Here is a 49,380-nt window from a genome sequence, read left to right as displayed (position 1 = left end):
CAAGATCTGGTCTGGTAATGATGGCGGAGGGGTTCCACGCGTACCCATCCCGAACACGACCGTTAAGCCCTCCAGCGCCAATGGTACTTGGACCGCAGGGTCCTGGGAGAGTAGGACGTTGCCAGGCCGGAGAATAGAGAAAAGCACCCAGCGATGGGTGCTTTTTTCTATGTTCAATTAGATAAGACAGCAGGCTAATAACTCTTGCTTTTTAGAGGCACACCCCTCATTAGTTGTATTTCGAAAGTTAATAAAATGTCTTAGGGATGACGATATAAAGTGCAGTTGTCTAGTGTTGGTAAAAATAATATATGGTGAACGGAGAAAATACTAAATAGAGTAATAACTGACTGCTTCAAAGTTAGATGTACGATTCTACTTGTATATATATTGAAAAGGATTTATGATACATTATGTAACATATGTACGGAATACAAACATAAAAGTAGAAAAAGGAAGATTAAGAGAAAAATATGTTGACGTCCGATGTCGGACGTATTACAATAATTTCAGAAGTTAGAGGGAAATGTTTACAATAAATTTTGGATTTAGGAACTAAATTACAACCTTAGAAACCCCTCTTTTTTCGTAGAAGGAGGAAACCCAATGAATCCATTAATTGAAATCATGTCCACAGAAGAGGCTTCTAAGCTATGGGGAGTCCATCAAGATCATGTTAAACGCTTATGTCGTGAGGGTAAGGTAATTTGTCGTAAGTTCGGAAAAATGTATATTCTACAGAAGAATCAACCGAGGCCGGGCATGAGAATGGTCACAAATTAATCAATTCATCTTGCTCGAAGGGATTTATTAAGATGGTATACGATGGAATTGTAATAGGAGTAATTGTTGGATTTATTCGTGCAGGGTGGCGAAACAGTTTAACTGCGCTTTCGCAGATTCGATTAAAAGGCGGTTTAATTTTTCCGATCTTGTTGGGGATTCAATTACTCTTGTATCTTTTACACGGGGAAATTTCATTTATTGATCAGTACAACGGTTATATGTTCATGGTAGTTTATGCAGCAGGACTTTGCGTGATTTGGCTTAACCGCCAGGAAAAAGGGATGTGGTGGATTTTTGCAGGGGTTGCGCTTAACTTTGTCGTCATGTTGCTCAACGGCGGAAAGATGCCAGTTTCCCTAGATGCTGTTGCTATCTTGGATCCTGATTCTGTTGAGGCGCTGAGAAGCGGAATAATCGTCTCGAAGCACGTTCTGTTAACCGATTCGACGCTTATGCCTTTTCTAGGAGATATTATTCCACTGACATTACCGTACCCTAGAAGTCTAGTTATTAGCATCGGCGACGTAATTATGAACTTCGGCATCTTCTTTTACCTACAGCAAGCGATGTTGGTTCACAAATTGAGGACTTCCTTTGTCGATACAAAATAACATAAATAATACATACCAAGCTGGAAGGAGGCAAACGAATATGAAAAAGTTAGAAGGAATCAAAATCACTCGCATTGTTGTAAACACGCTAATTGTTGCTTCCGTAATCATTGCGCTAACGTCCGGCTTTAAAATTAACTAATCCTTAAGGAGGTACATAACATATGAAAAAGCTTGAAGGCATTAAAATCACTCGTATCCTATTAAACACACTAATCGTCTCTTCCGTTATCATTGCGCTAACGTCCGGTTTTAAAATTAACTAATCCATCCTATTGAGGAGGTACATAACATATGAAAAAGCTTGAAGGCATTAAAATCACTCGTATCCTATTAAACACACTAATCGTCGCATCAGTTATCATTGCGCTAACGTCCGGCTTTAAAATTAACTAATCCATCCTATTGAGGAGGTACATAAATATGAAAAAGCTTGAAGGCATTAAAATCACTCGTATCTTATTAAACACACTAATCGTCGCATCAGTTATCATTGCGCTAACGTCCGGCTTTAAAATTAACTAATCCATCCTATTGAGGAGGTACATATCACATGAAAAAGCTTGAAGGCATTAAAATCACCCGAATCTTATTAAACACACTAATCGTCGCTTCCGTTATCATCGCGCTTACATCCGGGTTTAAAATTAACTAATACATCCTACTGGGGAGGTACATAATATATGAAAAAGCTTGAAGGCATTAAAATCACTCGCATTCTTATAAACGCGATTATTGTTGCATCCGTAGTAATCGCTCTTACTTCAGGATTCAAAATCAATTAATATTAAGGTATTATTAAGGGAAACAGGGCTCTCGCTCTGTTTCCCTTGTACTATTTTACTTGAGGAATGGAAGGTCGGAATAATAATGGGTGTTGCACAAAGATTGATTATACAGCTACGTCAACCCGGGCACACCTATGCGTTATTGGTTTGCTTTGCTGGTGCGATCCTATTTGTGACAATTAATAAACTCCCGTTTCTTTCTTATTCTTTATCGGAATGGATTATGATTTATGCTATGGTTGCCTCAGTAGTTATTCTAGAGCATTTTATGTTTCAATTGCCGCCAGAAGGCAACCGACAATCTATGGATTCATCCGTGTATTTGGCAGCTTTGTTTGCTTTCGGTGGGAGTTTTTCTCTTACTATTTTATTGATGGGTACATTTATTTTGATGTTACATAAAAGGGAAGTGAAATGGTGGAAACACCTGCTTAATTTCTCGATTTATACGTTTATGATCTCGTGTGCGAGTATCACCTTTTATTTACTAGGTGGAAAAGTTGGATCATTTAATATACAGTATTTGCATGCATATGTCATTGCATTAGCAGTATATTTTATTGTCAATTGTTTATTTGTCGGGTTTTATTATTTTCTTCTTTATAAAGGGAAATTATATCAAATTATTAAAACGATTTTAACGGATGTCGTTTTTGCATACTTCAGTACGTTATTGCTTTCCATTGTATTGCTAATTTTGATTGTTAGTAGCCGTTTGTTCGGGCTTTTTTTGTTGCTGGCAGTAGGGATGCTGCTATCACACGGTTTCAGACAATTGTTCAAGATGTACAACGAAATGAGCGAAAAAGCGAATACGGACCAGCGGACAGGCCTTTATAGCCATAGTTACTTCGAGGAGAAGCTGGATGAATATATGAAGCAAGCTAGGGAGAAAGAAGAGCCTTTGTCCTTGGCTATGCTCGATTTGGATGATTTCAAGAAGTACAATGATGCATACGGACATCCGCAAGGGGATCGGTTGCTGGGTTTTTTCGGTCGAATCGTGAAAGAAGAATGCGAGCCCCATCAATTGTTTGTAGCCCGTTATGGTGGAGAAGAGTTCTCGGTCATTATGCCTGGATTTACAAAGGACAGAGCGAAGGAGTTTGTCGATAGACTCCGCAAGAAAATTAATGATACCCCGTTCGAAGGAGTAGATATCTTTCCTCATGGGTGTATCTCCTTCTCGGCAGGGGTTATGGAAGTCAATAAGGATACCTATGATAAGTCCCAACTGATCGACTGGGCAGACCGTGCGCTCTATGTGGCAAAGTCCAAAGGAAAGAATACGGTTATGATTTATGGAGTGGAAAACCATCTCCCTCAGAGCCTTGAACAAGACATTAATGAGATTGAGCAGCATATCAAGATCTTCTTATCAAAAGACGTTTATACGTTCAAGCATTCAAAAAGAGTTTTTTCATACGCTGTGGATATGGCAGAGGTTCTGAATTTGAATGAGGAAGATCGCCGCTTGTTGGTATTAGGCGCTTTAATTCATGACATTGGAAAGCTGGAGATCCCTCGGGATATCTTAAATAAGAAGTCCAAGTTAACGAACGAAGAATGGGAAATCGTTAAAAAGCATGTCCTATGGGGTAAAGAAATTGTAATGGTTACGGAAAAATATAAAGACTTGGTACCGTTAGTAGAATTGCATCATGAACGCTTCGACGGCAAAGGTTACCCCCATGGGTTGAAAAATAATGAAATCCCTCGACTGGCGCGCCTGTTGTGCATTATAGATTCCTTTGACGCTATGACGACGGAACGGCCTTATCAAGAAACAAAATCTTTTGAAGAAGCATTAAATGAGCTGAAAAGATGCACCGGTTCACAATTCGATCCTGAACTAGTCGGCTATTTTATTCAATACATCGAGGATAAGATGTTTATTAGCGAATCATAAGCATTCTTTTACCGTCTCCATGAAGGATTTCGCCGTTTCTACTGCTTGCACGGAGAGTTGCTCTCCGGACCACGGACTATTCCCATTCATTTGATCGGCTTCGATCAAGAGTAGTAACCAGAGGGAGAATACCGAAGCAAACAAGTTGTATTCATAGAGGAAGCGGTGCGGATCCAGCTTTGGGTCAAGATGCATCGCTTTTTCTATGTATAAGTCTAGTAAGCGGCTTCTCCATTTGGGGGCAAGCTTCTTCGGGTACTGGGGATGGGGTAGGTCAATAAGGTGATATAAATCCCAATAACGGTGGCTGAGATGGATATGCTCCCAATCTAATATATAGAGTTGTCCCTGAATGTGTGTATAATTCCCTACATGTAAGTCGCCATGCGAGAGCACTTGTTCGTCAGAAAGTTTTTCCTTCTCCATTCGAACGTACAATTCAAGTATAAGCATACAATCGATGTTATGCGAAGACACCAGGCTCAGTACCTTAGACTTGGAATTTAGTAAGATTGCTGTCATATTCGTGTATGTTGGTTTTTGTCCTTTGAGCGAAGATTGCTGTAAGTCATCTATTGAGAGGTTATGCCACCATGCCATCAAACATACGACTTCTTGAGCCCATGCCTCTTCATACTTATGCTGAAGGAGACCTAAATCTTCGAATAGCAGCCAGCCATCTTCACCCAAAGGACTTGTCGAGTAATCGACAAGTTTTGGATAAATCGGAGGAAACGCAGGGAGTACGTGCTCATAAATCCAAAGCTCAAGCGATTGAGGGTTAAATGGCTTCAGGATGAAGCTTTCCTCTGCATTTATGTAAACGCGGTGCACCTCTCTGCCATTTAATCCGCGATATATTAATTCCTTCTTCAGAAATTTCCACGCCTCAATCCCCATTTTCATGACTCCCCAATCCCATGCAGCTAAATCCATTTTTCAAAAAAACGGGTATAACCTTGCTTCATGATCGTACCTGAGAAATTCTCGAACGCATAGTTGCGATTGTGCCGCGACACCTTAATTGGCGAAGCAGCAGCCATATTCACAAGCTCGAACCAGTTATGCTCATTACCGCCGAACGTGTGAGTAGAGGAGATATGAGAGTAGCATGGATTGTCCGGCTTTACGATGAGCTTGCCCATTGCCATGGCTTCAGATAATGGCATTGCGAAGGTGTCAAAGACGCTAGAGCTCCAATACACCTTCGATGAGTTCATTAGCTCGAAGATCTCCTCGCGCGATAACGCGAACTGCAGCTTCACATTACTTGGAATATTGTATTTCTTCATGCTCTCTTTGTAGCGAATGCCTCCGAAAACCATTACGACTTCCTTGTCAGGGTTGCGCCTCGCATATTCGATTGGCATTTCGGGTCTTCGATTGGGTTCATCCCGTCCAATCCATAAGATTCGATTATTGACGACCTCCTCCGGCTTATAGAAACGGTTCGCAAGCTCTTCTTCGAAACCGATCGGAATGACATCAACGTCTGTCACGTTAAAGTCGGTTTTGAATATTTTTTGGAGGTAATTCGTATGTACGATCGCCTTGTCCACAATCTGATAGAAGGGTCTCATCATCTCTGAGCCTGTTAAATCCGGATGAGGATAGGAGTGTGGAAATAAAACGCATTTATCGAAAAACATTCTTAAGAAGGAGAACCCGGAAACCGTATAAATAACATGCTCGATTTGCTCCTTGGCAAGCTTCTCAAGGACGATATCGTAATTAACGATATCACCTTTCTCATATTCAAAGCCATGCGCCTGATCATAATCGCTGACATAGCGATCGGGTGCCACATATACAATATCGATTCCTAGCTCGTGTCCAATATGCTTCAAGCGTTCCGCGTATATACGAGGTCCCTGAGCTTCAGTAAATTGAATTTTACGCATGACAAGTCCGACTTTTTTCAATTCAAACGCCTCCGGTTTCTTTCTTATTCAGCTATTATACCTCAAATAAAAAAACGAGGCCTTAAGCCTTACCCAAGATTCAAATTGATGGGAGACTTCTTTAATAAGACATAACGGTAATCGAGTATCGTAAACATGTATGAAGGGAGTATGGAGGAGGAGAGGCGACATGGAATGGTGGGTAATCTGGTTCATCGTAGGCGGGGTGCTGCTTATAGCGGAGCTGCTAACGTTAACCTTTTACTTGCTTTGGCTGGGGCTCGGTGCTGTTATCGCTGCTGTTGTCGCATTGTTCTTGCCAGATGGGTTTGTATTGCAGGCTTTATCAGGTGGAGTATCGGCGTTGGTGCTAACGATATTCACCAAACCATTAACGCGTAAGTTCCGAAAATCTAGGGGATATCGTGATGTTATTGACGAGCTTATTGGAAAGCAAGGGATTGTCATCGAAGCGATCATTAATGGAAAGCCGGGAATTGTGAAGGTCGGTAATGAGACCTGGAGTGCTGTATCGGTGAACAATTTAAATATTGAAGAAAGAGTCCAGGTAATTGGCAGGGGGACAACTGTGCTGGAAGTGCGGAAATGGGGAGGGAATTCTGAATGATTTATATTGTTTTTCTCATTCTAGTTATTATAATCCTAGTTGTTGGTCTATCGGTCAAAATCGTTCCGCAGCAAAGAGTAGGGGTGGTGGAAAGGCTCGGGAAGTATAACCGTTTGCTGACCCCAGGGGTGAATATTCTTGTTCCATTCATTGATCATGTTCGCGTTAATCATGATCTTCGGATTCAGCAAGCGAATGTTCCGCCGCAGACCGTCATTACCAAGGATAATGTCCAAGTACAGATCGATACGATTATTTTCTATCAGATTGTTGCACCTGAACAAGCTACTTATGGAATTTCGGATTATGTTTTCGGAGTGCGCAATATTACAACAGCAACGCTGCGTCAAATTATCGGGAATATGGAGCTGGATGAAACCTTGTCAGGAAGGGAAAGAATCTCCTCCAATATCCGCCTGGCGCTCGATGAAGCGACGGAGAAGTGGGGCGTGCGAATTGAACGTGTTGAGGTATTAGATATCAAGCCTCCTTCTGATATTCAAGAGGCAATGGATAAGCAGATGAAGGCAGAGCGGAGTAAACGCGCGATAGTATTGGAAGCCGAAGCCGCAAAGCAAGATGTGATTCTCCGTGCGGAAGGGGATAAGCAAAGTAAAATCCTCAAGGCGGAGGGCGACAAGGAAGCCCGCATTCGTCAAGCGGAGGGACTGCGGCAAGCTCAAGAGCTGGAAGCATTAGGGCAGGCAAAAGCGATCCAAGCCGTTGCCGAGGCGGAGAAAACCCGGATTGAGCTTCTGCGTTCGGCTGGCTTGGATGAGAAGGTTCTTGCTTATCGTTCATTCGAGGCGCTTGAAGAAATGGCCAAAGGCGCAGCGAACAAGGTGTTCCTGCCGGTGAGAGCGGTAGATTCACTTGGCAGTATAGGTGCTATCGGAGAAGTGTTCCGAGAGAAAGGGTAATGTAATTTTCACTTAGTGATTAGTCAACTCTTCTGGCAGTAATGTAACGCGATGAATAGCTGCTAAGATTGCTGATTATAACTCCGTTAGCAGAGCCGCCGTTCGTATTGTGTATGAATTTACCGTCTCCTATATAAATTCCGACATGATTGATCTTTCCAGGTTTGGCTACGCTGAGGAATACCAAATCGCCCTTCTGCAGGTTTTTCTTAGCGACATATTTGCCTTGCTTGCTCTGAGCAGAAGATCCCCATTTCAATGTAATCCCTTTTTTCGCAAAAACATACTTTGTAAAGGAAGAGCAGTCGAATATCAATCGACTTGGATTGTTTACGCCGAATTTATACTTGACTTTACCCATTAGAGATTTGGCTATAGAGATAATCTCGGCCTTTTTCTGTAAGGAAGAAACACTCGCTGCTTGGCTTGGCTGAGCCGTCGTAGATGTTGTTGTTGCTGCGTAAGTCGTTTGATGTCCAGCGATTCCGCTTCCCGCAGCAATTATAACTAAGCATGCCGCCCCGATAATGGATTTTCGTATAAAAGTAAGTTTGTTCATGTGATCCTCCTAAAAAGTTTTTAGGTGCAGAACGGAGTATAACATGGGGCTTGTCCTAAATAACGAAAATTAAGGGCTTCTTAATCTTGGGAATTTGTGGGCCATTCGCGCTACAAAGAGGGAGATGATGCGGATGTACGAGCTGAAGGACCGTGATAAAATCATCGTGTTTACAGGGCCGGACGGGTCGGGGCGTAAATCTGTAGCGGAAGCGGTAGGTCAGACTTTCGGAATGGAGAAAGTAATCTCTTATGTCACAAGGTTACCTCGTCCTGGAGAAGTGAATGGGCAAGATTATCATTTTATAACGCATGAAGATTACTTAGAAATGGAGCGACAAGGCGAATTTCTCGAGAGCGTCAAGATTGCGGGTAACCTCTACGGAATTCGGAGCTTAGATATAGAGGATAATCTGCATCTGAAAGGCTGCGTTTACTTGATTCTTAATCATGAAGGAGCTGATATATTAAAACAAGTATACGGAGATAAGGTTATCCGGCTGTTCATCTATGCTGATCGTCGAACGCTGGAGGAGCGTCAACATAATCTTGGATTGGATAAGGATGTTATCAGAAGACATTTAAGCCATTTTGATATCGATATGGGTTACCGGAGTTCATGTGAGCATGCATTCGAGAACTATGATTTGGCACAGACAACATATGAAATAACAAACACGCTAGAAACCTACTTGCAGCGTGAATTGGTGGATAAAGACTAGTACTGGAATTAAACAAGTTGACGAGACTTAAAACTCGTGGTATCTTATCGATACATCAAAAAAAGCAATGCGGAAGCACCGCAAATTCTGACGTTCAGACGTCGGGGTTTGCGGTTTTTTGTGTTCTCGTCGGGCATTTATGCAAGGCATGTGCGGTTGTTGATAAGGATGGAGGAGTTTGGAATGGCCAGGAGAGTTGTATTAGCAGTATCGCAACGTGAATATGCCGCCAAGCTTGCGGAGTATTTACGTGAAGAACAGTCAGATTGGGATATTGCCGCATTCACGCACGAGAGTGCAATACGAAGGGAGTTGCAGGAAAATCGATCGGTTGATCTGTTAATCGGACAGCTGGATTTGCTTCATGCTGTTGATGAATGGAGTGAAAGAATCGGCAAAACCATGGTTCTTGTGGAGGAAAAGTCACAGAATGCAGGAAAGTGGCAGGAAATTCTACAATTCCAACCTTTACCGGGCCTTTTGTCCAGCATTAAGGATGCGCTTGTGAGTGAAACGGTTGTTATACGCAAAGGATGCCAAGTGGTCACCGTATTCTCGGCATCTGGTGGAACAGGTAAAACAACAGTAGCGTTAAACCTTGTTAGACAAGCTGGGGAACGGGGCTTACGCACCTTTTATTTAAACATGGAGGCGTTAAACTCCACCTCGGCGTTATTCGGTAAAGGCGAGCCAGACAGCTTATCGCGTTTGCTCTATACCTTGCAAGCACATCCTGAGCAATGGGTCGGACAATTCGAACAGCATTGCAGACATCAGCCGTATTTACGGACAGATTTCTTTGACGCTCCAGATCATCCAGGAGAACGGCTTGCTTTAACTTCAGAATTGCTGGCGAGGTTGTTGGAGGGAATTCGGGAAACGGGACGTTATGATCTTATTATGATTGACCCAGACTCTGGAGCGGGTGATTGGCATCGCAATCTGGTGGAGTTGAGTGACAGGGTCGTATGGATGGCGATTGATGATACTCAGTCCCTTATGAAGGCAGATAAGCTGCTTCGTTATTGGGGAGCGCAGCTTGTCGACAAAATGGACAAGATTATGTTCGTGTTAAATAAAGGTCAGAGCGGCGGAATGGTTAACCGTTGGGAACTTCCGGGAATAAGTCCCACAGCGTTTCTTCCCTATATACCCCAGTGGAAAGCAGTGGATCAGCCTAGAAGGTTATTAGGGGCTCCCGCTTTCGCAGGAGCGATCGAGCGGCTGCTAGACCATTTGAAATTAGGAGGGAATTCTCCAAGCTCAAGGAGGAGAAAGGAGGGAGAAGGGCATGGAAGTCAGCGGACTCACATCCGGGGAGCTGGCTGAGCTAAGGGAGGGCGTACGATCACGCTTATCTTGGGACAGCTCTGTAACGGATGATGAGCTGCTGAAGCTAATCGAGAATGAGCTGTTCCAGAAGGAGCAGACACGCCGGATGACAGCGGCAGAGAGGAAGGCTGCAGTCAATCGTCTGTTTCATTCCTTTCGTGGCTTGGATGCTTTGCAGCCTTTGCTGGAGGATACGGAAATTACGGAAATCATGATTAATTCGCATAATGAAATCTATATAGAGAAAAGGGGAGAACTGCAGTCAGTTAATCTCGGTTTTGAAAGCCCGGAGAGACTAGAGGATCTAATACAGAGCATGGTAGGAAGAGTGAATCGGATAGTGAATGAAGCTTCACCTATTGTAGATGCTCGCCTGCCAGATGGCTCCCGCGTACATGTCGTCTTACCGCCGATTGCTCTGAAAGGACCGACCGTAACGATTCGTCGTTTCCCCCAGAATCCGCTTGGCATGACTGAATTAATTGCTATGGAAGCTTTGTCGCAAGAGGCTGCTGATTTTCTTGAGCAGATGGTAGCTGCCAAATATAACTTGTTTATTTGTGGAGGAACGGGTTCGGGCAAAACAACATTTCTTAATGCACTTTCACAGTGGATTCCTGCAGATGAACGGGTTATTACAATCGAAGATGCAGCGGAGCTTCAAATACGCGGAGTATCTAACCTGGTTTCACTCGAGACTCGTAATGCAAATAGCGAGGGCAAGGGACACATCGGCATTCGTGAGCTCATCCGTGCATCCCTGCGTATGCGTCCGAATCGGATTATCGTCGGAGAGGTTCGCGGGGCGGAAGCCTTAGATATGCTCCAAGCGATGAATTCGGGTCATGAGGGGAGTTTATCGACCGGACATTCTAACGGGGCTCTAGATATGGTTTCCCGATTGGAAACGATGGTGCTAAGCGGGGCTGACTTGCCAGTGATCGTTGTAAGGCAACAGATTGCTTCCGCGGTGGATATCATTATTCATTTATGCCGTTTCCGGGATTCTACGCGCCGCGTTTCTGAAATCTGCGAGGTTACAGGTTTTCGGGAGGGTGAAGTGCAGCTAAGTACTCTGTTCCGGTTTGAGGAAGAGAAACAAATGAACGGGAGAATCGTCGGTCAGTTAAAGCGAGTAGAATCGATCTGTGATTTACGTAAGCTGCGAAGTGCTGGGCTGTTAGGGGAGATTGATTGATGATCGATTACAGTGTCTATCGTCTGAGTAAGTGGCAACGTTTATGGGCGATCACACAGGGCTGCGCCTTCACTTTTATCGCTATTTGGTTGATGTATCGAAATTATATAGCCGCATTAGCGGTATCACCTCTTGGATTTCTGTATCCCAGCCAGTATGCGAAGGCACTCTGCAGAAGACGTCGGGACAAGCTGAGGCAGCAGTTCAAGGAAGCTCTTCATGCATTATCCTCGCTCCTCTCGGCGGGAAGGTCTGTGGAGAATGCTTTTACATCACTCGAGAACGATTTAGTGCTTCTACTAGAGGATTCCCATTCTGACCTCATCATGGAGCTCAGGGCCATTACGAATCGTCTGCATAACGGAGAGCCGTTAGAGGTTGGATTGCGGGATTTTGCGAAGCGTTCGGATTTAGAGGAGGTAAGGAACTTCGCTGATGTGATAACAATATGCAAGAAAGCGGGCGGGGACTTGATGGAGGTTGTTCGCAGAACCTCACAGCTCATTGGAGAGAAGCTGGAAGTAGAGTTGGAGGTCTCAGTGCTTATTGCGCAGAAGAAGTTCGAAGCAAGGATTATGATGATGATGCCCTTTGCTTTTGTTGGTATTCTTGGATTTATCGCCGAGGATTATATGGAGCCTCTTCATGAAGGGGTGGGAATAATTCTGTTGTCCGTTTGCTTGTTCTTATTAATTGTGTGCAGCTGGTGGATGCTGCGGATCATGGAAATTAAGCCATGAGTGACTGGTTGAGTTGGAAAATTATAGTCAGTTTGGTCCTAATTTATGTGGTGCTTGTTCTCCACACACTAAGGGGAAGAGATATTCGTCATTTGCGTTTTCATATTGATCCTTTTGTTTTGCTTTTGTTACATCGACCTATCTTGGAGAGAATGCTGCCGTTACTGCAAAGACAGAGGTTATCCTTAGCCATTCTGCACGGCGGTATTTGCCATCGAGAGATGTTAATAAGTTGGGCTGCGGAAAGTTTAGGTCTCTCTTATATTGTTCTTTTGCTTTCAGGCCTTATAGGAGCGATGGCTGATGATTCTTCTTTGCTCGCAATGGGCTTTGTCATTGCCTGCAGCCTCCCGATTTTACGCGCGAAAGAGCTGTCTAACAAAGTGAATAAACGTCGTCAGGCCATTGTGATGGAATTGCCTGAGCTGCTTAGCAGGCTGTTGTTAATGGTGAATGCAGGGGAGAATGTAATGCGCGCATTAGCCCGATGCATGGAACAGAAACAAAGCAGCGAGCATCCGTTATACATGGAGCTAAGTCGGGCGATCGAAGGGTTGAAGCGCGGTGAAAGTCTGGCTCAAGCACTCGAGGAGATGGGAAGAAGATGTGCGGTTCCAGAGGTGAGGCTTTTCGCGACGACAGTGCTGATTAATGCCAGAAGAGGCGGGGAGGCGTTTGTACCCGCTCTGCGGGAGCTAACGAGGCAAATGTGGGAGAAGCGAAAGTCAATCGCTCGTATGCTCGGAGAACAAGCGTCATCACGATTGGCCTTCCCTCTTGCTGTTATCTTTCTATTGATTATGGTTCTAGTCGGTGCGCCGACGATTTTGATGATGTAATTCATTTATCTTTAGAGAGGATGGGTGTTATGTTCGGGAGCATAGTTAAGCTAGGAATAAGGGCTTTGGGAGCATTTTGGAGAGATGAGAGAGGAATTGGCACGCTCGAAATTGTACTCATTGCTGCTGTTTTGATTATGGTAGCCATCTTTTTTAAGGACTGGATTATGGAGTTTCTGGGAAATCTGATGGACTCCGTTGAAGGCAAGGCGGAAACAGTATTTGAATGAATAGGGATGATCGCGATCAGCGTAGACCTAACAGTTGCTGGAGCAACACCTCAGGCTCCATTTCATTAGAAGCATCAATGATACTCCCATGGATTGTAATTATCACTTTCCTGCTTTTGTTGTTTTCCCTCCTCGTTACACAAGGTGCAATTCTTTATTATAGTTCATCTATAACAGCGGAGCGTGCGGCATTCAATTGGTCCAACTCTGCAAAGGAAACGCAGACGGGTGCCTACCCTGAGGGGCAGTATGATGGGTTATACTGGCGTTTGCTTGATGACAGCTTAGTTAAGGGACTCTTTGGTTTGGTGTCTGAGGAAGAAGGGGCAGAGGTAAAGATCGAGCTCTATTCAGGTATGCAGAAGGGTAAGGGTTCTGGTGTGGCAGACAAGCTTAGGAAGCTGGGCTTTCAATTGATTTCCTCCCAAGAGGATCTAAATGGTGCCATGAGTTACAGCAACATCGGAGTTAAACGCCAAATTGGGGTGAACCTATCAGCTGGCTGGCTTCCAGAGCCTTTAATTTGGCTGCGCGGGGAAGATGCTTCGGTTGCACAAGCCACCGCATTAGTTGTTGAGCCGACTGAGTTTATTCGTTCCTTTGATTTGGCACGTTACTATGCATCCAAGATGAAATCTGCACCAGAGGGCTCGACGGCATTTAGAGAAAAGGCTGCAGTTATACTACGAAAGCGTGGCAGTTAAGTGTTAACTAAGGGTGAGGAGGGAGTGGGAATGAAGGAGGATTCGTACGACCGAAGTGAGTCGTATTTTAATCGGCGGATGCCGGAATCTCAGGGTGAGACGGGCTCAGTGACGATTTATTTTATTGCAGTAACCGCGGCATTTGTATTATTGACAGCTTTACTGATCGACTTTGCTCGAATGGCAGCATTTCGGCAGCAGGCGGAGTTGTCAGTCAAGTCTGGCGTACGGTCGACGCTCTCCTCCTTCGATCCTATTATTTACGCTCGGTATGGACTCTTCATTAGGGGCGGAGAATCTGCGGGATTACTGTTCCGTAAGACAGTAGAGGGCCATTCTTCTCCTCAAGCTGGGGGTGTGTTTCCGTTAATTGATACGCGATGGGAAGAGACTAATGTAACCGAAAGCCGGCCGTTAGCAAACCATGATATCTTTCGCAGGCAAATACTGGAGGAGATGAAATATAAGGCTCCCATAGACTTATCATTAGAAACGGCGGAACGATTTCGTGGTTTGTCGGGGGCGATGAAAGAAGCGACTGCTACGGTTGACCTTTTGGAGAAGATGCGTAAGGCCTATGAGCGGCGAGAATCGGCAATGGATGAGGCTTTGGCCATTCAGAAGGAAACCGGGGAAGTCATTCGGCAGCTTCTAAATGGAGTGGTTCCCTATCCCTCGCAGGCTCTTCAGAATCACTCCGCCGGAGTAGTCAATAATATAGCGGATGCCGCGTCAAAGTACGAAGATTACGTTAGCAAAAGGCAGGAGGATGAAGCAAGGAGAGAAGCTCAAAGGCGGGAAGAAGAGGAGAAGAAGGCAAAGGAAAAAGATGAAGCGCAGAATGAAGAACCCATAGGTGCAGGTAAGTCGGAAGGTCCTATTCATGGCTTGTTAATAGCAGAATATGAATCTGGAATTCAATCATTAGCAGCAAGATTAAGTGAGGCCTCTATCAAGGTTCGCTTGAAATCTAATGAGGCTAGGGAAAAAGCAAGCACTGTTCTTCAAGCTGCCAAAGAAGCAAATGATCAAATGAGAACATTAGTTGAACAAGCCAAGTCGATGCCATCCTCTTCAATGGGTGAGGAGTCTACATCCCCGGGTCTAGCCATGGATACAGAGAGGCTTCAATCATTGGAAGAACTGCGGCAGACGGCTGAAGATATGGTGTTTAATTTTCCGTTTTTTGAGGAATATGATGCAGAAATCAGGCTCCAGCATAATCGAGGCTTGCAGCTCGCGGAAGAATCGGCTTCATTTATGGCTTTAGCTGCTATCGCGACTGGTTCAACGGGCAGAGGACTAGCTTTAAGAGATGGGGCAGAGCGACTACAAGGTGCTTATTCTGTAACTGTGCAAGCTTATGGGCTAAAAGGCTCGGTAAGCTCACAGCGGGAGAAGTTACTACAATCCCATCGCACGTATGATAATGAAATAAAGAAGCAAGAGCAAGAAGCAAAAACAGCATGGTCAGGAGCAACGAATTTTCTCGGTGGATTAACGGGGGTATCCGGCTCCACTGAAGAGAAGGCACAGTTTGTACAAGTAACGAGCTTATATCATGACAATAAAGATTGGAACCAAGCAGAGGAGGATCACGCGGAGGCGGATAAGGAACAGGTTCAAAAAGAGCTCCGGAATGATCCTTTTGAAGGAAGGGATGAAGCCATGTCGGGGTCTAGCAGCATAATGAGTGCATTGCAGGATTCAATCCTTGCCTCGAGGGATCAGCTCTACTTCTCTGAATACACGATAGGGAGGTTTTCTCATTATGATCCCCTTCTCGTCAAGGAAATGCTGCAAGGAGGTAATGCTTCGCTTTCTATCGATAAGCAAGAAACGGAATATATCTTATACGGGTTAAATAATCCTTCTTCGAATATCGCAGCAGCATATGGAGAGATATTTGCCTTTCGTCTGGCCATTAGAACTATGGAAGGACTCGTAGAGAGCCGTGCAATGGGACATCCTCTTCTGGTACTTGCGGCAGCGCTTGTTTATGGGATTAGAAATGCTCAAATAGATATTAATCTCTTAGTTACAAAAGGGAAGGTGCAGCTGTCCAAATATATAAGAGTTGATACGACCTATACGGATTATATAAGGCTATTCCTCCTCGTGCATGGTGGATCGGCGAATCATATGGCAAGAACGATTGCTGTTATGGAGAGAGCTTCCGGGCTTTCCTTTCGCGGGGCTTATACTTACGCTAGCGCTGAAGGAACAGCATCGGTTAAGCTTTGGTTTTTCCCGGGGCTGCTTAAGGTCATGGGACGTTATGGAGATTTAGGCGGAACGGTGAAAGGAAGCCGTTATGAAGCGACTTATACAGCGGATAGCTCCTATCAATAAGAGGAGAAGCTTGGACAGCGATGGCGGGGTAACGCTGGAAACGGCGTTGGTTATGCCGATTTTTCTCCTATTTGTTTTTTTCTTGATTTCGATCATACAGACTGCCGTTATTTCCATGGCTTTGCATAGTGCTTTATCTCAAACGGCAATGCAGGCTGCATCCGCTTGGTATCCAATTTCCCTTGGACTCGAGCAAGCAAGATCTTCTGAGCTTAACCGGCAAATGGAAGAGTGGAATGACAAGTGGCTGAAGGTGAACGAAACGGTTCAACAATATGCTAAGTGGCTGCCTTCACCAATGAAGGAATGGGCTGAACAAGTCTCTAGGGGTTCATTCTCTTTAGAGGACCAAGCAGCGAGGCTCGCATTTAGTCAGCTCCTCAAGCAATTCGTGGATGCTCGAGTGCTAGATTCCGCTCGAATCACCATAACATCAGCTCAATTGCCGGACCAAGAGAATCGAACAAATGCGTATTTAACCATACAGGCAGAATACGTGCTTCCCATTCAGGTTCCTTTCACCGAACGTAAGCTAGTTCTTCGTGAATCCGTGAGGGAACGCGTATGGATCGGCGGAAGTCCCTCTTTATCACGTCTTACGGAGGAAGGAAAAGAAGCTTTTACCGTTTCTTTAGTGTCCTTGGATCCAAATCCCGTGAGACCAGGGAGGAAAGCGACTTTAATTCTTCGAACGGAGCCAGGGACAGTTGTAGATTTATCCATTGTGTATAAAAGCGGCTTAAGTCAAGCCAAACATCTTGGAAGCGCCACGGCAGATGCATCAGGATTGGTTTCATGGACCTGGCATGTATCGGGCCGAACAACGCCGGGGCAATGGAACTGGAGGGTCTCCACTCCTGCGGGCGGAGTGTGGCAGGAATCCTTTCAGGTTGCAGGAAAAAGGGAATCCGAGGAGGCTTCGGAGTGAACATTGAGGTGTTAGTTATAGTCAGTCTGTTTTTAATAACCGCATGCTGGACAGATATTCAACGAATGAAAATTCCTAATGCTCTTACTGTGTTTTTTGCATCTGGTGGTATATTATATCAGCTCATCTTACATGATATGAGCGGGTTAAGATGGGCCTTATTAGGTGCTGTTGTGGGTTTTGTTCCGCTTTATATCATGCATCGGTTGGGAGGAATCGGAGGGGGGGACGTGAAGTGGTTCGGTGCGTTCGGAATTTGGATGGGGCCATTGCCAACGCTGCAGCTGCTTGTATTCTCGATTCTTTTCGCTGGAGGTATTGCGGGTGTACTGCTTATATTACGTCTTCCGGGTCTGAGAAAATGGGGGAAGCGATTGAAATGGCCGTGGGGGCCTCACCCGGTGACAATAGGACGGAGTGCGCAAATTCCGTTTATGATAGCCGTCGCTCCAGGGTTTATTACGTTATTAGGGAAAGGATAAGTGTAATATGGAGCCTTTAGTGATTCGCTTCGAGCAGAAAAGAGGTCATTATATGATTATAGAACGTGACCCTCCGATCACTCGGGCAGAGATGAATGAAACTCAAATGCAAATGCTTAAGCAATGCGATATTCCGGGTTTACTTCCACTGGAGACGGAGGAAAGCGATGGTCACATCTCCTTGAAATTTTTACTATCTAGCAACCGAATGCTGTCTGAAGCTCTTCGGATAACAAGCTGGTCCATGTTCGATATGATGGGAGCTTTGTGTCGGTTAGGAGAGGTTCTCGAGGAATGTAGACTTTACTTATTAGATGCTGATCGAATCAGGCTATACGATGAGTTTATATTTGTGGGGAATGACTGGCATGACTTGAGATTCACCTATGTTCCAATCGATATGCCAACACTCCATAAAGTTGATGATATGGAGCGCCTCATTATACGTTGGATGCTGAAGGTTAAGGAACCGGACGGTCATGTATTTCAGCATGTATTGAAACTTGTTGCAATGAAAGGATTTATGCCGATTACCCTGAGTCGTTATGCTAGGGAATATTTAGCGGGTTCACTCGAAGTCGGGATTTCCGTTAAAGCAAAGCCGCAGACACCTGCGATACCAGCCATGCAGACATCGATTTCTCGGGAGGAGGAACAAGCGGAATTCGGTCAAGAACCATCGAAGCCTTTGCGTTCTTGGGATATTTTTCGGCCGCCAACGGGTGACCCCCATACCGTTTCTGAGATGTGGGGTGACGATTCGAGAATTCAAAGAGAGCATGATCATTCAAGGATCTCAAAGCCAAATGAGCCCAATGCCGGAAGCGTTATAGATGTTAGCCGATGGCGAACTCTTTTGCTTTGTGTTGGTTTTCTTGCAGCGGCGACAGGTTGGAGATTCATCTATTTGAATGAGCCTAGTGAACAAAAGCTATTGTTCAGCATCTGCTTAACCTTGATAATCGGTGCGGGTATATTATACTTTTGGAAAGGATTACCCGCTTGGGCGTTACATAGAAATCGTTCAAGAATAAGAACTAATCTTGTGAACAAGGAGATGGGAATCAACCAGGTTGCCGGTTCAGAGAATCATGAGGAGAACCTCAAGGAGCGTTGGTCAATGGAACCTCGATTTCCTAATCGGCTCTCACAGCCTTACGCTCAACCACATGAAAATATCTCATTTCATCTTCCTCATACAAATGACAGCAATAATGCACTCCTTCCGGAGACTTCATGGTTTGCAGCACCCGATGATCAGACAACTTTCCTAGACCAAAGCCATAAACTTAGAAAATCCACTTATTATCTTGTGTGGGAAAATAAGGAGTCTGCTAATCAGAGAATCCCCCTCGAAGGAAACTCGCTGGTTATCGGACGGTCGAGTGATGCCTCTCAGCATGTTGATCCAACGTTGGGAATGTCGCGCGCGCATGTTGAGCTAGTAAGAATAGCTGAGGAATGGAAGGTTAAAGATCTAGGCTCGCGAAACGGCAGTAAATTGAACGGTCAGCCAATGGCACCCTACGAGTTATATTTGCTGCAAACAGGCGACTGCCTTACGCTAGGCCATTCACAATACCGGTTTCTTAACGAGGTATAAAAAAAGCCCTAACGGGTAATATCCCGCAGGGCTGCTTCTAGCTTCGGAAAAGCGAAAACAAAACCATGATCGAGCAGCTTGCGGGGCATAGCCCTCTGCCCTGTTAAAACCAGAGTACTCATCTCGCCTAAGACTGCCCTAAGTACGAAACCTGGGACGGGGAACCAATGCGGACGATGAGTTACAGACCCAAGCATTCGTCCGAATTCATCGTTGGAAACGGGCTCAGGTGCAACTGCGTTCACAGGGCCGGATATTGTTGGATGATCTAAACAGAACAGTATGAGCGATACCATATCCTGAAGATGAATCCAAGGTAATCCCTGCGTGCCATCCCCCATTCGGCCTCCGCCGAACAAACGGTACGGCAGACGAAGCAAGGGGAAAGCACCACCCTCGCGGGCACAGACCAGTCCAATTCGTAGCTTAACCAAACGCTCGGCTGGAATTTGATCCGCTGCGTTCTCCCACTTTACAACGGTTTCTCCAAGAAAGTCGGCAGGCCGTACAGGCGAGTTTTCGTCGAATACCTGCTCCCCTGAATGCCCATAAAGTGATATTCCAGATGAGTTAACGACAATCCCTGGCGGCAAGCTCATTTGCTTCAGGTTGCCGGCGATACGGCCTGCAGCCTCTTCTCGAGAGGATACAATCCGATCTTTAGCTTTCTGGGTCCACCTTTGGTTAATGGATTCGCCTGTCAGATTAACAATTCCGTCATAACCACTAAGCCGATCTGGATATGCGTTCCACTCTGTCCAGGTTACATAACTAGGATGAGGAAGGGTTGGGTCATAAGGGGGTTGAACAGGTATTTTCCTCGTAATAATGCATACTTCATCCCCGCGAGACAATAGTGCTTGTGTTAAAGCTTGGCCAATAAAACCCGTTCCACCGCATAGCAGCAAGCGCACCTGAGCCCCTCCTCATACCTCTACTGCTTATCGATTGTAATGATTGTAGGTTGTTTGATTTTTTCTCCGCCAGAATCCACAATTTCTTCGGTGAATTGATATTTCACTGCGGTTCCCGATTCCCACGAAGACACTTTATCTCCGATTTCTGGTGGGATTTGGAAGGCTGTCGGTCCAGCCTCGGTTTTAATTTCAATAGAATGAGTATCTCCTTGCCCTACGTATATACCTGTTCCTTCATGGACTACAGGTGCAGTTCCTTCTGTTTCCGGAGCTGCGCTCATGCTAGGACTAGCAGAAAGGGAAGGGCTGGCGGATGGAGAAGAATCGGTGTTATTGTTGCTGCACGCTGTACCCATCAGTACCAAGGTAAGCACGGCAACGCTCATAACCATAGCTGTTTTGTTATTTTTCTTCATGTTCACTTACACCTCCTATGAGGTTAGACGAAAAGAAACAGCAAAGGTTTCGCTTTTTACTTGGAGGCTTACTAGACTCTCCTATTTAAGCAAATGGCGATAGGCCGAATAGTCGATTTTATTTTTCTCGAGAAAATCCTTCAAGCTGCGGTGATCCCTAGGGGGCGTTGCACGGATATAGCCTTCGATACAGTGGTCTCTCGTTACTTCGGGGGCACCGCTCTCCACTGCCAATTGGCCAATCTTGGCTGCAATCGAATGGCTGGCAATATCCCGGAATGCACTTGGAACTGGAGAAACGAGCTTATGAAGCATGTCCTTAGATTCATCCGTCCATAGCTCGCGGCTTCGCTCTACCCAATAATTCTGCCAATCTAGCTTTGACTTTCCATCGCTTTGCGGCAGAACCTTCAAAAACTTGCGGAACATAAAAAATCCGCCCACACTCATAAACAATACGAGCACGATGGTCCAGAACCAAATGAAATACATGAACCAATCCGGCGCTGAATTCATATCAAATCACCTCATTCTGAAATTATAGCTCATTTCTAGATTTATTTCGATGTTCGCGATACAATAGGGAATGATTGCGAGAACAGGTCCCGACATGGATTGCGGGGCACGGAGCGAAAGGCGAGGGGAGTAATAACATGTTGAAGATTGGATCTCATGTCTCATTCTCAGATAAAGGATTGTTATCAGCCGCTAACGAGGCTATTTCTTATGGTTCCGGGACATTCATGATTTACACAGGAGCACCTCAGAATACTCGTCGCAAACCGATCGAGGATCTTTATATCCCGCAGGGCAAAGAGGTTATGGCCACTAACGGGATTGGTGAAATTGTTGTCCATGCGCCATATATAGTAAACCTAGGTTCTTACAAGGAAGATACCTACCGGCTTGCAGTTGAGTTCCTTCAAGAGGAGATCCGACGGACTCACAAGATAGGCGTGAGGAATATTGTACTGCATCCTGGTGCATATACGGATAAAGATGCGGAATACGGAATTGCCCGTATTGCGGAAGGGCTTAACGAAGTTCTGGAAGCGACGAAAGAAACAGATGTCAATATCGCGCTCGAGACGATGGCTGGCAAAGGGACGGAAATCGGCCGAAGCTTCGAGGAATTGGCTCAGATCATAGAGAAGGTAAGTCTTAACAGCCGTTTGACTGTGTGTATGGATACATGTCATATCCATGATGCGGGTTACGATATCGTTGGGGATATAGATGGCGTGCTTAGCAAGTTCGATGAGATCGTCGGCTTGGATCGTATTGCGGTAGTGCATGTTAATGACAGCAAAAATCCAAGAGGAGCAGGCAAGGATCGCCATGCTCCAATTGGTTCTGGCTGGATCGGTTATGAAGGGATCGCAGGCGTAGTTGGACATGAGCTTCTGAAGGACAAGCCTTTCATTCTTGAAACCCCGTGGATTGGTAAAAAAGAGGCAACGGAGCGTCCGATGTACGAGGCGGAAATCGCGATGTTAAGCGGGAATGCAGAACAACGTTTTGGCGGAGAATTCCTGGAAGACGTGGAGCGTTTGCAATATTTCTACGATAAAGTAGGGATTGATTCTAGGCTTTATGTCCTTAACACCTGGGAGTTGCTTAAATCGGATGCAAAGGCAAGAAAAGCAGATCCTCGGGAACCGATGGAGCGACTTTACGATATGCTGATGGAACAGCGTGTGTTATCGAGCGAAATGAGTGAAGAAGCGGTTAACCAACGTCTTCTTGCTTGGCTTGCAGGTCCGGAATGGCTAGCTAGTCAATAAAGAAGAAGTATAGCTTGAAAGCGTAATGTAGAGAGGAAGAAAATAAAACCATGAGTCAACACAGCTATCAACCTCAAGAAATCAAGCGGCGTGAAGACAAGAGCATTCGTGCACGCATGTTGATTTCCTGTCCCGATCGTGCGGGAATCGTGGCTGCGGTATCTCAATTCCTATATGAACAGGGAGCGAATATCGTTCAGTCCGATCAATACACAATGGATCCTGAAGGCGGCATGTTCTTCATGCGGATTGAATTCGATCTTCAGGATTTAGAGAAAAGACTATCGTCGCTTCAAGAGGATTTCACTCGTGTATCGGATCGCTTCTCCATGAGATGGAGTATATTCCGCGCTGTAAGGCGCAAGAGAATAGCCATTTTCGTGTCGAAGGAGGATCATTGCTTGCTGGAGCTGCTATGGCAATGGCAAGCCGGAGATCTGGATGCTGACATCAGCATGGTCATTAGTAATCATAACGATATGAGAGGGCTGGTCGAATCCTTTGGCATTCCGTACCACCATGTTCCAGTGACCGCTGAAACAAAGCTGGAGGCTGAAGCCAAGCAACGGGAATTAACGGCCGGAAAGATTGATGTAATCGTATTAGCTCGATATATGCAGATCATATCTCCAAAATTTATAGAGCAATATCATAATCGTATCATTAATATCCATCATTCCTTTCTTCCAGCTTTTGTTGGGGGAAAGCCGTACCAGCAAGCTTATGATCGCGGTGTTAAGCTCATTGGCGCTACTGCGCATTATGTTACGGATGAGCTGGATGGCGGACCGATTATTGAGCAAGATATTCAAAGGGTTAGCCACCGAGACAATGTAAACGAGTTAAAGCGTATTGGACGTCACATCGAACGGATCGTTCTAGCGCGTGCGGTAAAATGGCATGTTGAGGACCGTTTGCTCGTTTACCAGAATAAGACAGTTGCTTTCGTATAACAGGTAAGATGTATAACTTGTAGGGTTTGTAAAACTACTCTATTCCATCTCCTGCTTGTACGGACAAGTTATGGAAATCATAAAATGTCCGTGTTACAATAACAAGAGTTGATTATTTTGCGGTATAACTGTACGATTCGCTGCGAAAGTAACGAGAACGTACGTGGAATAGAACTGAGGAGGGTTTTTTAATGACTGTCAGCACCAAAGCAATTGACCAATTATCCGTCACAACGATCCGCACGCTTTCTATCGATGCGATCGAGAAAGCCAAATCTGGACATCCCGGCATGCCGATGGGTTCCGCGCCAATGGGCTACCAATTATTCGCTAAAACCATGAAGCACAATCCATCCCACCCGGAGTGGATTGACCGCGACCGGTTCGTTTTATCAGCAGGACATGGTTCCATGCTGTTGTATTCCTTGCTTCATCTTAGCGGTTACGACTTGCCGTTGGAAGAGCTCAAAAACTTCCGTCAATGGGGCTCGCTGACTCCTGGACATCCGGAGTTCGGACATACTGCTGGCGTTGATGCAACTACAGGGCCATTGGGCCAAGGGATTGCAATGGCTGTAGGTATGGCAATGGCGGAAGCGCAATTGGCATCTACATACAATCGTGACGGCTTGGATATTATTAATCACTTTACTTACTCCATCTGCGGAGACGGAGATTTAATGGAGGGAATTTCCTCCGAAGCTGCTTCCATGGCTGGGCATATGAAATTAGGCAAGCTGGTCGTGCTGTATGATTCCAATGATATTTCATTGGATGGCGAGCTTAACCTATCGTTCTCTGAGAATGTAGCCAAGCGTTTCGAAGCTTATAACTGGCAAGTAATCCGCGTAGAGGATGGTAATGACCTCGATGCATTGGCTAAAGCGATTAAAGCTGCTCAAGCCGAGAGCGACAAGCCAACCTTGATCGAAGTTAAAACAATCATCGGTTTCGGTTCCCCGAACAAAGGCGGTAAAGGCGGTCATGCAGGTCCTCACGGCTCACCACTGGGTACCGATGAAGCCAAATTGACGAAAACCTTCTATGAATGGCCGCATGAGGAATTCCATGTACCAGAAGAAGTACGCGCACACTTTGCTGAAGTGAAAAAAGCAGGCGAGCAAGCTAACGCGGCTTGGGATGCTTTATTTGCCAAATATAAAGCGGCTCACCCTGAACTGGCAGCACAATTCGAGAACGCGTTAGCTCGCGAATTGCCAAGTAATTGGGATGCAGACCTTCCGGTATACACGACTTCCGACAAACCATTATCCACGCGTGTAGCATCGGGTAACGCATTAAATGGATTGGCGAAAAACGTTCCATATCTTGTGGGCGGATCCGCTGACTTGGAAAGCTCCACGATGACACATCTGAAAGGTCTTCCGCTATTCAAACCAGGCAGCTACGATGGCCGCAATATTTATTTCGGAGTTCGTGAGTTCGGAATGGCTGCTGCGATGAACGGAATTATGCTACACGGCGGTCTGAAGGTATACGGAGGTACATTCTTCGTATTTACGGATTACCTGCGTCCAGCTGTGCGTTTGGCTTCCATCATGGGATTGCCAGTTGTTTATGTACTGACGCATGACAGTATTGCCGTTGGTGAAGATGGTCCAACTCATGAGCCGATTGAGCAGCTCGCTTCCATCCGAATCATTCCCGGCTTGACTGTTATCCGTCCGGCTGACGGTAATGAAACCTCCGCTGCATGGGCCTATGCGCTGCAGAACAATGACAATCCGGTTGCTTTGGTATTGACTCGCCAAAACCTGCCAATTCTCGAAGGAACAGCAAATGCGCGTAACAACATTACTAAGGGTGCATACGTCGTTTCTGAAGCGGCGAACGGGCAGCCGCAAGGTATTCTGATTGCAACCGGTTCTGAAGTGCAGCTTGCTGTCGCTTCACAGAAAGCACTAGCTGAGAAAGGCGTGCACGTACGTGTAGTGAGCATGCCGAGCTTTGATCTGTTCGAGAAGCAGGAGCAAAGCTACAAAGAAAGCGTTCTGCCAAAAGGCGTTAAAGCACGTTTGGCTATCGAGATGGCTCACCCGTTCGGCTGGGAGCGTTATGTTGGAGACGCTGGCGCAGTTATCGGTATATCTACCTTCGGAGCATCAGCTCCGGGCGAACGCGTCATCCAAGAATATGGCTTCACGGTTGACAACGTCGTAGCCCAATTTAACAAATTGCTGTAACAGGAGCTGAGATTATACACATGTCACAATATAACAATGTTTCCGTCATTAAAAAGGCGAACGTTTATTTCGAAGGTAAAGTAACAAGCCGTGCCGTATTATTCGATGACGGTACGAAAGTGACCCTTGGTATTATGCTTCCGGGCGAATACGAATTCGGTACTGCCCAGAAGGAAATCATGGATATCCAAGCAGGTGAGCTTTCCGTACTTCTTCCAGGTAATAACGAATGGCTTGAGATTTCCGAACCTGCATCATTTGAAGTACCGGCTAACTCCAGCTTTAAGCTGAAGGTTAAGACGGTCACTGATTATATTTGCTCGTATATCGATTAATCTCCGCCATGCACACAAAGAAGGCAGGACTCCAATAGGGGCCTTGCCTTCTTTGCGTATATGCAGCTATATGTAAAGCGAAATAGATAAATCAAGACAGACTAGTGAGATTCCCTTACACCAACATTCCATACAAGGGATATCGATTATTTGTAACCGTATTCAATGTAAGATATATTAACATATTATAATTTTTCTTATTGACATAATGATGGAGGGTAATCTATAGTTAATAACATGATGTAACTAATTAACGCATATATATTCAAAAAGACTTGTGCTTTATGATTTCATTCTCTCTAATATCCATATTTTTTGCTTATTTAATAACTTTCTGAAATTAATTGTAGGAAGGCTGTGTTATCAATCTACTCTGAAAAACACGATCAGGAATTCATCAAGAAGAAAAATCAATTGCTGATCCTGGATATGGTCCGTAAACATCGGCCCGTCTCGAGAGCGGAAATCGCCAAATTGATCAGAATGAGCCCCACATCAGTAGGGCGTATCGTTAGCGATCTGATTGAGATCGGATTGGTGAAAGAGACGAACCAGTTCTCATCCGGTGTAGGACGTAAGGCGACCATGCTCGACATTGATGTTCAACAAATTCTTTCGGTTGGCGTGGAGGTGGACCGTAGTGTCATCCAAGTTGGTCTGGTCGATTTAGACGGTCGGGTTGTAGCGGAGCAGCACCACGTGATTGAGCGTACCGCTGGACAGCCCGGGATTGTTGCCGAGAAAATTGCCAGCATGATTATCGGGTTGGCGGATACGCAAGGCATAGCGGCTTCCAAATTTATAGGTGTCGGAATCGGAACTCCCGGCATTATGGATACGATCACCGGAAACGTCGTTTTTTCCGCCCAAATGGGTTGGACAAATGAACCGTTCGCAAAGATGGTGGAAACGAAAATTAACTTGCCCGTTGTACTGGATAACGACTTAAAAGTGAAAGCCCTTGGTGAAAGCAGCATCGACGCCATGTCCAATAAAGAGATAACTGCTCTTATCAGCATAGGGAGCGGCGTTGGCTCTGCCTTGGTTATGGATGGGAAAATCTATCGCGGCGCCAACAACATTGCGGGCGAGATTGGACATTCCACCATTGATCCAAATGGAAAGCTGTGCGAATGCGGCAAGAGGGGCTGCCTGCAGACCTACATTACCGACTTGGCCATGCTGCAGGAGGCTAACCAAATAAAGCCGGTGTCGAGCGTCAATGAGTTGTTCGCACTGATGAGAGCCGGCGAAGCGTGGGCGCACAACATTATTGATCGTGCCTGCACATATATTGCGGTTACCATTAATAATGTCGTTTGCACCTACAATCCGGATACGATCATTCTAACGGGAGACTTTATCGAGAATCATCCCGAAGTGTTCGAAACGGTAAGAAGCAAATCGAAGGCTTTCATTTGGGAACCTTTTATCGGAACTTTTGAATTGATCCGTTCCAAGCACGGGGAAAAATCGGTCATGGTCGGAGCTGCTAAGCTTGTGCTTCAACAACGCTTGGACCGGGGCTTGCAGCACAAATAACATCATGGGGGTAAACGGCATGGAAGTGAAGCTTGTCAAAGAATTCCGCGGCGGCATTGAAGAATGCGTACATACAGGACATATTTGCGGTGTGAACGACCGGGGCGAAATCCAATATTCCGCAGGAGATCCGGAAGCGATCGTGTTCTTGAGGTCAGCGGGCAAACCGTTTCAAGCGATACCGGTCATCCGGCATGGCGCCGATGCCAAATTCGGTTTAAACGATGCGGAAGGAGCTATTCTAGTAGGCTCCCACCGGGCTGAGCCGTTTCATGTCGAGGTTTTGGAGTCGATTATGAAGAAAACCGGAATAGGCGAAGAACGGCTCATTTGCCATCCGACCTATCCGCTCAGCGTATATGCGACCGAAAATCTGCTGCGTGAACAAAAGCCCAAAAGATCCATTTACCATAACTGCTCCGGCAAACACCTTGGCATTCTGGCCCTCTGCGAAACGATGGGGTATTCCTTGGATGGATATGGAGAACCGGATCACCCCGCGCAACAGGAAATTCTGGAAACGCTGGCCTACTTGGCGCATTATCCTAAGGAGAAAATCGGTCTCGGAACCGATGGCTGCGGCTTCCCGGTGTTCGCAATGCCGCTTCAAGCCTTGGCTATTGCCTATTTGAAGCTAGCCTGTCCTGACCTTATCGCAAATCCCGAAATCCGCGGCGCCGTTCAAGTTATCGTGCATCGGATGAATAAACATTACGAGATGGTCGCGGGAACCGACAGGATTTGTTCAAATCTTCTTATGGATCCGAATATCGTGGCCAAAGGCGGTGCCAAAGGCGTCTACTGCTTTGGATTAAAGAAGGAAAGGCTTGCCTTTGCCCTGAAGGTTCTAGATGGTTCCGAAGACGAGTGGCCAATCATCGTGGCGTCCATTCTGGAACAAATCGGGTATGAGAACCGGGAGACGATCGACCGGATGTACAGGCTTACTCCAGCGGACATTCGAAACGACAACGGTCGGACAATCGGCCGTAATCAACCTGTGTTTACGTTGAATTTTCAATAAATAATCAAAAACAATCCGCATCCGTTCTTATAACGATTCGATGGAGCGGCTTCAATCAAAGGAGGAACAAACATGAATAAACGAGTTTGGACTGTCATTTTGCTGGGTGTATTATTAATTTCTTCCGTACTTGCAGGCTGCGGGAACAACAAGGAAAGCTCATCATCCGGGAGCGCAAGCGAAGGCGGAAGCGGAGAGAAGGTTAAAATCTCTTATCTGGATCCGCTGCCGAGCAATGAACGGACAGATCTCATGAAACAACTCATTCAAAAGTTCGAAGAACAAAATCAGAACATTACGGTCGAGTATATGTCCGTTCCTTGGGAGGAAGCGAATAAAAAATGGATGACGATGGGCGCAGCGAAAATCTTGCCGGACGTCATCAGCGTGGACGATACATCCCTAGCGGGAATGAGCGCAGCCGGATACCTTCAGAGCCTACAATCCTACTACGATAAATGGGATCAAGTCGCTAACCTGACCGAAGCAACCAAGCAAGCCCGAAACAAATACAAAAATGAAGTATACGCCATTCCCGATGCTTTTCTGCTTCAGGGTCTGTTCATCCAAAGCAGCTGGTTTAAAGAGAAAAGTCTGCCGGAAACAATCGATACATGGGCCGATTACTTCTCTCTTGCGCAGAAGCTGACCGACGAGAGCCAAGGCCGTTATGGAATATCTTTCCGGGGCGGCGCGAACGGCGTCATCCGCGCAATGGAATACGTGATGGCGGCAACCCATTCCGACAGCTGGTTTGATAAAGAGGGCAAGGCCATTCTGTACAAACCGGAAGCGAAAGAAGCGTTTAAGAAGTTCTACGATCTTTACCTTAACGGCTACGCGCCGAAAGAATCCGTCAACTGGGGTTTCAATGAAATGGTGCAAGGATTCATGAACGGTCAGGCGGGTATTCTGAACCAAACGCCGGAAGTCATCGCAGTCGCCGAGAAGAACATGCAGCCGGGCAGCTGGAATGTCGTCCCGATGCCGAAATCGGACGACGGGAAGAGATACATTTTCTGGGGATTCACGGCTGCATATGCAATGTCCTCGAACTCTGAACATAAGGACGAGGCATGGAAATTCATCGAGTTTTTGAGCTCGCCGGAAAACAATCTCGAGTACAGCAAGAAGAACTCGAGCATTCCGATCTATGCGGAGAACCTGAAGGATCCTTTCTTCAGCACCGGCGCAATCTCCGGTTATGCAGGTTCAATGGCCGATACGAACATCGTGTTCGCCGGTCCGCCAAGCCACTTGACCAAGCTGGGAGAATTCACGGGTACTTACGCAGTAGAAGAAACGCAAAAATATTTGACCGGCAACCAATCGCTGGATGATACGGTCACCCGCTTGGCCGACTGGCTTACGAAGGAACAAACGGAATACTTAAAGGAAAACCCGCAGCCTTAATTTCAACATTAAAGAAAGAACACGCATAACCGAGCGCAAGGGCGGTGAAGCCGTTTTGCTTGGTTATGTGTGTTTTCCATCTCATGAAGGCGGTGAAGCGATGTCTTCGGCAAGCTATCCAAGGAAGCTTTCCTCTGTTCGAACTAAGCGATTATTACGCAGATGGGAGCCCTATTTTCTATTGCTTCCGGCGCTGCTGATTGTACTGTCCTTTTTTGCTTATCCGGTCATAAAAGCGTTTCAACTTTCATTTATGCATTACGTGCTGTTTGAGCCAAGCAAAATCGGTTATTCGGGTTTCGATAATTTCAAGGCGCTGTTGATGGATTCCAATATGCCCCAGATTCTGATTAACTCGGTCATCTGGGTCGTTGCGACGGTAGGGCTGCAGTTTGTGCTTGGTTTCATGCTTGCGCTTGCGCTGAACAGACATTTTAGAGGCAAACACCTGTATCAAGCGGTCGTTTTTCTGCCGTGGGCGGTATCCGCCTTTCTTATCGGCATGATCTTCAAGTGGATGTTCAACCAGCAGAACGGTTTGATCAACCATTTGTTGCTGGAGCTCGGACTGATCAACAAAGCGATTGCTTTCTTGGCCATTCCGGGAACCTCCATCATTCCCGTTATCATCGCCATGGCGTGGTATGGCGTACCGTTTTTCGGAATCATGATATTGGCAGCGCTGCAATCGGTCCCGCACGAAATATACGAAGCGGCGGATATCGACGGAGCGGGCAGGGTAAAACGGTTATTCCAAATTACGATTCCCTACATCAAACCGACGCTCGTCCTGACCGTGCTGCTGCGGGTGATCTGGGTTTTTAATTCGGCGGATCTGATTTATATCATGACCAATGGCGGACCTGCCAACAGCTCGCATAATCTGCCTTCCTATATTTTCAACAAAATCGGTTACTCGACAGACTTCGGGCAAGCCTCGGCGCTTGGCGTACTAATGCTAATCATCTTGACCGTGTACACAATCTTCTTCCTACGGGTAACGAAATACAACGAAGCGGGTGATATCTGATGCAGCTTTTCATGAGAAAAAGACTACCCGGCACCATCCGTTTCTGCGTTTTGGCTTTATTTCTGGCAGGTACCCTCCTTCCTTTTTATTGGATGCTGGTCACGTCGTTAAAAACCCGTTTGGAGATTTATGGGAAGAAAATGACGTTGTGGCCGGAAAATCTTACATGGATTAATTATGCGGAAACGTTCCGAAGCTCGAGTTTTCCGCACTATTTTGCCAATAGTTTTGTCGTCAGCATTATTAGCGGCATTCTGGTGCTGGTGGTATCCATTCTCGGAGGGTACAGCTTGGCTCGGTACCGTTTTCGGGGTAAAGGCATAATCATGCTCATCTTTCTGTCCACGCAGATGGTACCTGTTGTGATCATGTTGGTTCCTTTGTTTATGGTATTCGGCAATTTGAAGCTTCTGGATACGCTGCCCGCTCTTATTATCACGTATACGGCCATCAACATTCCGTTTTGCATGATTACGATGTCCGGTTTCTTCCAACGCGTGCCGGTTGCACTGGAAGAAGCGGCGATGATCGACGGTTGCAACCGCATGGAAACGGTGGTCCGGATTATATTGCCCATCATGTTGCCAGGCATCGTCGCTACCTTCGTCTTCGCCTTTACGGCTGCTTGGAACGACTTGTTTTTCGGCATCATGTTCACGACCAGTGAAAGCGTTAAAACAGTACCGGTCGGATTAAACAGCTTTGTGCAAAAATTCGATATCAACTGGGGCGAAATGAGCGCTGGCGGCGTTCTGTCTTTGATTCCGGTGGCCGTTCTTTTCGCATTCATACAGCGTTACATAGTGGCCGGGCTCTCGCAAGGAGCGGTAAAAGGATAATGGAAACGGAGACGAGAGGATATGCTGCTTGAAGTCATCGCAACATGTGCAGACGATATTGTAAAAGCGAATTCGGGCGGCGCCGACCGGATTGAACTGGTGACGGGGCTGCAGGAAGGCGGCATGTCTCCAAGCCTAGGATTGCTGGAAGCGGCGGTTAACTTATCCGCCGTTCCCGTTCACGTCATGATCCGTCCGCACAGCCGGTCCTTTCATTATGATCCGGACGATGTTCGCATCATGGTCAAGGATATCGGCGCGGTTCGGCGGGCAGGTGCGGCTGGAATCGTACTCGGCGCTCTGCAGGAGAACGGCCGGGTGGACAAAGATACGCTCAAGCTGCTTCTGGAAGCTGCGGAAGACCTTTCCGTTACGTTTCATCGCGCATTCGATGAGACACGGGATTTAGACGAGGCGCTGGACGATTTGCTCGCTTTTCCTGTGGACCGGATATTGACCTCCGGCGGTAAGCCGAGCGTACTGCAAGCCATGGACACCATCGGTCGTTTGGTAAAGAGAACGCAAGGAACACGACTCCGAATACTCGCCGGAAGCGGCTTGACGATAGAAAGTCTGCCGGAATTTATAATGAAAACCGAAGTGAAGGAATTTCATTTCGGCAGGGGCGTACGCGCAGGCATGCTTTCAACCGGCCAGATCGATCCGGAGCTTGTTCGACGGATTAAACAGTCGATCAGTTAGCAACCGAAGAGGAGCAAAAGCCAGGCGACCCGCTTATGAAAGAGGTAACTCATCATGAACGACGTATATGTAGGTATCGACGTAGGCGGCACCAAAATGCTGGCCGCGCTAGTAAACGGAAGCGGAACGATAATGGCCAAGGTTCAGCAACCTACACGGGCAGAACGCGGAACGAAGGACACCATTCGCCGCTTAATGGCGATGACGGAATCACTGATCAAAGAATCTTGTTCCGAAGCCGAAGGCAATACCATCCAAGGTATCGGTATTGCCGTTGCCGGAATTCTCGATCCGTCCAAAGGAACAGTAATGCTTGCAACCAATCTGGGATGGGAGAACGTTCCGATAGGCCCGTTGCTTAAGCAATATTTCCAATGTCCCGTTCAAGTCATCAACGACGCCAATGCTGCTGCTCTAGGAGAGTGGCTTGCCGGGGCGGGCGTCGGAATGAAAGACGTCATCTATGTTACGGTGTCAACCGGAATCGGCGGCGGCATTATTAGCGACGGGCGATTGATGCTCGGCTCAACTAACAGCGCGGCAGAGCTCGGCCACATTAGCATAGACCGTAACGGACCGTTATGCGCATGCGGGAATCGGGGATGTATAGAGGTTTACGCCTCTGGCAACACCATTGCCAATCGTGTACGGGAAGACATTAGGAGCGGAGACGCGAGTACAGCTATCGTTCTTGAAATGGCGGGCGGGAACCCGGAATTGTTAAACGCCCGGCATGTTGCGGAAGCAGCGCAAACGGGCGACGAGTATGCCAAAGACAGACTGGCAGAGGCGGGCTCGGCTTTGGGGATGGGGCTTACCGCTATCATCCATCTCATAAATCCTGAGATGATTATTCTCGGCGGCGGAGTTTCCCAAAGCGGCCGTCTTCTGTTTGAACCGATGCTCAATACAATACGCGGACACGGAATTCCGGGATTGGTAAATAGAGTCCGGTTCGTTACAGCGAAGCTCGGCGGAGATGCGGGAGCGGTGGGGGCCGCCCTCTGGTGGCGGTATGAGAGGACGATTACGTCTGCCATTCAAGAGACGGTTTGGTAAGGGGATATAGACAAAGGCAGGACTCCAATAGGAGCCCTGCCTTATTTGCGGTACGCCCAGCATAGGCGCTATCGAATAGTAGGAGCGCAAAATCATATTAGGATTGGGCTTCAATATATTCCTTTAACTGAATGCGTTGATATAAGGGCAGTGCGGACAGCATGCAGCCATATTTGAACATGCCGTTGTATCCCTCAATCCGAATGATTCGGGCTGTCATCGGAGGAAGCTCGGACTCCTGAAGGAAATGCAGAACGACGAACATATCTTTCTCCAAAGGGAACTCCGAGTCAATTTGTATTCCGTCCTCCGATAAATCACGCAAATGGCCAAGGACGGATTGCCCAGAGAAAGCACCTTCGCCTTCCCATTGATAGATCGACATCATAAGCGGGATATCAAGAGGAAGCCTCGTTTTTCTCCTGCGCTCAAAATCATTCTTTATTACTGCAGCTTGTACAGGGGGTTCTCCGATTTTCTTGCCGATCCAATTTTCATATATAAGAGCTAGTGCTGCGAGATCCGACTCGCCATAACCACTCGCCTGCCCAAGTTGGAACAAGCTCTTGGCTGTTTCAAGCATCGGCGTCGATACACCGAGTGCATCGGTTAAGACAGATGACAAACGCAGGTCTTTCAGCATCAGAGCTAGGGAAAATTGAACGCTGAAATCGTGATCAATGATTTTCCGGCCTTTCAAATCCGCCTGCTTGCTCGCAGCTCCGCCCGATTGTACAACGCGCAGGAACGATGAAACGTCGATTCCACTTTTTGCAGCTATCGCCATACCTTCGATTAACCCTGCGGCATTAATTCCAACAATGGTATTATGCGCGAGCTTTGCGGTTGCACCGCTGCCGTGTTCCCCCATGTAAATAACCTCGCGCCCCATAGCAAGAAGGATATCCTGATGGTCATCGATGGTTTCTTTGTCACCGCCAGCCATGAACAAGAGTGTACCGTCAATGGCCGCCGGCTTGCTCCCAGTTACAGGTGCGTCAATGAAATCGCAGAACTTTTCAGATACTGCGACAGCCAATCTTCGAGCAAGGTCGGGAGAGATCGTACTGCTATCTATGATGGTTGTACTTGGTTTAAGTTCTTTAAGAATGCCGTCCTGACCAAAGTATACCTCTTCAATAGCCTGGTCATTACTGATCATCGTGACGATGACATCAACCCTCTTGGCTACCTCAAGAGGAGAAATCGCGCTGTCTGCGCCTAGGTCTAGCAATTGCTTCTCTTTGCCTGACGTGCGATTGTATACGAGAACAGAATAGCCCTTGCGCAATAGGTTGGCAGCCATAGGCTCGCCCATGGTACCTAGTCCAATAAATCCGATTGATTTCATTTTCTATTCCTCCGATACATAGGGTGTATAAATCTCATTATAACACTTGGTTTAGACAAGCAGGACCACCACTTCGGGTAATCTTCATCTAAACTTCATCTAACCTTGCTTGTGCCGAGTCCGTTTATTCAGTATTCTTAAGCTAGAAGAATTTCTAAGATATGAGGAGAGAATAGAAATGAGTAAAGACATTAAATTCGATTATTCCAAAGCGTTACAATTTGTCGGACAGCATGAGATCGATAACTTAGCACCCGCAGTCAAGCTAGCGCATGAGCAACTACATAATGGAACAGGGGCGGGGTCAGATTATCTAGGTTGGATTAACCTGCCGTACGACTATGACAAGGAAGAATTCTCTCGCATCCAGAAGGCTGCGCAGCAGATTCAATCTGATTCCGACGCGCTGATCGTCATCGGAATCGGCGGTTCATACCTCGGAGCGCGCGCGGCGATCGAGATGCTGCAGCACTCGTTCTACAACACGCTGTCCAAAGAACAACGCAAAACTCCGCAAATTTTTTACGCAGGAAATAATATAAGCTCATCTTACGTTACACACTTGCTTCAAGCATTGGAAGGCAAGAACTGGTCCATTAACGTGATTTCGAAATCCGGTACAACCACGGAGCCAGCGATTGCATTCCGTATTTTCCGTGAAGCGCTTGAGAACAAATATGGCAAAGAAGCCGCACGCAAACGGATCTACGCGACAACAGACAAAGCACGCGGCGCGCTGAAGGTGCTGGCTTCAGAAGAAGGCTACGAAACTTTCGTCATTCCAGACGATGTAGGCGGTCGCTACTCCGTTCTGACTGCGGTAGGTTTATTGCCGATTGCTGCAGCAGGTATCGATATCGAATCGATGATGAAGGGCGCTCAAGACGCAGCGACCAAGTACAACAATCCGAACCTGAGCGAGAACCAAGCATATCAATACGCAGCCGTGCGTAATGCGCTCTACCGCAAAGGCAAGACGGTAGAAATTCTCGTTAACTATGAACCAGGCCTCCACTTCGTATCGGAATGGTGGAAGCAGCTTTACGGAGAAAGCGAAGGTAAGGATTACAAGGGTATTTTCCCGGCATCCGTTGATTTCTCTACGGATCTTCATTCCATGGGGCAATTCATCCAGGAAGGTAACCGGATTATCTTCGAAACGGTATTCCAGGTCGGTGAGGTTTCCGAACAAATCACACTTCAAAGCAACAGCGACGATCTTGATGGACTGAATTTCCTGGCTGGTAAAACTCTTGATTTCGTCAACAAAAAAGCGTTTGAAGGAACGCTGCTTGCTCACACAGACGGCAATGTACCGAACCTGATCGTAAATCTGCCGGACATGAGCGCATACACGTTCGGGCATATGGTTTACTTCTTTGAGATCGCTTGCGGCGTTAGCGGATACCTGCTCGGCGTGAATCCGTTCGACCAACCGGGCGTTGAAGCTTATAAGAAGAACATGTTCGCATTGCTCGGCAAACCGGGCTTTGAGGAACAGAAGAAGGCTTTGGAAGCACGGCTGTAAAATAACACAAAAAAAGAGTGCTTCCCAGCACTCTTTTTTTGTGTTTCTATGTTACATATGGAGTGACTTGCGATTTATGAGGGGAAGGTAAAGCTTTTGAAGAGCGCTGGTAATCTGGTAAAGGGCAGAAGAGGCGGTGTTGTTTGGTTAGGAACGGCTATTCTCGTAGCACTAATCTGGTTGTCTTCCATGAATGTCTGGACAACAATGCTTGTCAACTGGGCTGTAGTTGGCTTAGCTTATATCGGCGTCAAGAAGATCCAACGATCACTTAGCGGACGAGATACAATCGGCGCAATCGGTGCGCTCGGGATTGTCTGGATCGCGATCTGGGTGATTGGTTATTGGATTAATGAATCAGCCGCTCTTATAGCTATGGCTAATGCCAATTCAATCCTCATCTCAATAGGGTTAACGTTATTGCTGGCAGCAGGGACTACACTGTGGATTCTATCTTCAGCTATCCCTCGTGAAGCACAAGATTCGAAGGGTAATCCGATCCGGGTGCTTAAGCAGTCATGGGGCATACTTAAACGCGACCAAGGCATAGGGTATTACGTCTTTCTGGGAGCGGTTATGCATATCCTCGCGGCTTATGCGGGCAATTCCGGCGGCGCTGGAATACAAGTCGTAATGGGGCTGACGGTTGCATATACGCAATTGCTTATGTTTGATCAAACCCGCTATAACAGAGCTGCAACTATGTATGATAAGGATCGTTCGGCGGTAAGCAGTAGAAAAGCATGGCGTTGGGTTAAAAGTGCGATACTTGTTCTGCATACCCTTCTTGCGCTCTTCTATATATTGCTGTATGTGGCTGCTGGTCATTGGTACTGGAGCTGGAATACCTTCTTTTTTATTCCACTTGCTTGGTTGATGGGTGGCTTGTATGCTTTAATTGCTTGGTTAGTCGGTCTCGTAAAAATCGTTTATTATTTCGTGCTAGCGTTAATCATTTTGGCAAATGCCTTTTTATTGGGTCTGATTCTGGGATTATTCGGCTTTCATGTCATTTCTTAAGATAGGGGGAAGATCATCATGATAGACATTCATACGCATATCCTACCCGGATTGGATGACGGAGCTGCGAATTGGGACGAAACTTTGAATATGGCCCGAGCAGCCGTTTCAGAGGGAATTACGACTATAATAGCAACCCCGCACCACGCAAATGGGTTTTATAATAACCTAGCAGTCGAAGTAGCACAGCACACTCTTCGTATTAACGAGCAATTAATAGCGGCGGGTGTGCCTATTGCTATTATGCCGGGACAAGAGATTCGGGTGCATGACGATCTGCTAGAAGCATGGTACAGGGAGGAGTTGCTCTCTTTGGCCGGCTCTAATTATGTGTTAATAGAGATGCCATCCTCTCGGATACCAAGGGAGATGAGTGAGCTGATTCATGAGCTTCAAATCATGAAGCTAAAGCCTATTATCGCTCATCCTGAGCGTAATGCGGAAATTGCAAAACACCCGGAGCGGCTGGCTGCGTTGGTCGAGGAGGGTGCTCTTGCACAAGTTACAACCCACTCGTTACTTGGCGGCTTTGGCAGGAGAATCGAGCAAGCAGCTTGGTCGCTTTGTAAAAGCGGTCTCATTCATATCGTTTCGTCGGATGCGCATCATCTGGAGCGCAGAGGATTTCGAATGCGCGAGGCCTACGATGTTATTCGTGAGCGAATGGGAGAGCAGTGGGAGAGCTATTTTCTAAACAATGCACGATGCGTGGTCGAAGACAAGCCTTTTGGCAGCATACCTGCCATAGAGCCTTCATCCGAGGGTGCTTTAAGTCGTTTCCTCTCTTATTTTTACAGCAGGTAGATTCTGGAATTTTGGTACGGTGCCCGTGATGCTGAAGTTGTAAATTTAGTCCTGAACAAGTAGTAAAAAAATCCCGATAAATGATTTGTTTCATGCGGAAGAGGAGTGGGTATGACGTTCTCCGAACCGTCAAACGGCAGTTTTTAGGAACCGAGCGCACCCGCTTTTGGCGGAAAAGCTTGGTTTTTTTATTTTTTGAGTTTAATAAAACGTTTCCATTTGCAAGTTATTTCCTATAAAGCAGCTGCGAAAAATGTCGAAAGATATTTTTTGTCCGGCTTTTCTAGGACACTGGTCAATAGTCCCTTTTTTGATCATGAAATAATGTAATATCTTCAAATCCCAAATTCATTAAACCCTATATTTCACAAGGAAAAGAAGCCATTTATATGCATGCATGTCATGAGTCTAAAGGCGCAATTTTGAAAAAAATGTATAAAGCGCTTCCAATTGACAAACTAATCATTCTAAGCGATAAAAACGAGCGAATTTCTAATGAAAACGATTATGAAAATGAGCAGGAATGTCTAATTCACAACATGTCTTTATTCCCTCAAGAAATGTTACTATATGTGCCATACTAATATTCAAAGAGGATGCAAGGTTGACTAGCCGCCTATTACCTGTCTAGGAGAAAAGTTAAATAATTTCTAAGTTAAATCAATTCTTACTATTATTAAAACCTCCTAATATAGGTTGTGTTCTATGTTGATTTGTAGGAAAGTTAAGTGGTTGGACAAATATTCAGTTCCATTATTCAATGAATATGCAGGTGTGACTTAACGAAGGTCTGACTTGATGAATGGAGGAATTTAAGAGATGAACGTTTCAAATCAGGAGCAGAAGCAAATAAGGCTGAAGCAATTTTTGAAAATACTATCTGAGGATCCTTCTCTAATTCAAGATGGGAAAGAGGAAACGAGACCGTTATCAGAGTTTCTTATGTTCACTGGTTATCCGCCCCGGAACGAACCCGTTGACATTGCAAAGCTGATATCGCTTCTGTTAAGGAAGAAGGGACTTGAAGTCGGCTCGGAAGATATGATGGAGCACATCATGAATGGCGGAACGGTTGATGACTTTATGAACACGGGAGAGCAGCGGCTGCATAATAGCAATTAGGGATTTGTGCTATCTGTTGCTTGTTATGGAAAAAAGCGCGCCCATTTGTTCGCGAAATGAATAATTTTTAATAATATTGAATTCGAAAAGAATACTTATCCGTACGTATAGACATCTCAATGGAGAAGTCATGCCTGAGGGTTCGCGTAGTGAATATACTTATTTATTATAATATTCAAAATGAATATTATTCGCGGGTTGCACAGAAGGATGACTTTACTAGTATCGGAGGAAACGAATTGGAATTAAAACAATATTGGATCATCGTCAAAAGAAGGCTGTTAATGATAGCGCTGATTATTACCGTAAGTTGTCTGACCATCGGCATGTACTCCTACTACTTTATTCAACCGCAGTATGAAGCTTCCGCTAAATTGATCGTTAACCAATATAAGGACAGCAGCTCACTTCTTCCAAGTATAGACGTTGGCGCCATTAACTCCACGATTGGACTTATCAAAACATATAAAGAAGTTATAAAAACACCTCGAATGATGAAATTAGTCGTCAAAGAGTACCCGGATCTTCATGTGACGTATGGCGAGCTAATCGGCAAGGTAAGTGTAAGCTCGGTAAATGAAACGCAAGTTATGTCCATATCCGTCCGGGATATTTCCTATGAGAAGGCGGCCAACATCGCAAATGCCGTTGCGGTCGTTTTTCAAAAAACGGTTCCTGAGCTGATGAAGGTTGACAATGTTTCTGTATTGGACAAAGCCGATCCGCAAGAGCTTCACGGTCCTGTGGCTCCGAATCCGAAGTTGAATATTGCCGTTACATTCATGCTGGCATTGATGATGGGCATAGGCATTTCCTTCTTGCTGGATTATTTGGATGACACAATCAAGACCGAAGAAGATGTCGAGACGTTACTTGGGGTTCCGGTATTGACTTCAATTCCGAGGTTTAAAGAAAGTGATGCCGGCAAACGGAGCAGCAAAATTCCGCTAACGAAAACAGTTGGGAGGGAAAGCAATGTCTCGCTTGATTCCTAAATGGAACCTTATTACGGAACATAATCCGAAATCGCCGATCTCGGAAGGGTATCGGATTCTGCGGACAAACATCGAGTTTTCGTCAATCGACCAAACGCTGCAAACCATTATGGTTACCTCATCCAAACCGAGCGAAGGTAAGAGTACCACTTGCGCTAATATGGCCGTCGCTTTCGCTCAAGCAAATAAGAGGGTTCTGTTAATCGATGCCGATTTACGCAAACCGACACAGCATCATATTTTTGGGAAGACCAACCGTTACGGCTTGACGACCGTTTTGTTCAATCAGAAGGAGTTACAGGATATTATCCAGCTTACCAACACGGACAACCTGTCGATGATTTCCGCCGGTCCTACTCCGCCGAATCCTTCAGAGCTGCTTTCATCGAAGAGAATGGCTGCACTGCTTACGGCAACTAGGGAAATGTACGATGTGATCATCATTGATACGCCACCGATCTTGTCCGTAACGGATGCTCAAATTGTAGCGACTCAAAGCGATGGCGTCGTTCTTGTCCTCGACTCGGGCAAAGTGAAAAAAGAAGCTGCACTCAAAGCGAAGGCGTCTCTCGAACATGTGAAAGCCAAACTGGTCGGTGTCGTTCTCAATAACATCAATCGGAAAGATTCAAATTCCTATTACTACTATTACGGACAAAAGAGCGACTCTTAGCGTTTATTCCTTCGAGCAATGGAAGAGTTGAAAAGTAGTTAGGTAATGTCTCCTGCACCTCTATCACCGGAGGCACTCGGTCATACTGTGGGTCAGCCGACCTTAGACGTTTATCGTCAAGGGTATGACGTGAGGAAGGGTTCAATGCCCTAGCAATCTTTTTTTACTTCGGATTTTTTCTAAAAATCCGAGCTATGCTCTCCGGAAGAAGGAAAGCATAGCTCGCATTTTTAGCATCTCGTAACAATGCGAGTATATAAAAAAAAATAGGATAGGGTGAAATCAAAATGGAAAAAGTGAGAAAAGCGATTATCCCCGCCGCAGGACTAGGAACCCGTTTTTTACCGGCAACAAAAGCGATGCCGAAAGAGATGCTTCCCATTGTTGATAAGCCGACCATTCAGTACATCGTGGAAGAAGCCATCGAATCGGGAGTAGAAGACATCATCGTCGTGACGGGCAAAGGAAAACGGGCGATTGAAGACCACTTTGATATCGCATTCGAGCTCGAACACATCTTAGAGGAAAAAGGGAAACTCGACATCTTGGAAAAAGTGAGAAAATCATCCCATGTGAATCTTCATTATATAAGGCAAAAAGAGGCGAAAGGGCTCGGACACGCCGTATGGTGCGCACGCAATTTTATCGGGAATGAGCCGTTCGCCGTTCTCCTTGGAGACGATATCGTAGAGGCTGAAATTCCATGCACCAGACAATTAATCGAGCAATATGAGCGTACGGGACGTTCGGTGATCGGCGTTCAGACGGTAGGCGTGGATCAGACACACCGATACGGAATTGTGGATCCTGGCGAAAGAATAGATAACCTTTACCAAGTCAATCGTTTCGTAGAGAAGCCGCCGCAGGGACAGGCCCCTTCCAATCTAGCAATAATGGGCCGCTATGTTCTGACTCCTGATATTTTCGACTATTTGGGCCGGCACGAGCGCGGTGCGGGCGGAGAAATTCAGCTTACTGATGCGATTCAAAGGCTGAACGAGGATAAAGGCGTTTACGCTTACGATTTTCAGGGTATTCGCTATGACGTGGGCGAGAAGCTCGGCTTTATAATGACTACGATCGACTTTGCGCTCAGGAATAATGAGCTAAGACATCAGCTTATGTCCGAACTGGGGGAAATTATGGAACGTGAGCTTGGCAAACAATTAATAACTGGAAGGAGTGAGAGATGATGACTCCACAATATCGGGATGAAGCGGTGGTGGGTGTATCGGATTACTATTCAAAAGTAATCAAGCAGAAAGAAACCCGAAGTTTCACCATGTATTCGTTTCTTAAACGTACCATTGACATTCTGGGTTCGATATTTGGTTTAATTATGCTTAGTCCGCTGCTTATTATCATCGCTATTATTATTAAATGGGAAGATCCTAAGGGTTCTGTCTTCTTCTATCAGACGAGAGTCGGTAAGAATGAAAAGCCGTTTCGGATTTATAAATTCCGCTCTATGTGTTCCGACGCCGAGGAAAAGCTGAAGGATTTGCTCGATAAGAACGAGGTCAGCGGCGCTATGTTCAAGATGAAGGACGACCCGCGCATTACGAAGGTCGGGAAGTTCATTCGAAGGACAAGCATTGATGAGCTGCCGCAATTATTTAATGTTCTTAGAGGGGAAATGTCTCTGGTTGGCCCAAGGCCTCCGAGCTCGAGAGAAGTAAATGAGTATACAAAATATGATAAGAAACGTTTGTCCGTAACGCCGGGTTGCACAGGTCTATGGCAAGTCAGCGGAAGAAGCAATCTAAGTTTCAAAGAAATGGTCGAATTGGATCTCGCTTATATCGAGAAGAAATGTATTTGGTTTGATATCAAAATCATACTGAAAACGGTAATCACAGTTATTAGTCCCAAGGGTGCGTACTAACCAGCAAATGGAGGCGAGAAAATGGCAAGAGTCCTTCACATATCGGAGTTTACCAAGGGCGGCATCGAAACCCACCTCAATGAAGTATTGAAGTACCAATCGGAGAGCCACGATATTTATCTAATGGCATCCGAGCAGAATTCCAATAGGGATACGCTCCAAATCAGTCCTGACCGATTGTTTCTGTATCCTTACCAAAGAAAGCCGAAATATTTTCTTAAAGCGATGAGATCGATGCAAAAAATGTTAAATGAGATTAATCCGGATATTGTGCATGTCCATGGAACGTTCGCAGGGTTTTTCCTGCGAACGTTGTTTTTTCTAAAGAGAAAACGCCCCGTCATTATTTACTGCTCGCACGGATGGGCTTTTCTGATGGATACGCTGCCTTGGAAAAGAAAGCTGTTTGCTGAGGTAGAGAAGGTGTTGTCGCTGCGGACGGATTTCATTATCAATATTTCAAACCATGAATATGAGATGGCCATGAATTACGGCTTGTCGCCCAAGAAATCGGTAGTAGTGTATAACGGGGTGTCTGATGCTCCTTCTTCGGACCACTTGCCGTTTGCTGTGAAGAAGGAAAAGATTAACTTACTTTACGTAGGCCGTTTCGACCGGCAAAAAGGCTTTGATCTGCTGCTCGAGGTGTTTAACGAGCATAAGTTCGAGGACGTCAATCTCTATTTGGTCGGTGATACCGTATTGAAACAATGCGATTATAAGTATCCCGACAATGCGATTAAGATCGGCTGGGTAGACAACTCGGAGATCGATCGTTATATGAAAGCGTGTGACGCCGTTATCGTTCCGTCTCGCTGGGAAGGGTTCGGCATAGTCGCGATCGAGGCGCTCCGGAATAAGAAACCTGTCATCGCAAGCAACCGAGGCGCGCTTCCGGAAATTATCAAGCACGGCGTCAACGGTTATATCTTCGATTTTGACAACAAGGAAGAGCTTGCCAACATTGTTCGCAAGTTGAGCAAAAGCAAGTTGGAAGAGATGGGAGCGACAGGTGAAAGGATTTTCAACGAAAGTTTCCATTCGGATAAAATGAACAAGCAAATCGAAAGGCTATATGAAAATGCTGTGAAAAAGCCAAGCGATAGGTATTCCGTATCCATCAATAAATACGTTTAGAGTCGCGGCGATGGAGAGAAGGTGAACGTAAGCTTGCTGAATAACCCAACGTTGCATGAAGAAACAGTCGAGAAATCAGGCATAAATCAGCTCTTTTTTGCTCTTTATCTCTGTATCTTGCTGGTGCTGACCGTCTATCAGGATTTTCCCTTGGTCAACATGATCGGTGAAATAGGCAGGTCGCCAATTATTATGCTGTTTCCTCTTTTTATATTTTGCGAAATCGCGATGCTTGCCAAATACAAGAAAGTGATGCTCGCGTCAAAGTTGCAGAAGTATTTGCTCGTTTTTATCCTTTATTTGTCTTTTGTCAGCATCGTCTATGTACTCGTTCAATTCATGCAGGGCAGCTATAGCTTCGGTTCGGAGAACCTGCTCGGCAAAGCGATAAAGGTATTGATTTATTTTGTCTTGATCCTATTCTACATCAGGCATATGCAGCTCGTGTTCTCGAAAATCAAAAGCTATAAAGTACTTTATGGCTGCTTTCTAGCCGTAGTCACGTTGTTAATAATCATTATGATTTTGGAGTTAATGAGCATCCCGAATGCGTTCACGTACTTGCATGCCGGCAGCAGCCCCTACTGGAGAGTAAGGCTGCTTACCTCGGAGAGCAGCACCACAGGATCTATTATCGTGGTGTATGCATCGATTCTGGTTTATCTGGCCCGGTATTTGAGCGGCTTTGCCAGGACAATGTCTATCGTGTATGCTTCCGGTTTTTTTCTGTTTTATTTGTTCGTTACTGGTTCGAAAGGATTTTTGATCGTAAGCTTGCTGACGCTTGTCGTGACGATGATCAAATTTCTGGATTTCCGGAAAAAGAAAAATTTCATATTGCTCATTTCGGTTGTCTTGGCCATGTATTTGTTTATCACTTATTTTTCAGCGGGGCTTGTCAGTTCGTTCAGCAACGATATCGAGAACTACACTTCGTCCTACACACGAATGGGAACGATCATTATCTCGCTGGCAACCGTCTTCCACCATCCGCTGGGCGTCGGCACGGGAGCCTACTTAATGTATTTCGATAAGTATGTGAACGAATCGATCAAACTGATGTCCCATTTTTATTACAACACATTCGGCATCAGCCAGATTAATGCCGGGGAGTTGCTGCAATACTCGGACTCGGATGAGAATTTGGGCGTCAAATCGGGCTTTTTCCAGTGGGTTATGTTCGGCGGGATCTTCTCGGTCCTTTTCTTTTACCTGCTAGCCAAAAACCTGATCATTAAAGTCAAATCCAGCTCCATCCTGTTTCTGGCCCTTATCTTTATCCTGCTGTCCCTGCTCTTTGTTGCACTTGAGATTAAATACGAGGTGTGGCTGCTTTTCGCCTTTATCAGCTTCTTTATGGGCAAGAACGAAATAAACCATTCCAATACAGCGAGGGCAGCGAAATGAAAATACTAGTTGTGTGCAGTGATTTCCCATTTCCTGCCGACCATGGCGGAAGGGTCGATACATGGGGAAGAATTAAGGTGCTCTCTGAGCTTGGATGGAAGATCCATCTCGTCGTATGCGGCAAACAAACGCCTTCCGAGGCGGACATGGAAGCTGTTAGCAGCTATGTTGAAGAAATTAAGCTCTGTAACCGAAGAAGCAAGCTGGCGGATCTGCTGCATGTCATTCCTATGCAAGTTCAGTCGAGAAACGAGCTGCGGAACATCCCTATCGAAGGAGATTACGATTATGTACTGCTTGAGGGCGACTATGTGTATCCCATCCTAAACAACCCGAAAATTAGACGCGATAAGGTCATCCTTCGGGTACATAACGATGAAGCGGTATACTTCAAGGCGCTTGCCAGAAGCACCAAAAATGTACTCCATAAAATGTATTATCACATGGAGAGCAGCAAATTCGCAGCATTGCAGAAAAAAATGCTGGAGAAGATCGACAAATATTTGTTTATTTCCAATAAGGAGTTTGAACTCTTCCAAAGGCAAAACCCTGCGGCCAAAAGCTTGTTTTTGCCGCCGCCTGTCACTGAGGACACGTTCCGTGAGAGTACTTTTCAGAGAAAGCATGTCGTCTTTATTGGTTCGTTGTTCATGCCGAATAACCGGGAAGCGATCCAGTGGTATTTAGCCCATATTCACCCGCTCATGCTAAAGGAGCCGGATTACAAATTCATTGTTGCGGGTAATAGCAGGAAACAAAGCTTAAGCTGGCTTGAACAGTACGATTTGACGAATGTGATCTTGCACGATACGCCGAAGAGTTTGGACGATATTTATAAAAGCGGTTATCTGTTCGTAAACCCGATGCAGAACGGAGCTGGCGTAAAGTTGAAGACGATCGAAGCGATTCAGAACGGTTTGCCCGTCATTTCAAGCTCCGTCGGTTATGAAGGCACTGGGCTTATAGATAACGAACACATCATGGTTGCCGACAAGCCGGAGGATTTTTACCGAAAAATCAAGCTGCTATTCGACAATCCCCAAGCGGCCAAAGCGCTGCTGGAGTCGTCCCAAAATTTCATACGTACGCATTATAACCATAAAGAAGTTCTGAAAGGTTATATCCATTCGTTAAATGCAAGTTATCAAATAAAGCAGGTGCTGTGATGGACAACGGAAAAACGAACGTCATGTTTGTTACTCATGCGGATAAGAAGGGAGGCGCCGAACAAAGTCTGATCCATTTGATCAATTACTTGGATACGTCTAAATACAGGATTTATCTATTGTGCCCCAGCGAAGCCGCTTATTTGAGTGAAATCAGGACGGAGTACGAGCACTTTCCGCTCCGCTTAAACAGCATTAAGAAAAAAGCCGGTTTCGGTTATCTGGAAACCGTTTTTCGGATGAAGGCGTTTGTGAAGAAAAACCGGATCGAGATTATTCATGCCAACGGATGGCGGGCGCCATGGTATACGGCTCCGCTCAAATTCATGGTGAAGAGTAAACTGGTTTGGCACCACAGGGATCATACGCATTTACGAATGTTCAACCAAGTGCTGCCAAGATTTTTTGACCAAGTGATTTGTATTTCGCACTTCGTGGCGGACTCTATTCAAGGCAGCAACAAGACGATCATTTATAACGGTGTCGATCCGGAATTGGCTTTAACGCCTAAGAGTCGAATGTTTATGGAGGATGATACGCTCGTTATCGGGACGTTCGGACGTATTGTGGAGTGGAAAAGATATCATCTCGTCATTGAAGCCGTCAAGAAATTGGCCGACAACAAAAAGTATAACTGGAAGCTGCTGATTGTAGGCGATGCATCCGTTGACGGTTCGGATACCTATTACAACGACTTGATCCAGAAGGTCATTGCCTACGGCTTAGAGGAAAACGTCATCTTCTACGGCTATAGCCATAAACCGCTCGACGTGATGAAAGAGTGCGATCTTACGATTAATTTCTCATTAAACGAGCCGTTCGGCAGAGTCATTATCGAGTCGATGCTCGCGCAAACGCCCGTCATTGTTTCGGATTCCGGCGGTGCGCCGGAAATCATTTTCGAGACAAGAGGCGGTTTAATTGTGAAGGACGGGGATGTTGAAGAGTTATATCAGACCATTCAGCGTATCTATGACAAAGTTGTCAATCATCAAGAGCTTTCAAACCAAGGTTACGCCAGTGTCATGAATGACTTCAACATGAAGACTATCGCGAAAAAGGTGGAGTATACCTACAATTTGATGTTAGCGCAGAATTTGAAGTCGGAGGCGGCGGGATGATCCTATGAGTATCCAATACAATCAGATTAGTATAGGTAAACTGCTGGCGGTCTTGAAGGGAGCATTCGTTCTACCGTTAAAAACCAATTCGGCTGGCAAGCTTGGCCGAATTTCAGGGAAATTAACGGTGAAAAACAAAGGCGAGTTCATTGTTGGACGGAATGTATCCTTTCATGCCAAACCGTTTCCGTCATCCATTTCGGTGAGTAAGCAGGCCAAGCTGCGAGTAGGGGATAATGTGTTTTTTAATTATGGCTTGGATATCGGCTGCACGAGATCGATCCGAATCGGAAGCAATACGATTATTGGCCCAATGGTCAACATGATTGATACGAACTTTCACCCGGTCGATATAGACGACCGGCCACAGAGCAAAGGCATTGTCATTTCAGATAATGTTTGGATCGGCCGAGGGGCCGTCATCTTGCCAGGCGTTTCCATCGGACAAAATTCAGTTATCGCATCTGGAAGCGTCGTAACGCGGGATATTCCAGCCAATGTGCTGGCTGGCGGTATTCCCGCCAAGGTCATCCGAGAAATCAACGTTCCGAATGAATGGGTTCGCAGATACAACTGAAGACAAGGCAGCAAAAAGCAGGGAGAGCGAAACGATGAAAGTATGGATGTGGCCGAAATCGAGCGAGTTGAATTTCTATAATGATTTATTAACAAATTCGCTGTGCGGCGCAGGGTTGGACATTATGGATTTAAAGCATGGCAAGCTGATGCTGCAGGTTGGCCAGGCGAAGCCAGGGGACATTGTCCACATTCACTGGATACATCACGCCTACCAGAATCGGAATCCGCTGCTCTTTATCGCAAAATCCTTTATTTTAGTTCTGACAATGCTTTATTTGAAGCTGAGGAACGTGCAGTTAGTATGGACGATTCATAATCTGTATCCGCATTCCGTGAAGCACCCTAAGATGGAGCGGTTCATGCGAACGCTGATATGCCGCTTTTGCAGCAAGATGATCGTCGCATCCGAGTCCGTTAAGCGGAAGGTCATGAAAGAATTTGGCGTTCCGTCAAGCAAGCTTTCTGTTGTGAAGCATGGCCATTATTTGGGCGTGTATAAGTCGAAGGGAATAGATTTCAGACGGGTATACAACATCAGCGAAGACGCTGACATCTATTTGTTTCTCGGTGCCATTAAAGCTTACAAGGGTGTCGAGGATTTAATCGAATCCTTTAATGCTGTAAAGACGAAACATTCCTACCTGATCATAGCGGGTAAAGCGGACAAAGAGATTGAGGCGTATATGCAGGGCGTAGTGGATACCGAAAATATCATCTTGGATTTACGTTTTGTTCCCAATGAAGAGGTTGCCGATCTGATCAGCGCCGTGGATGTGATGGTGATGCCTTACAAAGAAATTACAACATCAGGCTCCGCGATACTCGGATTATCTTTCAAGAAGCTGATCGTGATGCCGGACAATGATTTCATCGACGAATATTTCAAGGAAGACATGGTCGTCCGCTACGATCCAACGCATGCCAATGGACTAACAAACGCGATGAAAACAGCCTTAAATGTGAAAAAAGAAGGAAAAGCGCCAAAGTATGAAGAGGTGCTGAAGGAATTGGAATGGAGCGGGATCGCTGAGCAGATAAAAAACGTTTATCAAGGAGGATGAACGATGAAGGTAACGGTTGCTATCTGCACCCATAACCGGGCAAAGGATACGGAAGAGGCAATTGTGAGCGTTCTTACTCAAA

Annotated in this window: 49 protein-coding genes and 1 rRNA gene (1 of these 50 cut by a window edge); 43 read left to right on the top strand and 7 right to left on the bottom strand. The window is 45.9% G+C overall.

The features are described from left to right. The first annotated feature begins 10 nt into the window (after positions 1 to 10). The 4 genes from rrf (at position 11) to ACESLK_RS14305 (ending at position 4,094) form a co-directional block, all read left to right on the top strand. Positions 11 to 127: ribosomal RNA gene (gene rrf / locus ACESLK_RS14320) — 5S ribosomal RNA — on the top strand. 479 nt (positions 128 to 606) lie between these two features. Next, complete coding sequence (locus ACESLK_RS14315) at positions 607 to 783, top strand: helix-turn-helix domain-containing protein (protein WP_373230196.1); 177 nt, start codon at positions 607 to 609, stop codon at positions 781 to 783. A 32-nt stretch (positions 784 to 815) separates the two neighbouring features. Continuing rightward, positions 816 to 1,397 (top strand): DUF5317 domain-containing protein, encoded by a 582-nt coding sequence (locus ACESLK_RS14310; RefSeq protein ID WP_373230195.1) that lies wholly within the window; start codon positions 816 to 818, stop codon positions 1,395 to 1,397. Between the two features lie 870 nt (positions 1,398 to 2,267). Then, a complete protein-coding gene (locus ACESLK_RS14305; RefSeq protein ID WP_373230194.1) occupies positions 2,268 to 4,094 on the top strand; it encodes a bifunctional diguanylate cyclase/phosphohydrolase in 1,827 nt (608 codons plus the stop codon). Here ACESLK_RS14305 and ACESLK_RS14300 read toward each other — a convergent pair. Together ACESLK_RS14300 and ACESLK_RS14295 are read right to left on the bottom strand one after the other, a co-directional pair. Beyond that, on the bottom strand, positions 4,089 to 5,030 hold the full coding sequence (locus tag ACESLK_RS14300) for a phosphotransferase (RefSeq protein ID WP_373230193.1): 942 nt from the start codon (positions 5,028 to 5,030) through the stop codon (positions 4,089 to 4,091). The genes ACESLK_RS14305 and ACESLK_RS14300 overlap by 6 nt on opposite strands. Continuing rightward, on the bottom strand, positions 5,021 to 6,016 hold the full coding sequence (locus ACESLK_RS14295) for a glycosyltransferase (protein ID WP_373230192.1): 996 nt from the start codon (positions 6,014 to 6,016) through the stop codon (positions 5,021 to 5,023). The genes ACESLK_RS14300 and ACESLK_RS14295 overlap by 10 nt, the downstream gene beginning before the upstream one ends. A 169-nt stretch (positions 6,017 to 6,185) precedes the next feature. On the opposite strand from ACESLK_RS14295, the gene ACESLK_RS14290 reads away from it, so the two are divergent. Together ACESLK_RS14290 and ACESLK_RS14285 are read left to right on the top strand one after the other, a co-directional pair. Further along, positions 6,186 to 6,623, top strand: a complete 438-nt coding sequence (locus tag ACESLK_RS14290) for an NfeD family protein (RefSeq protein WP_373230190.1) — start codon at positions 6,186 to 6,188, stop codon at positions 6,621 to 6,623. Next, positions 6,620 to 7,543, top strand: a complete 924-nt coding sequence (locus ACESLK_RS14285) for an SPFH domain-containing protein (RefSeq protein ID WP_373230189.1) — start codon at positions 6,620 to 6,622, stop codon at positions 7,541 to 7,543. The genes ACESLK_RS14290 and ACESLK_RS14285 overlap by 4 nt, the downstream gene beginning before the upstream one ends. A gap of 19 nt (positions 7,544 to 7,562) precedes the next feature. Here ACESLK_RS14285 and ACESLK_RS14280 read toward each other — a convergent pair whose 3' ends face one another. Next, positions 7,563 to 8,102 (bottom strand): C40 family peptidase, encoded by a 540-nt coding sequence (locus ACESLK_RS14280; RefSeq protein WP_373230188.1) that lies wholly within the window; start codon positions 8,100 to 8,102, stop codon positions 7,563 to 7,565. Between the two features lie 133 nt (positions 8,103 to 8,235). Here ACESLK_RS14280 and ACESLK_RS14275 point away from each other — a divergent pair, with 133 nt between their 5' ends. From ACESLK_RS14275 to ACESLK_RS14225, 11 genes are all read left to right on the top strand, one after another. Continuing rightward, positions 8,236 to 8,823: a guanylate kinase gene (locus tag ACESLK_RS14275; RefSeq protein ID WP_373230187.1), complete on the top strand. Its 588-nt coding sequence runs from the start codon at positions 8,236 to 8,238 to the stop codon at positions 8,821 to 8,823. Between the two features lie 183 nt (positions 8,824 to 9,006). Beyond that, positions 9,007 to 10,152, top strand: a complete 1,146-nt coding sequence (locus tag ACESLK_RS14270) for a nucleotide-binding protein (protein WP_373230186.1) — start codon at positions 9,007 to 9,009, stop codon at positions 10,150 to 10,152. Then, positions 10,115 to 11,353 (top strand): TadA family conjugal transfer-associated ATPase, encoded by a 1,239-nt coding sequence (locus ACESLK_RS14265; RefSeq protein ID WP_373230185.1) that lies wholly within the window; start codon positions 10,115 to 10,117, stop codon positions 11,351 to 11,353. Before ACESLK_RS14270 ends, ACESLK_RS14265 begins: the two co-directional genes overlap by 38 nt. After that, positions 11,353 to 12,093 carry a type II secretion system F family protein gene (locus tag ACESLK_RS14260; RefSeq protein WP_373230183.1) on the top strand — a complete coding sequence of 247 codons (741 nt, stop codon included), beginning with the start codon at positions 11,353 to 11,355 and terminating at the stop codon, positions 12,091 to 12,093. The genes ACESLK_RS14265 and ACESLK_RS14260 overlap by 1 nt, the downstream gene beginning before the upstream one ends. Positions 12,094 to 12,245: 152 nt before the next feature. Next, positions 12,246 to 12,932, top strand: coding sequence for a type II secretion system F family protein (locus ACESLK_RS14255; RefSeq protein WP_373230200.1), 687 nt, complete (start codon positions 12,246 to 12,248; stop codon positions 12,930 to 12,932). Between the two features lie 29 nt (positions 12,933 to 12,961). Further along, positions 12,962 to 13,162, top strand: a complete 201-nt coding sequence (locus tag ACESLK_RS14250; protein ID WP_373230182.1) for a Flp1 family type IVb pilin — start codon at positions 12,962 to 12,964, stop codon at positions 13,160 to 13,162. 77 nt (positions 13,163 to 13,239) lie between these two features. Beyond that, positions 13,240 to 13,866: a hypothetical protein gene (locus ACESLK_RS14245; protein WP_373230180.1), complete on the top strand. Its 627-nt coding sequence runs from the start codon at positions 13,240 to 13,242 to the stop codon at positions 13,864 to 13,866. 30 nt (positions 13,867 to 13,896) lie between these two features. Continuing rightward, positions 13,897 to 16,218, top strand: a complete 2,322-nt coding sequence (locus ACESLK_RS14240; protein WP_373230178.1) for a hypothetical protein — start codon at positions 13,897 to 13,899, stop codon at positions 16,216 to 16,218. Continuing rightward, positions 16,181 to 17,146, top strand: coding sequence for a TadE/TadG family type IV pilus assembly protein (locus ACESLK_RS14235; protein ID WP_373230177.1), 966 nt, complete (start codon positions 16,181 to 16,183; stop codon positions 17,144 to 17,146). The genes ACESLK_RS14240 and ACESLK_RS14235 overlap by 38 nt, the downstream gene beginning before the upstream one ends. Then, a complete protein-coding gene (locus tag ACESLK_RS14230; protein WP_373230176.1) occupies positions 17,143 to 17,628 on the top strand; it encodes an A24 family peptidase in 486 nt (161 codons plus the stop codon). Before ACESLK_RS14235 ends, ACESLK_RS14230 begins: the two co-directional genes overlap by 4 nt. A gap of 52 nt (positions 17,629 to 17,680) precedes the next feature. Next, positions 17,681 to 19,231 carry a DUF6382 and FHA domain-containing protein gene (locus ACESLK_RS14225; RefSeq protein WP_373230174.1) on the top strand — a complete coding sequence of 517 codons (1,551 nt, stop codon included), beginning with the start codon at positions 17,681 to 17,683 and terminating at the stop codon, positions 19,229 to 19,231. 8 nt (positions 19,232 to 19,239) lie between these two features. Here the strand turns inward: ACESLK_RS14225 and ACESLK_RS14220 are convergent, their stop codons facing one another. The 3 genes from ACESLK_RS14220 to ACESLK_RS14210 all read right to left on the bottom strand — a co-directional run bounded on the left by ACESLK_RS14220 (position 19,240) and on the right by ACESLK_RS14210 (position 21,080). Continuing rightward, a complete protein-coding gene (locus ACESLK_RS14220; RefSeq protein WP_373230173.1) occupies positions 19,240 to 20,145 on the bottom strand; it encodes a TIGR01777 family oxidoreductase in 906 nt (301 codons plus the stop codon). Between the two features lie 20 nt (positions 20,146 to 20,165). Next, a complete protein-coding gene (locus ACESLK_RS14215; RefSeq protein WP_373230172.1) occupies positions 20,166 to 20,564 on the bottom strand; it encodes a hypothetical protein in 399 nt (132 codons plus the stop codon). Between the two features lie 81 nt (positions 20,565 to 20,645). After that, positions 20,646 to 21,080 (bottom strand): DUF2621 family protein, encoded by a 435-nt coding sequence (locus tag ACESLK_RS14210; RefSeq protein ID WP_373230171.1) that lies wholly within the window; start codon positions 21,078 to 21,080, stop codon positions 20,646 to 20,648. A 137-nt stretch (positions 21,081 to 21,217) separates the two neighbouring features. On the opposite strand from ACESLK_RS14210, the gene ACESLK_RS14205 reads away from it, so the two are divergent. From ACESLK_RS14205 to ACESLK_RS14155, 11 genes are all read left to right on the top strand, one after another. Beyond that, a complete protein-coding gene (locus ACESLK_RS14205) occupies positions 21,218 to 22,348 on the top strand; it encodes a deoxyribonuclease IV (RefSeq protein ID WP_373230170.1) in 1,131 nt (376 codons plus the stop codon). Between the two features lie 50 nt (positions 22,349 to 22,398). Then, positions 22,399 to 23,301 carry a formyltetrahydrofolate deformylase gene (gene purU / locus ACESLK_RS14200; RefSeq protein ID WP_373230169.1) on the top strand — a complete coding sequence of 301 codons (903 nt, stop codon included), beginning with the start codon at positions 22,399 to 22,401 and terminating at the stop codon, positions 23,299 to 23,301. Between the two features lie 191 nt (positions 23,302 to 23,492). Next, positions 23,493 to 25,505 (top strand): transketolase, encoded by a 2,013-nt coding sequence (tkt, locus tag ACESLK_RS14195; protein ID WP_373230168.1) that lies wholly within the window; start codon positions 23,493 to 23,495, stop codon positions 25,503 to 25,505. 20 nt (positions 25,506 to 25,525) lie between these two features. After that, the gene (gene ppnP / locus ACESLK_RS14190) at positions 25,526 to 25,840 is read left to right on the top strand and encodes a pyrimidine/purine nucleoside phosphorylase (protein ID WP_373230167.1); all 315 of its coding nucleotides are present in this window, start codon (positions 25,526 to 25,528) and stop codon (positions 25,838 to 25,840) included. A gap of 357 nt (positions 25,841 to 26,197) precedes the next feature. Beyond that, positions 26,198 to 27,382, top strand: coding sequence for an ROK family transcriptional regulator (locus tag ACESLK_RS14185; protein WP_373230166.1), 1,185 nt, complete (start codon positions 26,198 to 26,200; stop codon positions 27,380 to 27,382). Between the two features lie 19 nt (positions 27,383 to 27,401). Further along, positions 27,402 to 28,406 (top strand): asparaginase, encoded by a 1,005-nt coding sequence (locus ACESLK_RS14180; protein ID WP_373230164.1) that lies wholly within the window; start codon positions 27,402 to 27,404, stop codon positions 28,404 to 28,406. Positions 28,407 to 28,478: 72 nt separating this feature from the next. Continuing rightward, the gene (locus ACESLK_RS14175) at positions 28,479 to 29,819 is read left to right on the top strand and encodes an ABC transporter substrate-binding protein (protein ID WP_373230162.1); all 1,341 of its coding nucleotides are present in this window, start codon (positions 28,479 to 28,481) and stop codon (positions 29,817 to 29,819) included. A gap of 100 nt (positions 29,820 to 29,919) precedes the next feature. Further along, a complete protein-coding gene (locus ACESLK_RS14170) occupies positions 29,920 to 30,849 on the top strand; it encodes a carbohydrate ABC transporter permease (protein WP_373230160.1) in 930 nt (309 codons plus the stop codon). Positions 30,850 to 30,860: 11 nt separating this feature from the next. Continuing rightward, complete coding sequence (locus ACESLK_RS14165) at positions 30,861 to 31,688, top strand: carbohydrate ABC transporter permease (protein ID WP_373230159.1); 828 nt, start codon at positions 30,861 to 30,863, stop codon at positions 31,686 to 31,688. A gap of 21 nt (positions 31,689 to 31,709) precedes the next feature. Then, positions 31,710 to 32,390: a copper homeostasis protein CutC gene (locus ACESLK_RS14160; RefSeq protein WP_373230157.1), complete on the top strand. Its 681-nt coding sequence runs from the start codon at positions 31,710 to 31,712 to the stop codon at positions 32,388 to 32,390. A 54-nt stretch (positions 32,391 to 32,444) separates the two neighbouring features. Beyond that, positions 32,445 to 33,449, top strand: a complete 1,005-nt coding sequence (locus ACESLK_RS14155) for an ROK family protein (protein WP_373230155.1) — start codon at positions 32,445 to 32,447, stop codon at positions 33,447 to 33,449. 97 nt (positions 33,450 to 33,546) lie between these two features. Here the strand turns inward: ACESLK_RS14155 and ACESLK_RS14150 are convergent, their stop codons facing one another. Continuing rightward, positions 33,547 to 34,800 (bottom strand): NAD(P)-binding domain-containing protein, encoded by a 1,254-nt coding sequence (locus ACESLK_RS14150; protein ID WP_373230154.1) that lies wholly within the window; start codon positions 34,798 to 34,800, stop codon positions 33,547 to 33,549. A 178-nt stretch (positions 34,801 to 34,978) separates the two neighbouring features. On the opposite strand from ACESLK_RS14150, the gene ACESLK_RS14145 reads away from it, so the two are divergent. The 15 genes from ACESLK_RS14145 to ACESLK_RS14075 all read left to right on the top strand — a co-directional run. Further along, the gene (locus ACESLK_RS14145; RefSeq protein ID WP_373230153.1) at positions 34,979 to 36,328 is read left to right on the top strand and encodes a glucose-6-phosphate isomerase; all 1,350 of its coding nucleotides are present in this window, start codon (positions 34,979 to 34,981) and stop codon (positions 36,326 to 36,328) included. Between the two features lie 96 nt (positions 36,329 to 36,424). Next, positions 36,425 to 37,348, top strand: a complete 924-nt coding sequence (locus ACESLK_RS14140) for a hypothetical protein (RefSeq protein WP_373230152.1) — start codon at positions 36,425 to 36,427, stop codon at positions 37,346 to 37,348. Between the two features lie 18 nt (positions 37,349 to 37,366). Further along, positions 37,367 to 38,152, top strand: a complete 786-nt coding sequence (locus ACESLK_RS14135) for a tyrosine-protein phosphatase (protein WP_373230151.1) — start codon at positions 37,367 to 37,369, stop codon at positions 38,150 to 38,152. Between the two features lie 819 nt (positions 38,153 to 38,971). After that, on the top strand, positions 38,972 to 39,274 hold the full coding sequence (locus tag ACESLK_RS14130) for a hypothetical protein (RefSeq protein WP_373230150.1): 303 nt from the start codon (positions 38,972 to 38,974) through the stop codon (positions 39,272 to 39,274). A gap of 239 nt (positions 39,275 to 39,513) precedes the next feature. Then, complete coding sequence (locus ACESLK_RS14125; RefSeq protein WP_373230149.1) at positions 39,514 to 40,269, top strand: YveK family protein; 756 nt, start codon at positions 39,514 to 39,516, stop codon at positions 40,267 to 40,269. After that, the gene (locus ACESLK_RS14120) at positions 40,250 to 40,942 is read left to right on the top strand and encodes a CpsD/CapB family tyrosine-protein kinase (RefSeq protein ID WP_373230148.1); all 693 of its coding nucleotides are present in this window, start codon (positions 40,250 to 40,252) and stop codon (positions 40,940 to 40,942) included. The genes ACESLK_RS14125 and ACESLK_RS14120 overlap by 20 nt, the downstream gene beginning before the upstream one ends. 287 nt (positions 40,943 to 41,229) lie before the next feature. Next, positions 41,230 to 42,135: a UTP--glucose-1-phosphate uridylyltransferase GalU gene (galU, locus tag ACESLK_RS14115; RefSeq protein WP_373230147.1), complete on the top strand. Its 906-nt coding sequence runs from the start codon at positions 41,230 to 41,232 to the stop codon at positions 42,133 to 42,135. Further along, positions 42,132 to 42,827, top strand: coding sequence for a sugar transferase (locus ACESLK_RS14110; RefSeq protein WP_373230146.1), 696 nt, complete (start codon positions 42,132 to 42,134; stop codon positions 42,825 to 42,827). Before galU ends, ACESLK_RS14110 begins: the two co-directional genes overlap by 4 nt. Before the next feature lie 21 nt (positions 42,828 to 42,848). Beyond that, positions 42,849 to 43,964, top strand: coding sequence for a glycosyltransferase family 4 protein (locus tag ACESLK_RS14105; RefSeq protein WP_373230145.1), 1,116 nt, complete (start codon positions 42,849 to 42,851; stop codon positions 43,962 to 43,964). A 33-nt stretch (positions 43,965 to 43,997) separates the two neighbouring features. Further along, positions 43,998 to 45,371 carry a hypothetical protein gene (locus ACESLK_RS14100; protein ID WP_373230144.1) on the top strand — a complete coding sequence of 458 codons (1,374 nt, stop codon included), beginning with the start codon at positions 43,998 to 44,000 and terminating at the stop codon, positions 45,369 to 45,371. Then, positions 45,368 to 46,537 carry a glycosyltransferase family 4 protein gene (locus ACESLK_RS14095; protein ID WP_373230143.1) on the top strand — a complete coding sequence of 390 codons (1,170 nt, stop codon included), beginning with the start codon at positions 45,368 to 45,370 and terminating at the stop codon, positions 46,535 to 46,537. Before ACESLK_RS14100 ends, ACESLK_RS14095 begins: the two co-directional genes overlap by 4 nt. Then, positions 46,537 to 47,658: a glycosyltransferase gene (locus ACESLK_RS14090; RefSeq protein WP_373230142.1), complete on the top strand. Its 1,122-nt coding sequence runs from the start codon at positions 46,537 to 46,539 to the stop codon at positions 47,656 to 47,658. Before ACESLK_RS14095 ends, ACESLK_RS14090 begins: the two co-directional genes overlap by 1 nt. Positions 47,659 to 47,662: 4 nt before the next feature. Continuing rightward, positions 47,663 to 48,235, top strand: coding sequence for a DapH/DapD/GlmU-related protein (locus ACESLK_RS14085; protein WP_373230141.1), 573 nt, complete (start codon positions 47,663 to 47,665; stop codon positions 48,233 to 48,235). Next, positions 48,210 to 49,298, top strand: a complete 1,089-nt coding sequence (locus ACESLK_RS14080; RefSeq protein WP_373230140.1) for a glycosyltransferase family 4 protein — start codon at positions 48,210 to 48,212, stop codon at positions 49,296 to 49,298. Before ACESLK_RS14085 ends, ACESLK_RS14080 begins: the two co-directional genes overlap by 26 nt. Before the next feature lie 3 nt (positions 49,299 to 49,301). Beyond that, on the top strand, positions 49,302 to 49,380 hold the 5' end (the start) of the coding sequence (locus tag ACESLK_RS14075) for a glycosyltransferase family 2 protein (RefSeq protein ID WP_373230139.1). The gene runs 821 nt beyond the window's last position; only the first 79 of its 900 coding nucleotides appear in the window; its start codon is at positions 49,302 to 49,304; the stop codon falls past the right edge of the window.

It is taken from the genome of Cohnella sp., assembly GCF_041640265.1.
GTDB lineage: Bacteria > Bacillota > Bacilli > Paenibacillales > Paenibacillaceae > Cohnella.
This window is presented reverse-complemented; position numbering and strand designations above follow the sequence as displayed.

Excerpts from the sequence above, each read along its gene's own strand:
- ACESLK_RS14310 (WP_373230195.1), top strand. The coding sequence starts at position 816 with ATGGTATACGATGGAATTGTAATAGGAGTAATTGTTGGATTTATTCGT.
- ACESLK_RS14130 (WP_373230150.1), top strand. The coding sequence starts at position 38,972 with ATGAACGTTTCAAATCAGGAGCAGAAGCAAATAAGGCTGAAGCAATTT.
- ACESLK_RS14275 (WP_373230187.1), top strand. The coding sequence starts at position 8,236 with ATGTACGAGCTGAAGGACCGTGATAAAATCATCGTGTTTACAGGGCCG.
- ACESLK_RS14085 (WP_373230141.1), top strand. The coding sequence starts at position 47,663 with ATGAGTATCCAATACAATCAGATTAGTATAGGTAAACTGCTGGCGGTC.
- ACESLK_RS14135 (WP_373230151.1), top strand. The coding sequence starts at position 37,367 with ATGATAGACATTCATACGCATATCCTACCCGGATTGGATGACGGAGCT.
- ACESLK_RS14160 (WP_373230157.1), top strand. The coding sequence starts at position 31,710 with ATGCTGCTTGAAGTCATCGCAACATGTGCAGACGATATTGTAAAAGCG.
- ACESLK_RS14260 (WP_373230183.1), top strand. The coding sequence starts at position 11,353 with ATGATCGATTACAGTGTCTATCGTCTGAGTAAGTGGCAACGTTTATGG.
- ACESLK_RS14080 (WP_373230140.1), top strand. The coding sequence starts at position 48,210 with ATGAATGGGTTCGCAGATACAACTGAAGACAAGGCAGCAAAAAGCAGG.
- ACESLK_RS14240 (WP_373230178.1), top strand. The coding sequence starts at position 13,897 with ATGAAGGAGGATTCGTACGACCGAAGTGAGTCGTATTTTAATCGGCGG.
- ACESLK_RS14105 (WP_373230145.1), top strand. The coding sequence starts at position 42,849 with ATGGCAAGAGTCCTTCACATATCGGAGTTTACCAAGGGCGGCATCGAA.
- ACESLK_RS14110 (WP_373230146.1), top strand. The coding sequence starts at position 42,132 with ATGATGACTCCACAATATCGGGATGAAGCGGTGGTGGGTGTATCGGAT.
- ACESLK_RS14170 (WP_373230160.1), top strand. The coding sequence starts at position 29,920 with ATGTCTTCGGCAAGCTATCCAAGGAAGCTTTCCTCTGTTCGAACTAAG.
- ACESLK_RS14315 (WP_373230196.1), top strand. The coding sequence starts at position 607 with ATGAATCCATTAATTGAAATCATGTCCACAGAAGAGGCTTCTAAGCTA.
- ACESLK_RS14270 (WP_373230186.1), top strand. The coding sequence starts at position 9,007 with ATGGCCAGGAGAGTTGTATTAGCAGTATCGCAACGTGAATATGCCGCC.
- ACESLK_RS14205 (WP_373230170.1), top strand. The coding sequence starts at position 21,218 with ATGTTGAAGATTGGATCTCATGTCTCATTCTCAGATAAAGGATTGTTA.
- tkt (WP_373230168.1), top strand. The coding sequence starts at position 23,493 with ATGACTGTCAGCACCAAAGCAATTGACCAATTATCCGTCACAACGATC.
- purU (WP_373230169.1), top strand. The coding sequence starts at position 22,399 with ATGAGTCAACACAGCTATCAACCTCAAGAAATCAAGCGGCGTGAAGAC.
- ACESLK_RS14290 (WP_373230190.1), top strand. The coding sequence starts at position 6,186 with ATGGAATGGTGGGTAATCTGGTTCATCGTAGGCGGGGTGCTGCTTATA.
- ACESLK_RS14090 (WP_373230142.1), top strand. The coding sequence starts at position 46,537 with ATGGACAACGGAAAAACGAACGTCATGTTTGTTACTCATGCGGATAAG.
- ACESLK_RS14165 (WP_373230159.1), top strand. The coding sequence starts at position 30,861 with ATGAGAAAAAGACTACCCGGCACCATCCGTTTCTGCGTTTTGGCTTTA.
- galU (WP_373230147.1), top strand. The coding sequence starts at position 41,230 with ATGGAAAAAGTGAGAAAAGCGATTATCCCCGCCGCAGGACTAGGAACC.
- ACESLK_RS14095 (WP_373230143.1), top strand. The coding sequence starts at position 45,368 with ATGAAAATACTAGTTGTGTGCAGTGATTTCCCATTTCCTGCCGACCAT.
- ACESLK_RS14175 (WP_373230162.1), top strand. The coding sequence starts at position 28,479 with ATGAATAAACGAGTTTGGACTGTCATTTTGCTGGGTGTATTATTAATT.
- ACESLK_RS14265 (WP_373230185.1), top strand. The coding sequence starts at position 10,115 with ATGGAAGTCAGCGGACTCACATCCGGGGAGCTGGCTGAGCTAAGGGAG.
- ACESLK_RS14300 (WP_373230193.1), bottom strand. The coding sequence starts at position 5,030 with ATGGATTTAGCTGCATGGGATTGGGGAGTCATGAAAATGGGGATTGAG.
- ACESLK_RS14280 (WP_373230188.1), bottom strand. The coding sequence starts at position 8,102 with ATGAACAAACTTACTTTTATACGAAAATCCATTATCGGGGCGGCATGC.
- ACESLK_RS14285 (WP_373230189.1), top strand. The coding sequence starts at position 6,620 with ATGATTTATATTGTTTTTCTCATTCTAGTTATTATAATCCTAGTTGTT.
- ACESLK_RS14150 (WP_373230154.1), bottom strand. The coding sequence starts at position 34,800 with ATGAAATCAATCGGATTTATTGGACTAGGTACCATGGGCGAGCCTATG.
- ACESLK_RS14180 (WP_373230164.1), top strand. The coding sequence starts at position 27,402 with ATGGAAGTGAAGCTTGTCAAAGAATTCCGCGGCGGCATTGAAGAATGC.
- ACESLK_RS14235 (WP_373230177.1), top strand. The coding sequence starts at position 16,181 with ATGAAGCGACTTATACAGCGGATAGCTCCTATCAATAAGAGGAGAAGC.
- ACESLK_RS14305 (WP_373230194.1), top strand. The coding sequence starts at position 2,268 with ATGGGTGTTGCACAAAGATTGATTATACAGCTACGTCAACCCGGGCAC.
- ACESLK_RS14255 (WP_373230200.1), top strand. The coding sequence starts at position 12,246 with ATGCTGCCGTTACTGCAAAGACAGAGGTTATCCTTAGCCATTCTGCAC.
- ACESLK_RS14210 (WP_373230171.1), bottom strand. The coding sequence starts at position 21,080 with ATGAATTCAGCGCCGGATTGGTTCATGTATTTCATTTGGTTCTGGACC.
- ACESLK_RS14225 (WP_373230174.1), top strand. The coding sequence starts at position 17,681 with ATGATTATAGAACGTGACCCTCCGATCACTCGGGCAGAGATGAATGAA.
- ACESLK_RS14145 (WP_373230153.1), top strand. The coding sequence starts at position 34,979 with ATGAGTAAAGACATTAAATTCGATTATTCCAAAGCGTTACAATTTGTC.
- ACESLK_RS14245 (WP_373230180.1), top strand. The coding sequence starts at position 13,240 with ATGATACTCCCATGGATTGTAATTATCACTTTCCTGCTTTTGTTGTTT.
- ACESLK_RS14155 (WP_373230155.1), top strand. The coding sequence starts at position 32,445 with ATGAACGACGTATATGTAGGTATCGACGTAGGCGGCACCAAAATGCTG.
- ppnP (WP_373230167.1), top strand. The coding sequence starts at position 25,526 with ATGTCACAATATAACAATGTTTCCGTCATTAAAAAGGCGAACGTTTAT.
- ACESLK_RS14215 (WP_373230172.1), bottom strand. The coding sequence starts at position 20,564 with ATGAAGAAAAATAACAAAACAGCTATGGTTATGAGCGTTGCCGTGCTT.
- ACESLK_RS14120 (WP_373230148.1), top strand. The coding sequence starts at position 40,250 with ATGTCTCGCTTGATTCCTAAATGGAACCTTATTACGGAACATAATCCG.
- ACESLK_RS14250 (WP_373230182.1), top strand. The coding sequence starts at position 12,962 with ATGTTCGGGAGCATAGTTAAGCTAGGAATAAGGGCTTTGGGAGCATTT.